Annotated in this window: 49 protein-coding genes and 1 pseudogene (2 of these 50 cut by a window edge); 31 read left to right on the top strand and 19 right to left on the bottom strand. The window is 53.9% G+C overall.

From position 1 onward, the window contains the following. The 6 genes in view from ACAW74_RS28045 to ACAW74_RS28070 are tightly spaced (at most 30 nt apart) and all read left to right on the top strand, a layout consistent with a single transcriptional unit that may run on beyond the window. Positions 1–89 carry the 3' portion of a CusA/CzcA family heavy metal efflux RND transporter gene (locus tag ACAW74_RS28045; protein WP_370701559.1) on the top strand. 4318 nt of this gene lie to the left of the window's left edge, so only the last 89 of its 4407 coding nucleotides appear in the window; its start codon lies beyond the left edge, outside the window; the stop codon is at positions 87–89. Positions 90–113: 24 nt separating this feature from the next. After that, on the top strand, positions 114–1367 hold the full coding sequence (locus ACAW74_RS28050; RefSeq protein WP_370701560.1) for an efflux RND transporter periplasmic adaptor subunit: 1254 nt from the start codon (positions 114–116) through the stop codon (positions 1365–1367). 30 nt (positions 1368–1397) lie between these two features. Beyond that, positions 1398–2195 (top strand): ZIP family metal transporter, encoded by a 798-nt coding sequence (locus ACAW74_RS28055; RefSeq protein WP_370701561.1) that lies wholly within the window; start codon positions 1398–1400, stop codon positions 2193–2195. A gap of 24 nt (positions 2196–2219) precedes the next feature. Then, positions 2220–2873: a DUF1345 domain-containing protein gene (locus ACAW74_RS28060; protein WP_370701562.1), complete on the top strand. Its 654-nt coding sequence runs from the start codon at positions 2220–2222 to the stop codon at positions 2871–2873. Between the two features lie 19 nt (positions 2874–2892). Then, complete coding sequence (locus ACAW74_RS28065; RefSeq protein WP_370701563.1) at positions 2893–3534, top strand: hypothetical protein; 642 nt, start codon at positions 2893–2895, stop codon at positions 3532–3534. An 8-nt stretch (positions 3535–3542) separates the two neighbouring features. Further along, positions 3543–5561 carry a heavy metal translocating P-type ATPase gene (locus ACAW74_RS28070; RefSeq protein WP_129606127.1) on the top strand — a complete coding sequence of 673 codons (2019 nt, stop codon included), beginning with the start codon at positions 3543–3545 and terminating at the stop codon, positions 5559–5561. Between the two features lie 88 nt (positions 5562–5649). On the opposite strand, the gene ACAW74_RS28075 is transcribed toward ACAW74_RS28070, so the two are convergent. Genes ACAW74_RS28075 through ACAW74_RS28090 form a run of 4 tightly spaced genes read right to left on the bottom strand, consistent with a single transcriptional unit; the run spans position 5650 to position 11816 of the window. Further along, entirely contained in the window at positions 5650–6387 is a 738-nt protein-coding gene (locus ACAW74_RS28075; protein WP_129606129.1) for a COG4705 family protein, read from the bottom strand. Beyond that, positions 6384–9548, bottom strand: coding sequence for an efflux RND transporter permease subunit (locus ACAW74_RS28080; protein WP_129606131.1), 3165 nt, complete (start codon positions 9546–9548; stop codon positions 6384–6386). The genes ACAW74_RS28075 and ACAW74_RS28080 overlap by 4 nt, the downstream gene beginning before the upstream one ends. Further along, positions 9545–10507, bottom strand: coding sequence for an efflux RND transporter periplasmic adaptor subunit (locus ACAW74_RS28085; protein ID WP_129606133.1), 963 nt, complete (start codon positions 10505–10507; stop codon positions 9545–9547). Before ACAW74_RS28085 ends, ACAW74_RS28080 begins: the two co-directional genes overlap by 4 nt. Then, positions 10482–11816, bottom strand: a complete 1335-nt coding sequence (locus ACAW74_RS28090; protein WP_370701564.1) for a TolC family protein — start codon at positions 11814–11816, stop codon at positions 10482–10484. Before ACAW74_RS28090 ends, ACAW74_RS28085 begins: the two co-directional genes overlap by 26 nt. A gap of 432 nt (positions 11817–12248) precedes the next feature. Here ACAW74_RS28090 and ACAW74_RS28095 point away from each other — a divergent pair, with 432 nt between their 5' ends. The 3 genes from ACAW74_RS28095 to ACAW74_RS28105 all read left to right on the top strand — a co-directional run bounded on the left by ACAW74_RS28095 (position 12249) and on the right by ACAW74_RS28105 (position 14194). Then, entirely contained in the window at positions 12249–12536 is a 288-nt protein-coding gene (locus ACAW74_RS28095; protein WP_207366800.1) for a hypothetical protein, read from the top strand. 111 nt (positions 12537–12647) lie between these two features. Next, entirely contained in the window at positions 12648–13766 is a 1119-nt protein-coding gene (locus ACAW74_RS28100; RefSeq protein ID WP_370701565.1) for a glycosyltransferase family protein, read from the top strand. Between the two features lie 38 nt (positions 13767–13804). Continuing rightward, on the top strand, positions 13805–14194 hold the full coding sequence (locus ACAW74_RS28105; protein ID WP_129606141.1) for a DMT family transporter: 390 nt from the start codon (positions 13805–13807) through the stop codon (positions 14192–14194). Between the two features lie 46 nt (positions 14195–14240). On the opposite strand, the gene ACAW74_RS28110 is transcribed toward ACAW74_RS28105, so the two are convergent. The 5 genes from ACAW74_RS28110 to ACAW74_RS28130 all read right to left on the bottom strand — a co-directional run bounded on the left by ACAW74_RS28110 (position 14241) and on the right by ACAW74_RS28130 (position 18640). After that, on the bottom strand, positions 14241–15269 hold the full coding sequence (locus ACAW74_RS28110) for a sulfite exporter TauE/SafE family protein (RefSeq protein ID WP_129606143.1): 1029 nt from the start codon (positions 15267–15269) through the stop codon (positions 14241–14243). A gap of 96 nt (positions 15270–15365) precedes the next feature. Next, positions 15366–16496, bottom strand: coding sequence for a tetratricopeptide repeat protein (locus tag ACAW74_RS28115; RefSeq protein ID WP_129606145.1), 1131 nt, complete (start codon positions 16494–16496; stop codon positions 15366–15368). 38 nt (positions 16497–16534) lie between these two features. Next, positions 16535–17221 carry a phosphatase PAP2 family protein gene (locus tag ACAW74_RS28120; protein WP_240699482.1) on the bottom strand — a complete coding sequence of 229 codons (687 nt, stop codon included), beginning with the start codon at positions 17219–17221 and terminating at the stop codon, positions 16535–16537. A 170-nt stretch (positions 17222–17391) separates the two neighbouring features. Further along, entirely contained in the window at positions 17392–17751 is a 360-nt protein-coding gene (locus tag ACAW74_RS28125; protein WP_129606149.1) for a hypothetical protein, read from the bottom strand. Positions 17752–17812: 61 nt separating this feature from the next. Next, entirely contained in the window at positions 17813–18640 is an 828-nt protein-coding gene (locus ACAW74_RS28130; RefSeq protein ID WP_129606151.1) for a hypothetical protein, read from the bottom strand. A gap of 158 nt (positions 18641–18798) precedes the next feature. Here ACAW74_RS28130 and ACAW74_RS28135 point away from each other — a divergent pair, with 158 nt between their 5' ends. The 16 genes and pseudogenes from ACAW74_RS28135 to ACAW74_RS28210 all read left to right on the top strand — a co-directional run bounded on the left by ACAW74_RS28135 (position 18799) and on the right by ACAW74_RS28210 (position 39326). Further along, complete coding sequence (locus ACAW74_RS28135; RefSeq protein WP_129606153.1) at positions 18799–19386, top strand: RNA polymerase sigma factor; 588 nt, start codon at positions 18799–18801, stop codon at positions 19384–19386. Continuing rightward, positions 19379–20824, top strand: a complete 1446-nt coding sequence (locus ACAW74_RS28140; protein ID WP_370701566.1) for an outer membrane beta-barrel protein — start codon at positions 19379–19381, stop codon at positions 20822–20824. The genes ACAW74_RS28135 and ACAW74_RS28140 overlap by 8 nt, the downstream gene beginning before the upstream one ends. 234 nt (positions 20825–21058) lie before the next feature. Continuing rightward, entirely contained in the window at positions 21059–23500 is a 2442-nt protein-coding gene (locus ACAW74_RS28145) for a TonB-dependent receptor (protein ID WP_370701567.1), read from the top strand. Between the two features lie 226 nt (positions 23501–23726). Next, positions 23727–24617, top strand: a complete 891-nt coding sequence (locus tag ACAW74_RS28150; RefSeq protein ID WP_370701568.1) for a sterol desaturase family protein — start codon at positions 23727–23729, stop codon at positions 24615–24617. After that, on the top strand, positions 24614–27139 hold the full coding sequence (locus ACAW74_RS28155; protein WP_370701569.1) for a DUF5686 family protein: 2526 nt from the start codon (positions 24614–24616) through the stop codon (positions 27137–27139). Before ACAW74_RS28150 ends, ACAW74_RS28155 begins: the two co-directional genes overlap by 4 nt. 181 nt (positions 27140–27320) lie before the next feature. Continuing rightward, positions 27321–27767 (top strand): hypothetical protein, encoded by a 447-nt coding sequence (locus ACAW74_RS28160; protein WP_370701570.1) that lies wholly within the window; start codon positions 27321–27323, stop codon positions 27765–27767. A 91-nt stretch (positions 27768–27858) separates the two neighbouring features. After that, entirely contained in the window at positions 27859–28305 is a 447-nt protein-coding gene (locus ACAW74_RS28165) for a Rieske (2Fe-2S) protein (protein WP_370701571.1), read from the top strand. Positions 28306–28369: 64 nt separating this feature from the next. Continuing rightward, positions 28370–29044 carry a hypothetical protein gene (locus ACAW74_RS28170; RefSeq protein ID WP_370701572.1) on the top strand — a complete coding sequence of 225 codons (675 nt, stop codon included), beginning with the start codon at positions 28370–28372 and terminating at the stop codon, positions 29042–29044. 9 nt (positions 29045–29053) lie between these two features. Beyond that, on the top strand, positions 29054–29629 hold the full coding sequence (locus tag ACAW74_RS28175) for a YceI family protein (RefSeq protein WP_129606169.1): 576 nt from the start codon (positions 29054–29056) through the stop codon (positions 29627–29629). A 147-nt stretch (positions 29630–29776) separates the two neighbouring features. After that, positions 29777–30163: a hypothetical protein gene (locus ACAW74_RS28180; protein WP_370701573.1), complete on the top strand. Its 387-nt coding sequence runs from the start codon at positions 29777–29779 to the stop codon at positions 30161–30163. A gap of 273 nt (positions 30164–30436) precedes the next feature. Further along, positions 30437–30904: a hypothetical protein gene (locus tag ACAW74_RS28185; RefSeq protein WP_129606173.1), complete on the top strand. Its 468-nt coding sequence runs from the start codon at positions 30437–30439 to the stop codon at positions 30902–30904. 74 nt (positions 30905–30978) lie between these two features. Beyond that, positions 30979–31650 (top strand): Dps family protein, encoded by a 672-nt coding sequence (locus tag ACAW74_RS28190; RefSeq protein ID WP_370701574.1) that lies wholly within the window; start codon positions 30979–30981, stop codon positions 31648–31650. A 64-nt stretch (positions 31651–31714) separates the two neighbouring features. After that, a pseudogene (locus ACAW74_RS28195) lies at positions 31715–36108 on the top strand (CusA/CzcA family heavy metal efflux RND transporter). 77 nt (positions 36109–36185) lie between these two features. After that, on the top strand, positions 36186–37355 hold the full coding sequence (locus ACAW74_RS28200; RefSeq protein ID WP_370701592.1) for an efflux RND transporter periplasmic adaptor subunit: 1170 nt from the start codon (positions 36186–36188) through the stop codon (positions 37353–37355). A 21-nt stretch (positions 37356–37376) separates the two neighbouring features. After that, on the top strand, positions 37377–38588 hold the full coding sequence (locus ACAW74_RS28205; protein WP_370701575.1) for an MFS transporter: 1212 nt from the start codon (positions 37377–37379) through the stop codon (positions 38586–38588). 33 nt (positions 38589–38621) lie between these two features. Next, positions 38622–39326: a VIT1/CCC1 transporter family protein gene (locus ACAW74_RS28210; protein ID WP_129606182.1), complete on the top strand. Its 705-nt coding sequence runs from the start codon at positions 38622–38624 to the stop codon at positions 39324–39326. Positions 39327–39329: 3 nt separating this feature from the next. Here the strand turns inward: ACAW74_RS28210 and ACAW74_RS28215 are convergent, their stop codons facing one another. After that, positions 39330–39635 carry a hypothetical protein gene (locus ACAW74_RS28215; RefSeq protein ID WP_129606184.1) on the bottom strand — a complete coding sequence of 102 codons (306 nt, stop codon included), beginning with the start codon at positions 39633–39635 and terminating at the stop codon, positions 39330–39332. A gap of 126 nt (positions 39636–39761) precedes the next feature. Here ACAW74_RS28215 and ACAW74_RS28220 point away from each other — a divergent pair, with 126 nt between their 5' ends. The 5 genes from ACAW74_RS28220 to ACAW74_RS28240 are packed head-to-tail and all read left to right on the top strand — an operon-like array spanning position 39762 to position 44275. Further along, the gene (locus tag ACAW74_RS28220) at positions 39762–40478 is read left to right on the top strand and encodes a DUF1003 domain-containing protein (protein WP_370701576.1); all 717 of its coding nucleotides are present in this window, start codon (positions 39762–39764) and stop codon (positions 40476–40478) included. 36 nt (positions 40479–40514) lie between these two features. After that, positions 40515–41846, top strand: a complete 1332-nt coding sequence (locus ACAW74_RS28225) for a chloride channel protein (RefSeq protein WP_129606188.1) — start codon at positions 40515–40517, stop codon at positions 41844–41846. 50 nt (positions 41847–41896) lie between these two features. Continuing rightward, entirely contained in the window at positions 41897–42574 is a 678-nt protein-coding gene (locus tag ACAW74_RS28230; RefSeq protein WP_370701577.1) for a response regulator transcription factor, read from the top strand. Further along, a complete protein-coding gene (locus ACAW74_RS28235) occupies positions 42571–43842 on the top strand; it encodes a sensor histidine kinase (protein ID WP_129606192.1) in 1272 nt (423 codons plus the stop codon). The genes ACAW74_RS28230 and ACAW74_RS28235 overlap by 4 nt, the downstream gene beginning before the upstream one ends. A 7-nt stretch (positions 43843–43849) precedes the next feature. After that, positions 43850–44275, top strand: coding sequence for an EamA family transporter (locus tag ACAW74_RS28240; RefSeq protein WP_370701578.1), 426 nt, complete (start codon positions 43850–43852; stop codon positions 44273–44275). Positions 44276–44285: 10 nt separating this feature from the next. On the opposite strand, the gene omp85 is transcribed toward ACAW74_RS28240, so the two are convergent. The 3 genes from omp85 to ACAW74_RS28255 all read right to left on the bottom strand — a co-directional run bounded on the left by omp85 (position 44286) and on the right by ACAW74_RS28255 (position 48722). Then, complete coding sequence (gene omp85 / locus ACAW74_RS28245) at positions 44286–45695, bottom strand: Omp85 family outer membrane protein (RefSeq protein ID WP_370701579.1); 1410 nt, start codon at positions 45693–45695, stop codon at positions 44286–44288. A 91-nt stretch (positions 45696–45786) separates the two neighbouring features. Continuing rightward, positions 45787–46398: a DedA family protein gene (locus ACAW74_RS28250; RefSeq protein ID WP_129606196.1), complete on the bottom strand. Its 612-nt coding sequence runs from the start codon at positions 46396–46398 to the stop codon at positions 45787–45789. Between the two features lie 566 nt (positions 46399–46964). After that, positions 46965–48722 carry a hypothetical protein gene (locus ACAW74_RS28255; RefSeq protein WP_370701580.1) on the bottom strand — a complete coding sequence of 586 codons (1758 nt, stop codon included), beginning with the start codon at positions 48720–48722 and terminating at the stop codon, positions 46965–46967. A 197-nt stretch (positions 48723–48919) separates the two neighbouring features. On the opposite strand from ACAW74_RS28255, the gene ACAW74_RS28260 reads away from it, so the two are divergent. Then, the gene (locus ACAW74_RS28260; protein ID WP_129606200.1) at positions 48920–49372 is read left to right on the top strand and encodes a PepSY-like domain-containing protein; all 453 of its coding nucleotides are present in this window, start codon (positions 48920–48922) and stop codon (positions 49370–49372) included. Between the two features lie 41 nt (positions 49373–49413). Here the strand turns inward: ACAW74_RS28260 and ACAW74_RS28265 are convergent, their stop codons facing one another. From ACAW74_RS28265 to ACAW74_RS28290, 6 genes are all read right to left on the bottom strand, one after another. Further along, a complete protein-coding gene (locus ACAW74_RS28265) occupies positions 49414–50487 on the bottom strand; it encodes an AI-2E family transporter (RefSeq protein ID WP_370701581.1) in 1074 nt (357 codons plus the stop codon). Between the two features lie 76 nt (positions 50488–50563). Next, positions 50564–51406: a prolipoprotein diacylglyceryl transferase gene (lgt, locus tag ACAW74_RS28270; RefSeq protein ID WP_370701582.1), complete on the bottom strand. Its 843-nt coding sequence runs from the start codon at positions 51404–51406 to the stop codon at positions 50564–50566. 81 nt (positions 51407–51487) lie between these two features. Next, complete coding sequence (locus tag ACAW74_RS28275; protein WP_129606206.1) at positions 51488–52018, bottom strand: hypothetical protein; 531 nt, start codon at positions 52016–52018, stop codon at positions 51488–51490. Positions 52019–52147: 129 nt separating this feature from the next. Further along, complete coding sequence (locus ACAW74_RS28280) at positions 52148–53257, bottom strand: efflux RND transporter periplasmic adaptor subunit (protein WP_165358970.1); 1110 nt, start codon at positions 53255–53257, stop codon at positions 52148–52150. After that, entirely contained in the window at positions 53238–56468 is a 3231-nt protein-coding gene (locus ACAW74_RS28285) for an efflux RND transporter permease subunit (RefSeq protein ID WP_129606210.1), read from the bottom strand. The genes ACAW74_RS28280 and ACAW74_RS28285 overlap by 20 nt, the downstream gene beginning before the upstream one ends. Before the next feature lie 11 nt (positions 56469–56479). Then, on the bottom strand, positions 56480–57671 hold the 3' portion of the coding sequence (locus ACAW74_RS28290) for a TolC family protein (RefSeq protein WP_129606212.1). It continues 194 nt past the right edge of the window; the window shows 1192 of its 1386 coding nt (coding positions 195–1386); its start codon lies off the right edge, out of view; it ends in the stop codon at positions 56480–56482.

The raw sequence follows: 57671 nt of genomic DNA on the forward strand, positions 1-57671 counted from the left end.
CTTATCAAACGCGCGCCAGTTACGTCGACGTACTGGGGGCGTACAATCAAACTGTCATTCGCTTAGAACAACTGCTGGGCTTACCCTAAGATAACCGCTTCGGCGTTCCAATCATGAAACGAATTTTGTATAGTATCAGCCTGTTGTGGCTGCTTACCGGGTGCGGGGATACCGCCCAAAAAGAAAGTGAGACAACGGCGGAGGCAAAATCGGCGGCTGAAAAAGCCCACGAAGAAGCCCCAACAGACATCGTTGAACTGACCGATGATCAGATCCGCATCGGGGCTATCAGCACAGGCCAGATCGAGTACCGCAACCTGGGTCAGCTTCTGCAAGTCAATGGCCGATTGGCCGCTCCCGCCCAGAGCCAGGTAGCCATTACGGCCCTGCAAGGAGGTTTTGTGCGGAGCCTGCCGCTGTTACCCGGTCAGCCGGTTCGCAAAGGGCAGGTGCTGGCTCGCATCGAGAACCCAGACCTGGTGCAGTTTCAGCAGGACTATGCTGAAAACCATAGCCGCCTGACGTACCTGGATGCCGAGTACGCCCGCCAAAAAGAACTGAGTGAGCAAAACGTGAGTGCGCTGAAAGTGTTTCAGCAAACAGCCTCGGAGCGCAATCAGGTACGTTCCCGCCTGGGTGGCCTGGCGCAACGGTTGCGGCTGGTAGGGTTATCGCCCCAAGCCGCGTTGGATGGTAAATTTAGTGCCACCTACGTCGTCGTAGCACCGGTATCGGGCATCGTGACCGACGTACCTGCCACAGTAGGCCAGTACGTGCAGCCCGCCGATATCATGGCCCGGCTTACCAGTAGTCAGGGTCTTTACGCTGAATTAACGGTATTTGAAAAAGACTTGCCCCAGCTACGGGAGGGCCAGCGGGTTAGCCTCCGGCTCAACAACGAAGGTGGTCGGGAGCGGAGTGGGCGCATCACTTACATCAACCGAACCATCGAAGCCGACCGGTCGGTCCGGGTCGTGGCCCGGCTTGATCAGCCGGATACTCGTCTGGCTCCTAATACCTTTTTGAAAGCTACCTTGGATCTAGGCGACAGCCGGGTAACGGCCCTGCCCGAAGGGGCCATTGTATCGGCAGAAGGCAAGGATTACATTTTCATTGCCACCGACAAACGGGCACCCGAACTCCACGACGGTTCGGCGACTCAGCACAAGGAAAGTCAAATGGAGCAGCACGGTACAACATTTAAGCAAATTCCGGTGCGCCGGGGCGTGACAGAAGGCGGCTATTCGCAGGTGACACTACCCGGCACGCTCGATTTGAGCAAGGTAAAGGTGGTGGTGAAAGGCGCATTTGCTGTCCTCTCGCAACTCCAGGCCGCCGGTGGCGAAGAGGAAGGTCACGGCCATTAAGTGCTTTTAGTTAATCAATATGAATTAGACATGATCCCCTTATTCCAGCAAATCATCACCTATGCTCTGCTACCGACCGTTGCCCTGACCGGCGGAGGGTTGGTTGCGCTGTTCGTTCGCTTTGGCGTACAGGTACGTTCGGCCATTCTCCACTTTGCGGCAGGGGTCGTGTTCTCAGTGGTAGCCGTCGAGATCCTGCCCGATGTCGTGCGGCTGCATGACCCTCTGCTGACGGCGGTCGGGTTTGGCATAGGGATCGGTCTTATGCTACTGATTCGACGATTGACCCAATCGCCGGAAGAGGCTTCTACAAAGCTGGAAGCGGATATGGCTACTACAGAAGCGGCAAGTAAGTTGTCAGACGCATCCACGTCGAGCGTGGATGCGTCGGGTAGGTTTCCGTTAACGTTTCTGCTGGCAATTGGCATAGATATCCTCATTGACGGACTACTGCTCGGTATTGGCTTCGCAGCCGGGGCCAAAGAAGGTATTTTGTTGGCATTTGCACTGGCGGTCGAGGTGCTTTCGTTGGGACTAGCCACGGCTACTTCCTTATCCGGGGACGGCGTACCACGTCCCCGAATCGTTTGGCTGTTGTTGGGTTTGTCACTTTTATTCTTCACCAGCACGGTAGGTGGAGCGACGTTACTTCACAACCTGCCTGAAACGGGCTTAGATGTGGTGCTGTCGTTCGGGCTAGCTGCCCTCTTGTTTTTAGTCACGGAAGAATTGCTGGTTGAGGCCCACGAAACGGACGAAAAACCGTGGATGACCGCTACGTTTTTCGCTGGATTTCTTTTGTTTCTAATTCTGGGCATGGTAGCCTAATCCCAGTTTCTAACGCGACATCTAATGAGCCACAAGAAAGCTTATAAACCCAGATTAACCGCTTTATCCCGGTCGCTGATTGCCCTTGCCGTTGGTGGTTCAGTGTGGCTAATGACAGCAGGTCGGTTGGGTTGGCAAACACGATTGTTGTTGGGATGGGTAGCCTACGCGATGACCGTGCTGGTATTGATCTGGCTGATTATTATGCGGGCTGATGCCAAAGAGACGGCTCAGCGGGAAGACGAAAGCCGACCGGCTATTTTTCTTTTCACGGTTGGTGGGGCTTTGGTAAGCCTGGTGGCCGTAATCATTCTATTGGGCACAGTCAAGGGCTTGTCGTCCTCCGAAGCCACGCGACACGTAATCCTGTCGGGAATAACCGTGGTTAGTTCGTGGATATTGACACACAGCATCTTTACGCTGCACTATGCCCGTTTATACTATGATCCTGACAAGACGGAACGAGTTGGTGGTCTGGACTTTCCGGGAGATGAACCACCCGATTACCTTGATTTTGCCTACTACTCGTTTGTGATCGGCATGACGTTTCAGGTATCGGACGTAGCCATTACGGCCAAACCAATTCGGCGGCTGACCCTGTTGCATAGCGTTCTGTCTTTTGCCTTCAACACGCTCATTATCGCGTTGACAATCAATACGCTGTCTGGTCTGTTATGACGTACAACCCAACTAAACGATGGATGCGATCTTTATCGGAAGCCTGACACTAAGCCTGTTGCACGCCCTAATACCCAGCCATTGGCTGCCCTTCGTAACCATCGGGCAAACCGAGGGGTGGAGTCTGCGGCAGACGCTCACCGTCACGGCTATTGCGGGACTGGCTCATACCGTCAGTACCACCCTGCTGGGCGTACTGGTGAGTCTGGCGGGGTGGCAACTGGCCGAGAATTATCACGACCTGTCGGAGCGGGCTATTCCACTGCTTCTGTTGGCGTTAGGTATCTGGTATTTGATGCAACACCTGCGGCACCGGCATGTTCACGATCACATTGATGCTGGGTCGGTCCGTAAGCACCGTTCCTTCTCAGCCCTGCTGTTGTCGCTGGTACTGGCGATGTTTCTGTCACCCTGTCTGGAGATCGAAACCTACTTCCTCAGCGCAGGTGCGAAGGGCTGGGCAGCGGTGTGGCTGGTGGCCCTCATCTATAACACCATCACGCTATCGGGAATGCTCCTGATGGTCATGCTCGGACGACGGGGTTTGCAGCAAGTCAACGCGCACTGGCCTGGCGCGGCCCGGTTCGAGCACAACGAGAACCTGATTACCGGCCTGACCCTCGTCGGGCTGGCACTAGTCAATTTTTTCATCGAATTCTGACCAATAACATGGCACAAAATCATAACGATCCGGCGTTTCGGCGCGACCACGATGCCGATGGGCATGACCACGATCACGACCACGACGATGTGGAGCTGATCGAGGAGGGCACTACCCCGGCTGCGGATGCTGCTCCGGCAAAAAAAGGCCCAGAACAAACCTGGCGCACCTATGCCCCGGCTATTAGTAGTTTGGTGCTGCTGCTGAGCGGTATCGCCCTGGATAAGTACGCTACCGGTTGGTTCAAAGACCCTGTGCGGCTTATCTGGTACATTGTGGCGTATCTGCCCGTTGGCTGGCCGGTGCTGCGCCGGGCGTGGAGCAGCAGCATCCGGGGCGATGTCTTTACCGAATTTTTCCTGATGAGCGTAGCCACCCTCGGCGCGTTTGCCATTCGCGAATACCCAGAAGGGGTAGCCGTGATGCTGTTTTACACCATCGGCGAGTTGTTTCAGGATGCCGCCGTGCTGCGGGCGCGTCGGTCGATCAAGGCCCTGCTGGACGTGCGGCCCGATGAAGTGACGGTGCTCAAAGAGGGGAAAGCGCAGGTAGTAAAGGCTGCGACCGTAGCGGTGGGGGATGTCGTACAGATCAAGCCGGGCGAGAAGGTCGGGCTGGACGGAACCATGCGTTCCAGTGCCGGTACGTTCGACACGGCAGCCCTAACGGGTGAAAGCGTTCCACGCACCATCGAAAAAGGAGAGGCTGTACTAGCCGGCATGATTAACCGCCAATCGCTGATCGAGATGGACGTAACGACTCCTTATCAAGACTCCAAGCTGTCCCGTATTCTAAAGTTAGTGCAGCAGGCAACGGGTCGCAAAGCCCAGACGCAGGAATTCATTGCCCGCTTCGCTAAAGTGTACACGCCCATTATCTGTTTACTAGCGGTATTAATCACCGTCGTACCCTATTTCTTCGTGGCCGATTACCGCTTTGCCGACTGGCTCTACCGGGGTTTGGTGTTTTTGGTCATTGGTTGCCCCTGTGCATTGGTTATCTCTATACCGCTCGGCTATTTCGGCGGTATCGGAGCCGGGTCGCGGCAAGGTATACTATTCAAAGGCTCGGTATTTTTAGACCTGATGACCCAGCTTAAAACGGTCGTTATGGATAAAACGGGTACGTTGACCAAAGGAGTGTTCAAGGTACAGGAAGTGAAGGCAGTGGGCATAGAGGCAGGCCAATTGGCTCGGCTGACGGCGGCTTTGGAAAGCAAATCGACCCACCCGGTAGCCACCGCAATTTTAGACTATGTAGAAACTGGATACGATGCGGTGTCAGTTGATGAGGTTGAAGAAATAGCCGGTCATGGGCTGAAAGGCCGGGTTGACGGTAAAGAGATGTTGGCCGGTAACGCCAAGCTGCTTCGGAAGTTCAACGTAGCGTTCGACGAGGCCCTAACCAAAATTCCTTACACCATCGTGATGACGGCCATCGATGGCCAATTTACGGGCTACTTCACCATTGCCGACGAAGCCAAACCCGATGCCATAAAGGCAGTGGCTCGTTTGAAAGCCGAAGGCATCCGTACCGTGATGCTGTCGGGTGACAAAAGCGCGGTGGTCGAAGCGGTCGCTAAACAAGTGGGGGTAGACGAATGGCACGGCGATCTGTTGCCCGAAGATAAAGTAACGCAGGTCGAGCGGCTCAAAGCCGAATTGGCCGGTAATACAAAGGCGAAGCTGGCGTTCGTGGGTGACGGCGTGAACGACGCACCGGTGGTGGCTCTGGCCGACGTAGGCATGGCAATGGGGGGCTTAGGCTCCGATGCGACCATCGAAACCGCCGATGTAATTATTCAAAACGACGAGCCGTCCAAGATTGCCACCGCTATTGAGATTGGCCGGGCCACACGGCGAATTGTGTGGCAAAACATTACCCTCTCGCTGGTAGTAAAAGGCATCGTACTGGTATTGGGGGCTGGTGGCCTGGCCACGATGTGGGAAGCAGTCTTCGCCGATGTGGGTGTGGCAATGCTGGCTATTTTGAACGCCGTGCGGGTGCAAAATCTCAAGTTCAATTGATAAACGTGTCGCGTTCCATCGTCACTACTAAGAAAGGCTGATGACGATGGAACGCGGCAGGATACAGATGTCTCCGTGTTTTGTTTACTCAACTCAGCCGGTGTTCTTTTCGCTGAAACGATGTGAATGCGACAAGACCAATCAACAAACCAAAAAGAATCAGCGATGATCCTTGGGTACCAAAGCCAAGACCCCCTTTGTTAGTCGATTTAGTGAGCAGGTCACCAAACGTGGCACCGAACGGACGAGTCAGCACGAAGGCAATCCAGAACAGTACGACTGAAGAAATTCGGCTGAAATAGTGCGCCAGAATAACCAAACCGATTAACGAGCCAATCAGCAGCGCACCACCGCCGAAGCCCAATCCCGAATCATCAGCCAGGTAATCACCCAAGGCTGTTCCCAGCGTATTGGAAACGAGAATAGCGGTCCAGTAAAAACTTTCGGGTCGGGCTGTTTTGATATCTGTCACCGACAAACTTTTCTCCGACCGATACCACACCGCCAGAACAACTCCCAGCAGTACCACCAAAATGGCCGAGCCGGTTGCATAGCCAAGCCCAAGCGTTCGGTCCATATAGTCCGACATCGTTGTCCCGGCGGTGCTGGTCGCTAAAATAACCGACCAGTAAAGGGCAGGTACGTAACGTTTGGCGCGGAGTTGTAGCAGTAGAACAACCACGAAAAAACCAATCAGTATCAGCGAACTAAGGCCGTAGCCTACATTCAGCGTCTGCGCCAACAGGTCACCTGCTGTTTCGCCCAGGGTTGTTGCACAGATTTTCATAACCCAGAACAGCAGGGTGATTTCAGGTACTTTTTTCATGATGGATGGATTACGCGCCTATGGAACAAAGCCCGAAGCGCAGTGGGAAGAACTAACAGCAGCAGGGGTAATCCGGCAACGAAGCCGCCAATCACCGCGACTGCCAGCGGCTGTTGCATTTGCGCCCCCAGCCCAAAACCCAGTGCCAGGGGCATCAGGGCAAGGATGGCCCCGATGGCCGTCATTAGTTTGGGGCGAAGCCGCAGGGCAATGGCATAGTTGACCGACTCGTCCACATCACCGGTTCGGGCCAGCGTGTGTTCAAACTGATTGACCGTGAAAATGGCGTTCTCAGCGATGATACCCACAATCATGATGATACCCGTGTAGCTACTCACGTTCAGCGGGATGCCAGTTAAGTACAGTGCAGTAATACAACCGGTGATGCCCAGCAGCGAGAGCAGTAACACCAGCACCGATAGCCACCAGTCTTTGAATAGGAACATCAGCACGGCCAATACCAATAACGAGGCCAGTGTCAGAATGAGCAGTAATTCACCAAACGACTGTTGTTGCTGGGCGTACGCTCCGCCGTAGCCAACCGTGTAGCCCTGGGGTAGAGGCAACTTTTGAGCAAACTGCGTTTGTATATCGCGGATTGTGCTGCCTAAGTCCCGCCCGTTCAGCCGGGCAGTCAGCACCACGGAGGATTTAAGATCTTCACGTCGTTGCTCAATCTCTCCGCCCAGCACCGTTACCCGGCAGAAGAAGGATAGCGGTCGGGTGGTGCCGTCAGGTAGGAAGATCAGTACGTTCCTTAGCTTATCTAAATCGTTTTGGTCAAAGTTGGCAAAGCGCAACACCATCCGGCGCATCTGCTCGCCATCCTGAAACGAGCCGACTTGAATCCCCGCCGTGAGGGCCGCCTGCGCGGGCGAGGGTACGGGCTGGGCCGCGTTGGGGCCGAGGGATACGCCCCCCGTGTAGGCCGTAAGTTGAGTCTGAAAGTCGATCAAGCCAATCTTGTACTGACTCAACTTAGCCTGATCCGGCTCGAAAACCAGCGACGGCCCCGCTTCAACCAACCCGTCGTTTACGTCGACCACCCCCGGTATCGTCTCCAGAATGCCCGATGCCTGTTTGGAAAGCGTTTGTAACAGGATGTAATTATCACCGAACAGCTTGATCTCGATTGGCTGGGGGGTACTCATGAGATCACCTAACAGATCGGCGATACGCTGACCGAACGAAATACTCAGCACCGGTTGAGCGGCATTGATACGTGTCCGCAGATCGTCAATGACTTCGACGGTCGTTTTGGTTCGGTTTGTTTTTAGCTGAATCGAATAGTCGCCGAAATTGGGCGGCACCCCCCGGAACCCCATGCTGATGCCCGTTCGTCGGGAATAGGTCGCCACGTTGGAATCGGCCACAATAATCTTTTCCGCTTGGCGCAGAATCCGATCCGTTTCCTGGATAGACGTACCCGGTGGCGTGAAGTAATCCAGCACGATAGTCCCCTCGTCGAGGTCGGGCAGAAAGCCGGTTTCTAAACGACCGTATGAGAACCATGCTCCAAAACCCAGCAGCCCCACTAAAAGTAATGACACAACCGGCTTGGTGAAGAGCTGCGTTAACCAGTACAGCCGACGTACCTGAGCGAATTCATCGACAGCATGAGCGTTCTTGGAAGCTTTGAAACCAATTAATAGGTGCAGTACCGGCAGCAACAGCCACGTTACTAAAAAAGAACAGACCATCGTGATCTGCATGGTATCGGATAGCTCCCGAAAGAAGCTACCAGCCAGCCCGCTCATCAGTCGAAATGGAAAGTGAATGACGATGGTAGAAAGCGAGGAGCCAACCATCGCCGGAAACAGGTTATGAAGGGCCTCCTGCACCACGGCAAACCGGTTTTTCTCCGGTTCCTCTTCATGGACGCGGTAGATCTGTTCGATGATAACGATGGCATCGTCGATGATCAGCCCGATAGAAGCAGCAATTGCCCCCAACGACATAATATTAATGCTAATGCCCACCACGTAAAGCACTAAAATCGTAAAGGCCAGCGTAACGGGAATCGTCAGCAACACCACCGTGGAAGCCCGCCACGACCGTAGAAAGACGATCATGACCAAGATAGCCAGCAGCAACCCTTCGTAAATGGTCTTGATGACACTGTGAACACTATCGCCCACGAACGCCGACTGGTCATAGTAGGGTTTGAGCCGCATACCACGGGGCAGGATCTTACGAACCTCAACCGCTTTGGCCTCAGCGTTTTTAGCAAAGTCAATCAGGTTCACGCCCGGCTGTTTGACCAAATCGATTTGCACCGCTTGGTGACCATTGGCGTTGATCACTAAAAATTCCTGTTGCTGTTCCTGCACCTCAACACGGGCAACTTCGCCGAGCGTTACCATCCGGGTACCGTCGTTTTTGACAATCAACGCATTCAGTGCGTCCACGTCGAGCACTCGTGTGTCGGTCAGCGTCAGGTAAAGCCGTCTGTAGTCGGCTACGTAGCCGTTGGACAGTACGTTATTGTTGGCGTTGATGGCGGTTATGAGAGCCGAGATGGGCAAGTTCACCGAAGCCAGTTTCACCGCATCGGGTATGACCACAATCTCTTTAGCCTTTCCTCCCCGCACCACGACGTTAGCAATACCCGATACCTGCGAAAACAGAGGACGTACCAGCAAGTTGGCGCGATCTCGCAACGCAACTAATCCGTGCTGGTCGCTTTCCAACGTATAGCCATAGACCGGAAACAGCGACTGGTTCATGGCCTCAATGGAGAGGTTCACGCCCGGCGGCAAGAAGTTGCGAATCTCATTGATCCGGCTCTCGACCTGCGTCTTCTGGGTGTAAATATCCTGCCCCCACTTGAAAAACACGTCGATGGTGCAACTACCCCGGCTGGTGCTGCTCTTAACAATCGTTACGCCATTGACTTTCTTAACCGCGCTCTCCAGCGGCTTGGTAACGGTAATCATCATCCGATCAATGGGCTGCTGACCGTTGTCGACAATGATGGATACACGCGGGAACAGTACTTCGGGAAACAGATTGGTCTGCATCCGGGTATAGGCATAGATACCGGCGATCAGCAACAACACACCCGTGAACAGAATGGGGCGACTAAACACCTCAAAATAAGAACGACGAACCGGTTCATTGGTTGGCGTAGTCGTGGCGGAAGCAGAGGGCTGTTCGGTCATCGCTTTGCCGGAGTTACCAGTACACGGGCTGTGTCGGGCAGGCCGTAATTGCCTTCGGTGACGATGCGGTCACCAATTCCGAAGTGGGGGGAACGTACCTCTACTGTCGTGGTCGTTCGTTCGCCAAGCTGAACGGGCACTTTGATCGCCGTGCTATCATTCAGCAGTCGCATAACCCAAAAGTGTTGCAGCATCTCGTCGCTGAGTACGGCGGCTTTGGGCAGCAACTGGGCTTGGGCGTTAGCCTGGCTGGTCACGTCAACCTGTACGGTTAGGTTTTCGGGGAGTGGAATGGGGCGAGTAATGCGCGCTAATACACTCTGAGTTTGAGCCAGCGCGTTGACCGTCGTTAAGGGGGTGGTGAACGTAGCAGTCAGGGCGCGGCCATCGGGCAAACGTACCCGGCAGGTTCGACCGGGCCGGGCCAGAGCCTCATATTCGTAAGGCACGTTGACCTGCACGGCCAAGGCACTATTTTCTGCGATGGTGCAAAGCTGGGTGCCCTCCAGCACGTAGTCGCCCGTTTGCTGCTTATCGAACGTACTGATCACGCCCCCCGACGAGGCCCGCACCGTGACTAAGCCAATAATGGCTGTATCGCCCGAAATAGCCAGTCTTCCCAGGGCGCGTCGCTCCTTAGTTTCTAATTGGTAGAGCGGCTGGCCGGCACGTACCTGTGCGCCCAGGCTAACGTACACTTTTGTGACGAAGGCGGCCACGGGTGCCGTAATGGCATTTCGGCGCAGATACAGCGTCGTCCCGAACAGCGTCAGGCTATTGCTGATGCCGCCCCGACCAACGGCCTGCACGGTAACGGGCGTTCGGGCGGTGCGGGTTTGCTGCTGGGACGCATCGGTAGCCTGCGGCTTGTTGCAGGCAAACAAGCCCATCAGCAGCAGCACGCCTGTAGATAGCTGAAGACTAAGCCGTTCACTACCAGTTATAATAATTGTACGCATTGACAAGTAGTTGACGATTCGATTGAATCAGTAAGGCATCGCGCCGAACGGCGACCATGTTTTTCAGAACGGTGATGTAATTGATAATGGAAAGCTGACCCTGTAGAAGTTCGCGCCGGTAAGAAGCCAGCACGGCTTCGTAGCCCGCTATCTGCTGCCGGAACACGGCGAGTCGTTCGTCAAGCCCTCTTAACTCACCCCGTATCCGCTCCCGACGCACCCCATTCTGCGTGTCGATGAACCGGCGGTAGTTGCCCAGGCTCTGTTGTAGGATACTGGTGCGTTGCGCGTTGATACGCTTCTGGTGCCCGTCGAAGAGTGTCCAGACCAGGGAAACGCCCGCACTAAACCCAAAGCGACGGGGGATGTCGGGGATGTAGGACGTATTTAGCCCGGCGTTACCGAACGCAATCCATTGAGGTCGGTAACGCAAATCGAAAATGGTTTGCTGGGCAGTTAGGGCTACGCTATCCAAAGCGTATCGTTGCGTGAATCCAGAGGGTACTGAGCCGATGTCGGGAGCTATGACCAAGTACAGTGGAGCCAAATTGACTAACGTGGTATCGGCGATGCCGCTTAACGCATTCAACTCGAGTACATCCCGTCGGTAGGCCGTTTGGTAGCCAACGCGCAGATTCTGCTGGGTTTGGGCTTCGATGTCAACCAGCGTTAGGTCCGATTGCTTGAGCAGCGAAGACTCGACAAACTTCTGGACAATCTGCCGCTGTTCGCGTAGCACCCGCAACAGGCTATCGGTATACTGCACCTGCAAGCGGTCCTGCAAACACAGAATGTACTGATCGGTAACAATCTTTTCAACGTCGTGCTGACCCAGCCGGATCACCGTCTGACCAACCTGAGAAGCCAGCACAAACGGCGCGGCAAATGCTTTTGCCCGAAATAAATTAGAAATGGGTTGCGTGGCCGAAACCAGTCCCTGATACAAGCCACCGTTGGACACCGCCAAATCGTACCCGAAGTAGTTGGTTGCTCCCGACGAATTAAGTTCTGGATGAAAGCCGCCTTTATCGGTTGAGAAGATCGGAGAGAACTGTGCGTTGCCCGTCACCTGCACCAGCGGTTTTGTGTAGAATGCCTGAAGACGCTGAGCCTCCAGCGCATTAGCCTGCAGCTGGTTTTGGTTATCACGAACAAGTGGACTGGTTTGACGGGCATTTTCCAGGTAATAGTCTAATGTCCGTTGGGGCTGGCCGGATTGAGCCAATACGCCGACTGCCGAAACCAGATACAGTCCAGTCAACAACAGCACTACCCTCAGCTTGCTGTCCTCTGGTTGTTTCGTTTGCATACGCTGTCCATCAGTGATTCTCTTGATGCCCTGATAAAAAAGCACCACGCCCAAATCCAATTCGGTTTGGGTAATGCAAACGTCGTGGTCAATCTTGAAGTAAATCTGTATCTGGTACTGATGCTGTTTATGAAGCGTTAGCGCAAACGAATCAGCTTCTGATAGACCGATTGATCCTTACTGCACGGAATCTATTGCTTCAGATTTGCCTCAGAATCTCCCTGTACGTTTGATGTAATTTTCAGCCGCACTCGCTTCGCTTTTGGAAAAATTCGATTCGATCAGGCAACGGCGGATATCAAAATCTCCGTATGGCTTTTTGTATACCTCTGATCCGTCAGCACGAATACACAGTCAGCAAAACCGCCCAGCCGGGGGCAGAAGTAGAGCGGTTAATTGAATTAACAGTCAACGTTTTAAAACAAAATAGTTATGAAAAACACAATGCTGGCAGCAATAATGGTTGCTGCTCTTTTCGCCGGAAATGCCCAGGCCCAGAGTGGCAAAGCACACAAAAAAGAGGCTGTCACTGAAGCCAAAGCCACCGTAGCCAGTGATAAGGCTACGCTGAAGGAGTTAAAGTCGGATCGCAAGGATGACAAACTGCGTGGAGACCGACAGGCGTTGAAAGCAGATCGGAAACGCACGTTCAAGGCCGACAAAAAGCTGCTGAAAGACGAGGTTAAAAAAGACGCGGCTGTCGTCAAAAAGAAGCTGTAGTTATCTATTCCCGAACGGGCCGGCATAGAAACCGGCCCGTTTTTCATTCACCTACATGCATCGGCAATTCACACCTGTTGGTAGCCCAATACCAGACAAGATTCGTATTCTATGCGCCTTTTATTCATCGTGCAGGGCGAAGGTCGAGGTCATTTGACACAGGCTATTTCGCTGGCGCAATTGCTTCAGGAAGCTGGTCATGAGGTTATAGGTGCCTGGGTCAACGTGGCAACAGGACGGCCCGTGCCACCCTTTTTCGTCGAGCAGTTCACCGCCCCGATCATCTCCCTGCCCGGACCGGCACTTGTTTATGATCCGCAAACCAACGCCCTCGATCTGAAAACGACCATACGGGTTATTATTCGACAACTGCCAACGTTCCGTCAAAGTGTTCGTCAACTCAGAATGGCTATCCTGACCGAGAAGCCGGATATTGTCGTCAACTTTTTTGAACTACTTGGTGGCCTCACTTATGGGCTGTACCGGCCCTCCACGCCAATGGTCTGCGTAGGGCATCAATGCCTGGCGTTTCACGATTCGTTCACGTTTCCAAAAGGCAGTTGGTTCGACAAACTGTTATTCAAAGCATTGGTCCTTCTGAACAGTTGGGGCGCAACCGAGCTTTTCGGCCTGTCGTTCGACCAGCAAACCGACGTACCCAGACGTCGGTTGCGTGTAATGCCTCCCCTGCTGCGACGAGAGCTTACCGCCTGCCGTATCCAAGATGACAGAACGGACTGCTGCCCCTACGTACTGGCTTACACCACGCAACCCGGCTTGGTGAGCGAGGTGCTGGAAGCACACCGACAATGCCCGGAGATGGTTGTCCATTACTTCAACGCCACGACGCAGGAAACCCAAGAGCAGGTGGACAACCACCTCTTTTTTCACCGCATCGACGGCATTCGCTACCTGAAGTACATGCAGCACTGCGAAGCAGTAGTAACTACAGCCGGATTTGAATCCGTTTGTGAAGCCCTTTACTTAGGCAAGCCCGTGCTGATGATGCCGCAACCTAATCACTACGAACAGGCTTGCAACGCACTCGACGGGCAGCGGGTGGGCGCGGGGTTGGCGGCTAATCGCTTTGACCTGCGTCGACTGCTGACGTACCTGCCCACGCATGACCACTCGGTGAGCAATCGGTTTAAAAACTGGTATGCCAGTGGCGAATGGCGGTTTGTGATTGCCCTACAACGTCTTATTCCGCCGACTAACTCGGCCACCTGAGCTAATAGGTGTCGGAACCGACACAACTCAACTGATCTATGAACACATCCCTCCTGTCGTGGTTATGTCTGCTTGGTGCTGCTTTTTGTGAGATGGCCTGGACGTACTCGCTGAAATACATTGATCTGCCTGCTCTTAAAACACTCCGGTGGGCAACCCTGTACCGCTCCGACGGCGGCATGGCTGTGCTGTGGCCCTGGATTGCCTACATCGTGTTTGGTGTCGTTAACTCGGTGTTGCTGGCCATTGCCATGCGAACCATCCCAACGGCGATGGCTTTTGCCGTATGGATGGCTACGTCGCTCATCATCCTCAAAGTAACGGATGTGCTGTGGCTAAAGGCAGGTTGGTCATTTACCGAATTGTTTTTCGGGTTCGTCATCATCGTTGGTATTGTTGGCCTGAAATGGGCCGGGTCAACTCACTGAGCTAACTCCTACGAACAGTACCTGATATAGAAACCTACCTAACTCACTAAAAATCATACTTTTCTAATTTTCCCCCACGAAAGATATAAGCCTCATAACTGTGTCGGTCAATGCCGTATACTTCTTCGAGGAACACTTTATCTGCCCCTCGACTAAGTGCATTCACGTGAGCCTGCTTATCGGGCGGCAGTTCGGAGAGTTTAATGCTACGCTCAAACTCGAATCCCTCATCGTATTCAAACTCCAGGGCGAATAATTGTTTACGCCATTGAAGTTGAGTTTCAAGACCATCAGAGAAAGGCGCGTAATCAATGTCAACACCGTTCTTGTTGACAACCTGCGCCGATGCTTCGGTAAATAAACTGAGTCCCGACACGACCATAGCGGCATAGCCGACCCGACGGAAGAGACTCTCACTCAGCCGGGGGAGCAGCCACTTCATGCCCCAGGAAGACACAAAAGCGGCTACGGCAATCACGGCACCAAACGTTAACGCCTTGCCCGTCAACAGGCCAAACGAAGCGTACAACGCTAATTTCACTACGTGCAGTAGAACTTCGTTCGCGGCTCGTGTGGCAACAATCTCTTCCTTCTGTAACCCGTAGCGCAGGTAAAACCGATTGAATAATAAGCCAACAGCCCCCGTTAACCCGGAAACGAAACCCGCAGCCGCCCCAATGATTGCCAGGTAACCTTTGGGCAGCGGATGCGTAGTCTCCAGTTCGGCGGTTGAGCGGAAAATTAAGGGCAGGTTAGCCATTAGGAACAAACCCATCAGCAGTTCGAGGTATAGCGGGTTAATGTAACTGAGTAGCCGGGCACCCAACCACACGGCGGGCAGGGCCGGTGGCACAAACCAAATCACGACATCCCACCGAATACGCGACCAGAAAGCGACAATCCGGGAGGCCGAACTGGAAACAGTGCCGATTGACAGGGCAGCCGGAACCTGTGCGCCTGGTACGATAGAGCCTAAAACAGGTAACAGCAAAAGACCGGCCCCTCCGCCACAAACAGCACTAAGCGAGAAGGCCAACAGGGCACAGCCAAATAATAACAGACCAGAGGCAATCATCTATGTATCGAAAAACTTGTCAAGTTGGCGATACGTATCAACTTGTTTCGCCAACCAATCGTACAACTGCGTGAAAATTGAGTTGATAGTTATTTCTTACTTTAGGTACTGTTTTGCTTCTGTGCTCAGAATCGGATATTCAGCCAGATCAAGGACTTTTTTGTAAAATAGCCGCGCTTGTTGCGGTTGATTGGTCCGAGCGGCCACCCGCGCCCGTACGGCGTAGGCCCACGCTTGGTAAGCTTCATCTTTAGGCTGCTTTTGCAGGGCAGTTTGAGCCAGGGTATCCGCTTCGGTCAAAGCTCCCTGCGCCAATTTTAGTCGTGCCATCAATAGCAGACCAATTTGCCGATAAAAAGGCTGCCAAATAGTCAACACGCTGTCGATTAGTGGAATGGCTTGCGTTAGTCGCCCTGCATGTAACAGCACCTCGGCATATCGTACTACGAAGAAAGGGTTGTTCGGATACTGCTTGGTCAGTTGTGCCAGATATGGCAACGCTTCCGAAGCGCGGTTCTCATAATCGGCCAGGATGTGGGTAAGGTAGAGTGTGGCCTCCACCTGCGAAAACAACGATTGCTTCGAGGCTATTCCCAACTGAGCCAGCCCATTTTGCTTGTCGCCGGAGCGCATAAACCAAACCAACGGTTTATAAACCGGGTGCAGTTCAGGATATTCTTCGCGGTAATAATCGTACAGCCCCGACGACAAACTAAAATCGGGATATTGCTGCCGATAGGCCCGCCCCTTTTGAAGGTAGCTATACGCCTTTTTAGCGTAACCTACCGACTTAAGCGTTTGGTGATCAAAATACGCCATGCGCGTAAGCATCGCTTCCGTCGTGAAATAAGTGAATATCAGTTCGGGATCATCAGGCCGCTTGTCGAGTTGCGTTTGCGTTTCGTCCGCCGTTTTTTCGAGCAGGCTCACCAACTGCCCCCGTAACCGGTCGTCGGTGCGGGCAGGGAACCATTGCCAGTGCAGCCGAACCGCCCGAAGTAAATCCACGGCGGGATGATGGGCCGTTTGCATATCCAACCGATTGATTAGCCCGTCTGCCTGATCTGGATTATTGTTATAGATTGCCTGTAGGGTTTGCCGAACCAGCGTTTGCTGGGCTGCCATAGGGCCGATGCCGACTGACTGAGCTAACAAACTACCCGTCCACAGCAAACAACACCCTACGATGGCAAGCCGCCATTTATTGATCAGCGCGAACAGCGTCATAACGATAGTAGAAAGACCCGGTACTAACCGGGCAGCACTTAATTGGTTAATGAACGTCGGTTTCGACGCCGGGTCAGTTTCCGTTTGACCCAGGGATACACGTGGTAAGCGGCTTCGGCAGATAGTAAGCCAATACCGGCTCCAACCAGCACGTCCGAAATCCAGTGTTTATCATTCACCATACGGAGGTACCCCGTCGAACCGGCCATTGCGTACCCGGCTATCGGGATCAGTACGTTGGTTTGCCCAAACTCCCGGTCGAGAACACCAGCCCCGGCAAACGCAAACGACGTATGGCCCGACGGGAACGACTGGTTGTTGGACCCATCGGGCCGAACGTACCCGGTGGTTTGTTTCAATCCGAATGTCACGGCCCCGGCAATGGCATTGGCCGTCAGCCACAAACCAGCCCGGTCGAATGGGGTAGAGCGACCTTTGACACCCGCAGCCGTTAACCCAGCCAACAACGCGCTGGGACCATACGACAAATAATCGTCGAGGTGGGTGCGGTAGCCATTGACGTGATCCTGAATTTCGCCCCGTACCCGAAACCGATTGAAAGCGTGGTTGTCGGAAAGCGTGTATAAGCCCGTGCCGATGAACACTGAGGGGATAACCAACCGGGCAACTGATAGCCGGGGCGGGTGTTCCGGCGACCCGTTTGGCAGTGAATCGGACTGGGCTGAACTCTGGAGTGTCCAGCCGGTGAGAATGAGTAACCACAACAGCCGAGGGTACCAGACTTGGCTCAGCTTTGACTTAACTGGAAAAATCATAACGTTGAGTAGATACAAACTGGGGCAAGGTTCGCTCCCGAATCTGTAGGAAAACTGATGACATCTTAACGTACCCACCGGACGTATCCCTATTCGGGAACGACACCGGGCGTTGTCAATCAGTTTAAATGAACGGCTCCAAAGGCAATGAGTGTGGGGGCATAGTTGGTCGGTGGTAATTTCTCGGCTAACCGAGCAGGGAGCGGACCGTAGTAAGCCTCAGCATCGTAGGCTTCGGGCAGGCGCAGAATGACGTGAATGAGCAGGTCAAATACATCGGTCAAATGTTGAGCGGTATCAGCCGGAAACGTCAGACCCGTAACTAAGGCAATATCGGCAAGCACCTGTTCGAGCTGCCAATCGGTCAGTCCCAGATCCCGGCGAAGGTCGCTGAAAAGTTTGACGCGCCAGGTCGCAATCCCTGTGCGTTTGTGCAGGATACGCCGTAGGGTTCGGATGCTGAAAGTCGGGGGTATCATACACGATTGGGGAAAACAGTAGGAACCGATTCGCGCTCAACAAATCGGTTCCTGAATCTGGTTAGAACGTCAACACGGCTCCAAGTCCAACACCCCGACGGCTGGGTACAAACCGTAAGGTTGTAGCGGCCCGACCGTTGTAGCGATCAGCCGCCCGGCGAAATTGCACCCCGGCCCGGTGGTTCAACCAAAGTGACGTAGCCCCCAGCAGTACCCCGCTCCCTGTCAGGACAGCACCGACTACCACTTCATCGCCATGCCCATCATTGCTGTTCTCGCCGGAGGTGTTGGTATCGGTTGGGTCATTATCTCGGCCCTGAGACTCGTTGCCCATGCCGTCATGGCCCCCTCCGCCTTCACCGGCTACCAGTAAGCCCACACCCGTCCCAATCAAGGCCACGGCAGGAATAGCCGTGACGACTGACCAGGTACGTAGCGAACGACCTTTATTGAAGCTTGTGAGCGCGTCAGGCTGGTTGTAGAGTAACGACTTGACCTCTGCGTTACCCAGTCGCTGCCCATTGGCAGCATAGAAGTGGCTGAATAAACCCCCTTTATACCGCAGCCCGTCCATGCCTATAGGTGCCAACTTAGTGGCCGTCGAAGCTGCATCTGACTTGGTCATTGGTGATGGTTTGCTAAGTAACGGTCCGCTGTTGGTGCCAAATGAATCTTTGCTGCCATTGGCATACTTAATCAGCAGTACGTCGCGGAGCGGAGCCGAATAAACGGGGCCTTCAGGATTAGATGCCTTGCGGTATTTCAAGTCGGCTTGGTTGACTTCCAGCACTTTAGCGGAAATTTCCTCGCCGTTTCGGAGAACGATGTTGTCCTGGGCGTAAGCGAATGTGGCCGTCAGGAGGGTGGCCACCAGAGTAAGTACACGCATTGATTTGATCGGTTAGATGCTCATGATTGATTAGCAGAAAGGCATACGGCATTGTGGACCTGCGCCGTTGCCTGATGGGTAGCCTGAAAATTTATTTTTTTCGGAGGCAACGGCGGCTGGCGATAGTTCCGTAGGATACTACGGTTAGTAATCCCCTGATGCCTGTGCTATTTCGACGAAGTAAAAACCTCGCTCTGCCCGACATTCTTGACGGTTGTCGTCGCGAAAAACCGGCGGCTCAGAAGCAGTTGTTTGAGGCTTACTACAGCTTCGGCGTGAGTATCTGTCTGCGTTACGCGGGTAGCCGGGAGGAAGCCGAGGAGATGTTCGATGATGGCTTTCTGCGGGTGCTCAACAAGATAGCGTATTACGACCCGGAGCAGCCGTTTGATGCCTGGTTTCGGACGGTCATGGTGCATTCGGCCATTGACCACTACCGGCGCAACAAATCCCCGTTGACCTATACGGACATCGACGAAGCCTATGACGTGGGGGAGTCTGACAACCTGCTCGAACAAATGGCCGCCGACGAAATTATGGCGGTGGTTCAGCAGTTACCGCCTGCTTACCGTACCGTTTTTTCATTGCACATAGTGGATGGGTATTCCCATCCCGAAATTGCCCAGATGCTGGGAATTCACGAAGGAACATCGCGCTCAAATCTGGCTAAAGCGCGCCAGAAACTACAGGAATTGCTTATGGATTGGACCACTACACGTTCAGTAAACCGACGAAACTATGTCTAACGAACGTTTCGACCGACTGATGAAACAAAATCTGGAATCGGTCAGGCCGGGCTATCAGCCAAGTGCCTGGAGCCGCTTTCGGAAACGCCTGCCTTTGGGCTTTTGGGCCAGCTTACTACCCTACGGTGGCTGGGTACTCAGTGCCTTGATGCTGACGGGCTGGATGACCACCCTCTACACGCTAAACACGAATCAGCTGGTGATTAAGCAGCTAACCAAAACGCTGCCTGTACGCACCGAATCGGTTAACCTAACTCCCGCTCCGTCAGCACCGGCAGCACCGGCAGTGTCCACCCACCGGGTAGATACGGTATATGTTGTACAGCGCACGGTGGTTGAGCATCGCTACATACGTGAACGGGAGGCTAACGTGCAGATTAGCGGGAATCAGGAAAGCAATCAGGTACGTTCAAGCAACGACCCAGCTAATCGCCGGCAGAGTCGGTCTGAACGGGAAGCTGATAGCGCACGGTCAGGTGGTATTTTAGAAGAGTCAAAACCCTTGGCGGCTCCCCATCCAACGACCAGCGACACAGACAAACGGGATCAACCAAGCTGGAGTAATACCAGCGGAAGCAGGCCAGACAAGCCAGGCTCAGGTGATGTAATCTCCAGCAATCAGGCGCGTCAAATTCTACCATCGCCTACCAAGGGGTCCATAGTTGATTCGGCGAACCGGGTTATTACCGAAGCCACAGCGGCCATTCCCGTTGATTCAAACCAAACCCTGAACGGCAGATCCACGTTGACCAAAGTCGATTCAGTGACTCAGAAACCGGCTAAACCGGAAGTCATCCCTTCGGCGTCAGAACCGGCCAAGGAAAGCCGTCCGCCGTTCCGGTTGTCGTCGTTACAGCCTCGCATTGGCATTGAAACGGGAGCCACGTTGGATGGCGTGGGCGTTGGACCGGCCATTGAGTTCTTCCCAACTGAAAATCTTGGCCTGTCCGTGGGTGTGCAGGCTTCGCAGTTACAACTCGAAGAACACAAAGAACTAAGGGATTTCAACGCGGCAACGGGGGCGGAGTTTATAGAGAAGTACCGTGCCTTCTTGCCAGCCCAGTACGATCAGATTAAGGATATTTCGGTACGTACCTCGTTGGTTAGCTTACCTGTGAACCTAAAGTACTACGTACCCCTGCGCCGAAATTGGTCGCTGCTTTTTCAGACCGGAACCAGTTTCGACATAGCCGCTTATCAACAAGTACGTTACGAAAGTTATTATCAGGGGAACGAACAGTATCATTCGTTTGAGGTGGATGCTCAACCGCGCTTCTTCCACAACTTCATGTTTGGGGCTGGGGTACAGTATCGACGTCCGCGCATCTCGGCTCAGTTAAGCCCGTACTACCTCTACGATTTCCGAAGCATCGTTAACACCCCGGCGGGCAGCAAAGTGGGCATCAAAGCATCGGTCTGGCTGGATCTGTTCAAGTGAGCTGATCCAATGAGAAAACTATCTGTAGCACGAAACTACAGTAGGTACTCACGCATCAAAACAGGCTTCTTGATGGGTAAAGCAAGCCATTCGGCTTGGTTATCTTGACTGGTCAGCGCACAGCCCGTTACGTTTGTGCGTAGGTGTCAGATTTGCTTCAGATTTCAGCAGAACCTTTGTGGCATCTTGGCGCGGTCAACCCGGTTGATCTGGCCCTTCTAAATGCCGTTTCTGATGAATACTCGTTCTTTACTCCTACTCAGCGCATTTGTACTACCACATTGCCCGGCTTGGGCGCAGCTCACCGGACAAGTAGTAGATGCCAGCACCCGGCAGCCAATGCCTTTTGCTTCTGTGGCTGTCTGGCAAAAAAATGGTCACGACAGCACCTTGCTGGGTGGTAGTCAGACTGACACGTCGGGCCGTTTCGTCGTGACTAACCTGCCCTCTTCGCCGGTGTGGGCCAACGTTTCCTTCATGGGCTACCAGGCTGTTCGTCAGCGGGTGGTACTGTCGGGTACGCCGGGGCGGGCCGATTTGGGTACGGTTACTCTTCTCGCTGATGCTCATTTGTTGAATGAGGTGAAAGTGATGGGCGAGAAAGCCGACCTGACCATGAATGCCGAAAAGCGGGTGTTCAACGTTGGCAAGAATCTCACCAGTTTGGGCGGGACCGCCGAATCGCTGCTACGTAACGTTCCTTCGATCAATCTGGATGAAGGCGGCAATCCCAGTCTGCGCGGCCTGGCTACGACCATCTACGTCAACGGCAAACCCACTCAATTGACCCTGGCCCAGATTCCGGCCAACCAGATTGAGTCGGTGGAGTTGATTACAAATCCTTCTGCCCGGTACGATGCCTCCACATCGGGCGGGATCGTCAACCTTGTTTTGAAAAGAAACCGGGAGCCGGGATACAATGGAATGGTCAGTGTCGGGGTTGGCAACAACCACCGATACGATGCTACGGCTAACATCGACTGGCACGAAGGCAAGTGGAACGTGACGGGTCTTTACAGTCTGAACGCTACGCAGAATCCCCTAACCGGCTATGTGAACCGCGTTAATCGGCTGGCTGGTTCGGGAGTGCCGACCAGTTATTTCGACCAGAACACGCTGATCAACCTGAACAACCGGTTCCAGAACAGCCGCGTGGCGATAGACTATGCAGCCGACAAACGAAACGTTTTTTCGCTGGCCGGTACATTGGCGAGCGGGGCATTCAACACCGTCTCGGCCCAGCAGTACACGTACCGGGATGGGGCTGGCAACCGCACCGGCTACGGGAGTCGTGACCTTGACCCACAGAACAATTTTACGAACCTGGGGGCCGAGTTTGACTGGAAGCACAGCTTTGCCCGCAAAGGACAAGAGCTTATCCTCATGACCTCGTTGACTCGAAACCGGGTATCGAACGCGGCCAATTGGCTAACCACTTCCTTCAACGCGGACGGAACGAGTCAGCCTACGTACCCCGAACGAGACCGCATCGACGGACGCACCATCGGGAATCAATACTTGGTTCAGTTGGATTACGTCCACCCCCTGAGCGATTCGGCCAAGTGGGAGTTTGGGGTACGTAGCTTCACCTATAATCGTGATACCCAGTACTTTTTTAATCAGTTGCTTGAGGGCAACAGCACGTATGCCCTTTTACCTACCTACTCCCAAAACGCCGACATCCGGGAAACGGTCAATGCCGCCTACGCCCTCTACACCCGAACGCTTCGGAGTGGCATTACTATCCAAGCAGGTCTGCGACTGGAACAATCGAGTTTGCACGGCCTCTCGCGCTTTGATGGCACCCGTTTTGGCTACGATTACCCATCCAGAACGGGGCAAAATCTCTTTCAGTCATTTTTTCCCTCCTTCTCGGCGACCAAAAAACTTAGTGAGACTTCCGAATTAGGCCTGAGCCTCAGTCGTAAGGTGGGTCGTCCCAACTTCCGACACGTATTCGTTGGTATCCAGGCGAATGATCGGCAGAACATTACCATTGGTAATCCAGCCGTGCGGCCTGAGTTTGTCAACACCGCCGAACTGACCTACACGCACACGAAGGGGTCACTGCAATGGCTGGCGACGGCTTACTACATCTACGAAGACCACACGATCAAACCATTTACGCAGCCCTCAGCGACTGATTCAACGATCCTGGTTACGACGTTCATCAATGTGAAAGCCGATATCCAATACGGGCTTGACCAAACGCTCAAGCTCGATCTGGGTCGTCGGTTAAGCCTGATCGGTAACCTGAACCTGCGCAACTTTACTATTCAGTCGGAAACACTCCAGAATCAATTGTGGGTGTACAATGCCAAGCTGAATCTGACGTACCGGTTCCCCGCCAACATCACGGCGCAGGTAGGTGCTTTTCGCGACAGCCGGGGCGTGTCGCTACAGGGCTATCGGCAAGCAGTCAACTCGATGGACGCGGCCCTCCGCAAGAGTTTTATGCAGAACCGGGCCAGCGTAGTCTTTTCCGTCAACGACGTGTTTAATTCACGCCGGTTTATTACTACCTACGAACAGCCGACCATCTTTCAATCGTCGATGAACCGGCGCGAAGTGCGGTTCTACAAAGTGACGCTCCAGATGCCGTTGGGCCGACCGGGCGCAACCTCCCGGCGCAATGGGCGCAAACTCGAACGCCCCGACGTTGATTTTAGCAGCTAAGCGGCACCCCATTGCTCAAGCGGGGCTGTCTTTATCCACCGGCAAATGCCGGATGGTGAAGACAGCCCCCGTTTTTTTGGTGTCAGTTTTATCCTTGATGAAGGCAGCGGTTGAGGGCATTTTGCCCGTATGCAATTGGGAAGGCAAACAGGCTTGAGGCCCTGGCTCAAGTTCAGATTGCCCACAGAAACGCTTTCCACCTTTGCGGAGGCCAAGCCCCAATTCAATGCAATCGCTGATCCGCTATTTTGCCAACGTACCTGATGTACACCGGGTGCTGTTGCTGACTGTATCCATCGCCTTCTTCTGGTGGTTAGAACATGCCAAATCGCTCGTAGCGACTGGCCGTTCCTGGCACCATGCCCTGACCAATGCTACGTTTGTTTTCACCGGGGCTATCGTCCAACTTTTCTTTTGCTATGCGCTGCTAAATACGCTTAACCGGACAGCCCATCACCATAGGGGCCTGGTACGTCTCCTACCGGTAGACCAACACCCTGTGTTAGATTTCGCGCTGTCGTTTCTGCTGCTTGATCTGCTGGAATACACTTACCACGTATTCATGCACCGGTACGGCTACCTATGGCGGTTTCACGCCGTTCACCACGCCGACCCGGCAATGGACGTATCGACGGTCCTGCGGGAACACCCCGGTGAAACGGCCATCCGGCTTGCCTTCCTGACGGTTTGGGTGTTCATCAGTGGCATTACGTTTTGGGCACTTATGGCTCGGCAGTTCATTCAGATCGTCTCGAACGTGGCGGCTCATGCACACCTCCGCTTGCCCGAACAGCTCGACCGAGTACTAAGCTGGGTGCTGGTGACGCCCAACATGCATCACGTGCATCATCACGAAAAGCAGCCCTACACCGATAGCAACTATGGCGATGTACTGAGCATCTGGGACCGATTGTTCAGCACCTTCCGCCGGATGCGGGCCGAACAGATTGTGTTTGGGCTGGATACCGTCAACGAGCCAGTGGAGGGCGTATCGTTCGGTCACCTGCTCATGCAGCCCTTTCAAGGACGACCTACGCCAAAGTCACCCGACAGTATTCCCTTTTCGCAGCCTGCTTCGGCACATTCGATGGCCGGTATAACCAACATTGACGCATGAAAAACATCCTTTGGTGCTGCCTGATAAGCTGGATTTTCTGGCCGGGTTTTACCTGGGCGCAGACAACTGCACCCAGCGCGGTCACCCTAATCGTACGCATCACTGAAACAGGAACGGGCAAGCCGGTCTCCTTTGTCAGCGGCTATCTGAAACGCGGACGCAACGGCAATACCGCCGACGAAAACGGGCTACTACCCCTGTCTATCAAGCAACTACCCGACACGTTGCTGCTTTCTGAAGTAGGGTATGAACCGGTTACGGTACCAATTGCTGCCCAACCTACTAAACCCCTACTTATCAACATGCGAACAGTAACGGGTCAGTTAGACGAGGTGGTGGTGACGGGCTATCGCGATCCGGGCAAGGCTCTGATGAAGAAGGTTATAGCTAACAAGCGAACCAACGACCCACAACGGCTGACCCGCTGGACGCGTACCAATTACCTTCGCACGGAGGTGGACATAGAGAACCTCTCGGCCAACCAGAAACGTAAGCTGCTCACTACCATGTTAAAGGTGTATCAGCAGTTTCAAAACGATTCGTCAGCACGTACCTCGCTTCCTATCTTTTTCCGCGAACATTACCGGAAAGAATACCACATCCGCTCCCCACAAAGTGACGCGGCTTACTTGGTTTCTGAGCAAAATCTGGGGCTGCAAACGGATGAAATAGGACAACGACTTGACCGATTCAATGAACCGGTTAATCCATACGACGGTATTATCCCGATCCAGAAAACGTCCTTTGTTGGCCCCGTGTCGGATATCGGTCTTGCTGTATATCAGTTTGACAAACCCGATACGCTGATTGATGCCGGGAAATACAGCTACCGATTAACCTTTCGGCCCCGTAGTGCCACCGAGAACGGATTCGTAGGCAGTATGCTGATTGAGGATGGGTCTTACGCCATCCGGGAGGTGAACATTCGCACCAATGCTGGGGCGAACCTCAATTTTATCCGTTCCCTTTCTATTCAACAGACGTACCTGCCCATTGACGATTCAGAGCGCGGAACCGTCTGGGTGTTGACTAAAAACGCGCTTCGCTACGGGTTTGAAAACGGGCTTGGGCTATTGGGATTGCCTACCCGCATTGACTCGACGAGCCGCACAGTCACTATCCAGAGCACAAGCGTGTATGGCAATTACCGGGTCAATCCAGAAGGCGTTACGGCCACCAACTTCGCCCTCGCCGAACAAACCACGCCCTCAGCCGCGACATTTACGGATGCCTACCGGCTCAGTCCGCTGACCATCCGGGAGCGGGCTATCTATCAGGCGGTTGATTCGCTTAAGAACAACCGGCAGTTTCGCAATACAACCCGGATGGCGGCTTTTATAACCACCGGTTACTGGGATGTTCGTAACAAGATTCGGTTCGGTCCATACAGTTCCCTGTTTAGCTCCAACCTAACCGAAGGGTTACGCATTCGGACGGGCATCTGGACAATGGAGGGTTTCGACCCGCGTTGGTGCTTGTGGGGGTACGTAGCCTATGGCACCCGCGACCGTCGGTTCAAAGAAACGGTTGGTATCAAGTACGTACCCAATCGAAGCCCTTACCAGAAGTATGAACTGACGCTAAAGAATGACTACGATGCACTGACGGCTAATGACGACATGCTGGACAACGACAACCTGTTCACGCTGGCCCTCCGCAAACCGATCCCGGTATACCAGAATTTCTTGCGTCAGGTACGCTTTGCGCACGAACGGGACCTTAGTCCGCTGTGGTCGGTGAAGACGTACTACAGCTATGGGTCGATGACCCCTACGTTTAAGTTCAGTTACGCGCCATCTGACGAGACCGTCAATGTGGCCGGCTCATCGGTGTCGTTGCTGAATACGCTCTATAATTCAGAAGCGGGGGTTACGTTTCGGTATGCCCGTAACGAGCGAACCGCCCTTGTGAACTATGATAAGTTGCGGCTGTACACCCGTTTCCCGGTCTGGCAGTTTCACGCAGCGGCAGGCCTGCCCCTTTACCGAAACACTTATTTCGATTACTGGAGACTAAGCACCAGCCTGACTCAAGAGATGCCCGCCCCGCTCAAAGGTTCGTTTTATTATAACCTGACGGGTGGCGTTGTTCTGGGCACGGTTCCGCTACTGCTGCTACATATCCCGCGCGGCAATCCAAACTACGTGGCCGATAAGTACGCCTTTTACGGCATGAGTCCCTACGAATTTGCCGCCGACCGCTACGTGAGCCTGCTTACGCGCTATTCGCTGGGCGGGTTGATCCTGGACCGGATACCGCTACTCAACAAACTCAGCCTTCGGGAGCGGGTAACGGCTAACCTGTTCTGGGGCAGCCTAAGCGGGGCCAACCGCGATTTCAACAAGATCAACACCTTCCGCACTACCGGCTCCGAACCCTACGCGGAAGCGGGCGTAGGCATTGAGAACATCCTAAACCTCTTCTCCATTGATGCCATTTGGCGGCTTAATTACCTCGACGGTGCAGACGCGGCCCGTAGTACCCGATTTGGCATTTATACCGGCCTCAAACTTCAGTTCTGACTTGGGTACGATTTGTATGTACAAGCTGAGTTGAGGCAATGAGCCGATCCGATTAGTGTCCAGTATAGGTAAACGGTCGAGTCGATTTTCAGCAAAAAACAGGTGCGCCCAGGCAACGAATGCGGATCGATTACTCGTAAAGGTTTGGGAAGGATTTCCTTTCGCAAACTCAGCACAACTTATGAAATACGCACTTCTTTTGTTTGCCATACTCTTGTTGTCTGCTTGTGCCAAGAAACAAGATGTATTGCCTGATCCAGCCGCTACGGTTGCCGGTACGTACCCACTTACCTATGTCCGAAGCGATTCGGCAGGGGTCAAACTGTACGAGTACAACCTGCCCTACACGGCTGGCACGAACACGCTGTCGGGCACAATAGTTGCCCGGCGCGATTCAGCCGCCGTGATTTTCCTGACGCAAACAATCAAAGCAACGGGCTATAGTGATCAGACTTCAGTTATCGGATCAGTACGCTTGCAGGCCAATGGCAGTGGCTACGATATGTATTTGAGCAGCCAGAAGATCGGTACAGCCAATGGCACCACACTCAGTATTGATGAACAGCAAACCGACCCGGCAACCGGCACGGTATACCACGACTGGATCACTGGCCGCAAAGCGCAGTGAGCTTACCCGGCTCTGAAAAAATGAAGAAAATTTGACGCAGCAGGCAGCGGTATCAGGCAGAAAAGGCGTATTCCGCTTAAACGCTATCTGTATGTCACAAGTAACCAAGACCGACGCGCTGAGCCGTCATGATTTTCTTCGCCAATTAGGCTTTCAGGGGGCAGCCCTGATGGCTGCTTACTGCGCCGGGCAGTCGCTCACCTCGTGTAGTGCGGGTGCCAACGTAACCCCCACACCGCTAAACAGTCCGGTAACGGTTGATCTCACCAGTGCGGCTAATGCCGCCCTTAAGAACGTCGGTGGGTACGTCGTTACCAACAACATTGTGGTAGCTAACACAACGCAGGGGTACGTTGCGGCTACGGTCGTGTGCAGCCATGAGGGTCAGCGGCAGGTTCAACTCCGAAACAATGAGTTCTACTGCACAGCCCACGGTGCCCTCTTCGACCTGTCGGGCAAGGGTCTCAACGCTAACGGGAACCGTGGCCTAACGGTGTATAAAGTTGCCCAGTCTGATAACGTCCTGACTATTTCTTGATGCAGGGCATCTCTTGGCCACAGCCCAGAGATGCCCTGTACGCTTTCCTCCATCCATCTGATTTATGCGCGTCTTTTTCACATTACTCCTGATCGGGTGTTTTGCACTGACCCGAAGCGATGCTCAAAAGGTATCATCAGCGACTCCAGCCGACACAACTGCGCCAGTCACGGCAACGACCGATCTGCTTGCTGAGTTGGTCGATAGCACCGAACAGCCATTGCTACCGCACAAAATGATTTTTACGCAACGGGTGTTCTGGGGGCCAAAAGGATTGCTACGCGTTGCCGATTTGGCTCCGCTCACGGCGGAAGGCAGGGCCAAAGAGCTAAAAATCCGGCGTACTATGCTGGTGGGTCATCAGGTAATGGGGTTTGTTACGTTGGCTGGTTTTGTGGCACAGGGCATCGTTGGAGCCAAGCTGTACAATGCCACCGGCGATCAGTACAACCGGTTACTCAATGTACATAGTGCGTTGGCGACGGGCGTAAACGTTACATACACGACCACCGCCCTTCTGTCTCTGACCGCTCCCCCAAAAATGCTGGATGAACGGCGGGGATTAAGCTCTATCAAACTGCACAAGTATCTGGCGGTGGCGCATATTGCCGGAATGATAGCGACGAACGTGTTGGCCGGTTCGCTTCAACAGCATCCCGAACTGAAGCCCTATCATCGGGCAGCAGCCTACACGACATTCGGGGCTTTCGCGCTGTCAATCATCGCCATTAAAATATGACGCTCACACATGAATCGCTCAAGTTTTGCTCCCTTGCTTGCTGCCGGAATCGGGTTTCTGCTGGCCTTTACTGCACCAACAACACCGCGCAAACTCATTGCCGACAAAGCCAAATCCGTTATGACCTACACGATGCGCCACCCCATGCATACCTGGGATGGCGTAAGCCACGATGTGCAAAGTGTGCTGGTTTACAACGACTTGATAGATCGCATCGAGGCCGTGGCCGTGGCAGCAAAGATTGCCTCCTTCGATAGCCAAAATGCGAACCGGGATTCGCACACCATTGAAGTTATAGAGGGCCTCAAATACCCCCGTGTTACATTTACCAGTACGCGCATTGATCAGGCGGGTGATAAGCTCAACATCCGGGGTAATCTTTCCTTTCACGGCGTAACTAAGCCAGTCATCATAGACGGCATCCGGGCCGACAAAGGCGATTGGTTGGTGGCAACCGGCGAGTTTCCAGTTAAGATGAGTGAGTATAATGTAGAAAGACCGTCGCTGATGATGGTGCCGACGGAAGAGTCATTCATACTTAAATTCTCGCTAGTTTACAGTAAGGCAGCCGTGCAAAATCAATAAAAAAGCACGAATAATACTACTGGTAGTCAAGGCATTAAGCTGACAAACTTTAGTGTGGTATTAGATCATTCTAAATTAGACAAATAGCCTGTAATTCCGAAACTTTGTCTTTTAAGAATCGTTAGTCCTGTAACATAGTAGAGAATCATGAAATCAATTGTTGCATTTGTGTTGGCGTGCTGGATGCTGGGAGGCAGTTTACTCCCCGGCTTTGGCATTGACCAGTCGGCCCACTGGGGCGACTTAGTGCAACACTATCAGCAACACCGGAAAACCGATTCTACCCTATCGTTCACTGATTTTCTGAAGATGTATTACGGGGCCGATTCTGAACACCAGAAACACCCCAACCACAGTCACCACAACCTACCGTCGAGCGGTCATTCGGTGCCTGTTTACGCGCCAACCACGCTACGGCTGGCTGCCCCCAATCCGATGCAGGTTTTGATGCCTTCTACTGCGGTATTCTTCCGTAAGGCCGACTTGTACTCGTTCCTCGCGGTCTTCGCGTTGATTAATCCCCCCCGACGGTAACTCCCTGCCGCCCCTGGCCTTAGTGTGTCCTCACGATTTCGACGTGAGTGTGTGTACGCATAGGCCCAACACTCAATCTGTATGCTGGTTTGCCACTAAGACAGCGATTTAGCTGAGGCTTTATCCTGCGCTTTGTTCCGTCGTGCTACGTTCGTTGGCATCGGTTGAGCTATACCAGTTCTTACCGTTACGGCTTTCGCCTTGATAGCGGAACGTACCTGTGTAGGCTATTGAGCCTACCCCCTGCTGTACAACCAATTCAATCTTACCATTATGACAATCAATGGAGCACACTGGCACCTGCTGGTGAATCATTTACCTATTATCGGTGGCCTAATGGCTACCCTCGTGCTGGGCTACGGGCTGTTTCGACGCAATGAAACGGTGATCAAGCTCGGATTTGGCCTCTTCGTCATGATGAGCATCGCCACGGCCATTACCAATCAAACAGGTGAAAGTGCCGAGCATTACCTGGAGTCCATTAATGCGCTCGACAAACAGCGTTTGCACGCTCACGAACAAGCCGCCGACTGGGCCAACATCGGTATGTATCTGACGGGCGGACTGTCTCTCCTGGCTTTGATCTGGAAACGGGCTAACCAACTGGCTTGGTTACCAGCCCTCATTTTCCTGTCATCCCTCGTCACCTTCGGCCTGATGGCTAATGTAGGCCGTTTGGGCGGGCTGATTATGCACCAAGAGCTACGTACTGAACAGTCCGTCGCCCCGGCTACACGGTAGCCCCATCCTTGCGAGTACCGAGTACCTTTTTATAAACAGTTAAAGTTCAGTTTCATTTTTCAACACTCAGTTTTATGAAAATTCAGTCAAGCGTCGAGACGCGTAACACACTGAAAATGTATGTCGCCGGTGGCCTGTGTGCCCTGGCTCTAATGGCCCAGCCTGTGCTGGCGCAGAACCGCCGGGCGGCTGATACCAATCAACCCCGCGCCGGAGCCACAACCGAACCAGGTGCACCGTCTGGCTCACAGTTGGGCAATTACCGTAACGAGCGGGCCGATGCCTGGATTCCGCTGGAGCAGGAGAAGCGGCAGGCTATCCACGCCGATTTGCAGGCAACGGTAGTGGAACTACTGGAGCTTTTCCACGATGCCAAGCAGTCGCATTGGAACCTGCGCGGGCCGCTCTACTTCCCCCTGCACGAGAATTTGCAGGAGTACGCCGACACGTACCGCAAGTTTGCCGACCTACTGGCTGAACGGCAGTTGCAGATCGGTATCCCAACCGATGGCCGCACGAGTACCATCGTTGAAACGGCCAACTTGCCCAAGTTTCCGGGCGGTTTCCTGTCGGACCGGCAGGTACTCGACATCATGACCGAGCGCATTTTCACCATTGCCAAACGGGTACGTTCACGCGTGGAAAGCACGGCTAAAAACGGCGATGAAGTCACGTCGAACAAGTTCCAGGACCTGAGCTACGAGTTGGACAAGCAGGTCTGGCAGTTCCGCGTACACATGCAGTAATTGACCTTCGGTGCAGTTGGTATTACGCCAACTGCGCCGAACACTATTTAGCCTATTATACCTGATGCTAAACGCCATTATCAATTTTTCTATCCGCAATAAGCTAATTATTGGCTTGTTCACGCTGGCCCTGATCGGTTGGGGCGTTTGGTCGGTAACGCAGTTACCGATTGACGCGGTGCCGGACATCACCAATAATCAGGTGCAGGTCATCACCCAAAGCCCCTCGCTGGCTGCCGAAGACATTGAGCGGTTGGTCACGTTTCCTATTGAGGTGGGGCTGTCAAACATTCCCGGCCTCACCGAAATCCGGTCTTTCTCACGCTTTGGTCTGTCCATCGTTACGGTCGTTTTTACCGATGCGACGGATGTATACTGGGCCAGGCAGCAAATCGCCGAACGGCTACAAAACGTGGCGGGTCAGATTCCGTCCGGCGTGGGTACGCCCACGATGGCCCCGGTGACGACGGGCTTGGGCGAAATCTTCCAATACACAGTCGTACCCAAAAAAGGCTATGAATCCAAGTATTCGCTCACGGATCTACGAACGATTCAGGATTGGACGATTCGACGGGGACTCCTGGGTACGCCCGGCGTGGCCGATGTCAGCGGGTTCGGGGGGTTACTGAAGCAATACGAAATCGCTGTTGACCCCGACCGGTTACGGAGCGTGGGGGTGACGATTACCGACATCTTCACGGCCCTACAACAAAACAATCAAAATACGGGAGGGGCCTACATCGACAAAAAACCTAACGCCTATTTCATCCGCTCAAACGGCTTAATCACGTCCACAAACGACATTGCTGATATCGTCGTCAAGCTAAACAACCAGGGGCTTCCCGTGCGGGTACGCGACGTGGCGCAGGTAGGTATCGGATCGGCGGTTCGTTACGGGGCCGTTACCCGGAACGGACAGGGTGAAACGGTCGGCGCGTTGGTAATGATGATTAAAGGCGAGAACTCGTCGGCGGTCATCAAGCGAGTCAAAGCCAAGATTGCCGAGATCCAGAAGACTCTGCCAGAAGGCGTGCAAATCATACCGTTTCTGGACCGCACCAAAATGGTTAACAGCGCCATCGGTACGGTTGAGCAAAATCTTCTGGAAGGGGCACTCATTGTCATTTTTGTACTGGTGCTGCTGCTGGGCGATTTCCGGGCGGGCTTTGTGGTGGCCTCGGTAATTCCGTTGGCCCTGCTATTCGCCATTTCAATGATGAACTTGTTCGGCGTATCGGGTAACCTGATGAGTCTGGGAGCTATCGACTTTGGGTTGATCGTGGACGGGGCCGTCATCATCGTAGAGGCCACCCTGCACCATATTACACTCCGAAATAAAGACAAGACGCTGACGCAGGACGAGATGGACGAAGAGGTCTTCCAGTCGGCCAGCCGCATCCGTTCGTCGGCGGCTTTCGGCGAGATTATCATTCTCATCGTGTATCTGCCCATTCTAGCATTGTCGGGCATTGAGGGCAAGATGTTTCGACCAATGGCCCTGACGGTAGCCTTTGCCATTCTGGGCGCGTTTATTCTCTCGCTGACCTACGTTCCGATGGTGTCGGCCCTGTTCCTAAGTAAAAAGATTGTCCACAAAGAGACGTTCTCCGACAAAATCATGAAGCGCATTCAACGGGTTTATGAACCCCTGTTGCTTGGCGCACTCAAACACCGGCTGGTTATATTAGTAAGCGCTGTAGCTCTGCTGGTAGTAGCCGTATTTCTATTTTCCCGTATGGGGGGTGAGTTCATTCCACAATTAGACGAGGGCGACTTTGCCGTTGATACCCGCACGTTGACGGGTAGTTCGCTGTCGGAAACGGTGGATGCAACGACTAAAGCCCAACAAATTTTGCTACGACAGTTTCCCGAAGTAGAGCAGGTCGTTGGTAAGATTGGCTCTGGCGAAATTCCTACTGATCCGATGCCGATTGAAGCCTCTGACCTGATGGTCATTCTCAAGCCGAGAGACCAATGGACATCGGCGACGACTCGCGATGAACTGGCCGGTAAGATGGCCCAAGCCCTGTCGGTTATTCCGGGGTGACGTTTGGTTTTCAGCAACCCGTTCAGATGCGCTTTAACGAATTGATGACCGGTGCCCGGCAGGACGTGGCCCTCAAAATATACGGCGATGACTTAACGCAGCTCCAGAAATTGGCCTCCGAGGTCGGTAACACCGTCAGAAGTATTCAGGGTGCTCAGGATTTGTACACCGAGCAGGTAGGTGGGCTATCACAGATCTTGATTAACCTCGACCGGGCGCAGATTGCCAAATACGGACTGAACATTGCCGACGTAAGTCGGGTCATCAATACAGCCTTTGCCGGGCAGTCTGCCGGACAGGTGTTTGAAGGCGAAAAACGCTACGACTTGGTTGTTCGATTAGCCGCCGACAAACGGCAGAGCGTTGATGACATTGGTAATGTGTACGTGGCTACGCCCACTGGTCAGCAGATTCCTTTAAGCCAGATTGCTCAGATTTCGGTTGAACAAGCCCCAAACCAGATTCAGCGCGATAATACACACCGTCGGATCACGCTGGGCTTCAACGTGCGGGGTCGCGACGTGGAAAGCATCGTGGCGGAGTTGCAGCAGAAGATTGGACAACGTCTCAAATTCCCACCGGGTTACTACATCACCTACGGTGGTACGTTCGAGAATTTGGTGGATGCCAAGAAGCGTCTGAGTATTGCTGTGCCCATTGCGTTGGCTCTGATCTTCGCCCTGTTGTTTTTCACCTTTGGCTCGGTACGTCAGAGTCTGCTTATTTTCATGGCCATACCAATGGCCGCCATCGGGGGCGTATTTGCCCTACTCCTGCGCGGAATGCCGTTCAGTATTTCAGCCGGGGTCGGGTTCATTGCGCTGTTCGGGGTGGCCGTTCTTAACGGAATCGTGCTGATTGCCGAATTTAACCGCCTGCGGCACGAAGAGGGCCTGACCGACATGACCGAGATCATTCGGCAAGGGGCTGAGGTCCGGCTGCGGCCCGTCGTGATGACAGCCCTGGTGGCTTCGTTCGGCTTCATCCCGATGGCCATTTCCAACTCAGCCGGAGCCGAAGTTCAGAAACCATTAGCTACGGTCGTCATTGGTGGTTTGCTGACGGCCACCCTGCTAACCCTGATCGTGCTTCCTATCCTGTATTCGCTGATGGAGAAAAAAGCATTGGCAAAAGAAGCACAGGCCGCTACGTCGACTTCCAAGCCTATCAGCACGGTCGTCTCCGTCATTTTATTCCTCCTGGTTGCCGGTAGTAGCTGGGCGCAGGTGGCCCCAATGCAATCCATAACATTGGATCAGGCCCTTCAGCAGGCTTCCAGCCGCAATGCACAGGTACAGATAGCCGGGTTGGGCGTCACCCAGCAGCAAGCACTCCGGCGAACGGCCTACGATGCCGGGCGGCTGTCGGCAGTAGCGATGCTGGGGCAGTATAACACCCGTCGGTTCGACAATAACCTGACGGTCACCCAAACAATACCTAACCCTACATTGATGCGCAGACTGGGCGATCTCAACGACCGGGCCGTTAGTGCGCGGGAAGCGGGGGTTGTCGTGACACGCAACGACGTGCAGTATCAGGTGAAATCAGCCTACTACGACCTGAATTATCTGTATCAGAAGAGCCGCTTGTTCCAACAGCAAGACACGGTATTGGCCGAGTTTGTTAAAGCCGCCAACCTGCGCTTTAAAGTGGGCGAAACGGGAAGTTTGGAGAAAGCTACTGCCGAAAGCCAGTTAGCGGATCAACGCGTTCGACTGGCACAGAACGAAGCCAACGTAACGGCCAGCCGCACCCGCTTACAAACTCTGCTATATAGCCCCCAACCTGTTGAAGCCGTCTCGCAGCCGCTACCCAAATTGACCCTAACGATGGCAACCGATAGTGCGTCGTTAGCGCGCAATCCGCTGTTGAGCCAGTTAGCGCAACAAATTCGAGTGGCCGAGCAAAATCGGCTGGTCGAGCAGGCGCGGCTCAAGCCGGATTTTATCGTCGGCTTGTTTAGTCAGACGCTAATCGGTAGTCAGCTTATCAACGGCAACGAACTCTACTTCGGTCCGGGCTACCGGTTTAACGGGGGGCAGGTGGGTGTTACGTTGCCTTTGCTGGGTAAAGCACAGAAAGCCCGTATCAACGCGGCCCGCGTGGGCGAACAGATCGCACAGACTGATTTGCAGAATCAGCGATTTGCGCTGGAGCAACAACTCCAGCAGGCTATTCGCCAATACGAGCAATATCGTGATGCGCTGACGTACTACGAAACCAACGGATTGCCGCAGGCCACGCTGATTCAAACCAATGCCCGGCGGGCATTCAGCAGTGGCGACATCGGGTACGTTGAGTTTTCGCTGGCGATCCAACAGGCATTGACCATCCGGTCGAACTACTTGGATCTGCTCAATCAGTTCAATCAATCTATCCTTTACATCAATTACCTGCTGGGTAATCCATGACCATGTTCCTACACGTGATTAATAAGAAGCAACAACTTACCCGAGGTTTGTACCTGCTGATGAGTCTTTCAGGTGTCATGGGCTGGACATCGGGTTGTAATTCCGATAAGACCAACAGCCCTGCCGACCAGGCCAAATCGTCAGCAAGCGCGGATTCAAGCGGATCGAAACGGGACTCATCAACTGGCCCGGTGCGGGTATCCCTGACCCAGGCGCAGTATGACGTAGCGGCCATTAAGATGGGCCAACCTACGCCCCGGACACTCAGCACCACGCTCAAAGTCAACGGCGTAGTGGACGTACCGGCGCAAAACATGGTGTCTGTATCGGTACCCTTTGGTGGGTACATTCGGCAGATTCGCTTAGAGCCAGGGATGCGGGTACGCAAAGGTCAAACGCTGGTCGTTCTCGAAAACCCCGACTACATTCAGCTCCAGCAGGACTACTTAGACACCAAAGCCAAGCTCGAGTACGCTGATCTCGAATTTGCCCGCCAACAGGAGTTGAGCCGCGACAACGTCAACGCGCTAAAGGTATTCCAGCAAACCCGCTCGAACCGGCAAAGCCTACAGGCACAACTGGCTGGTACGGCGCAACGGCTGGCGATCCTACGCATCAACCCGGCCAAACTAACGCCGGGGCAACTGACGCGAACTATCAGCATTCCCTCACCGGTGTCGGGCTTCATTACCAACGTACCCGTCAACAACGGGCGGTTCGTGAACCCGGCTGACGTGTTGGCCGACATCACGGATGTTAGCCGCCTATATGTCCGGTTAAGCATTTTCGAGAAAGACATCAGCCGCATTCGCACGGGGCAAACGATTCGCTTCGGGATGGGTGGCGACGCAACGCTGACCCATCGGGGCCAGATCTTTCTGATTGGCAAGTCCATTGCCGCTGACCGGACCATCCCGGTTCTGGCGCACCCCGATGGGTACGCCGATGATTTCATTCCGGGTGGGTACGTATCGGCGCAGGTTGACGCGAAGACGCAACCTTTACCTGCTCTCCCGGAGTCAGCAGTGGTCAACTACGGGGGGCAGTCGTTGATTTACGTACTGGAGGGAAAGCGGGGAAGCCCGGCCACCTATCAGTTTCGGCAAGTACTGATAAAAACGGGAGTCCGCGAGAACGGCTATGTGGCTGTTACGCTCCCCTCCGATGTGAACCCGCAGCAGACACCTATCGTGATGAATGGGGCATACAGTTTGCTCTCAAAGTTGAATAACAGTGAGGAGGAATAAGGTCAATTTTAACCAGTTACAATGCAGACAGTATTAGCTCCTTTTTCAAGTCTAAGGAACAAGCCATTCGCCCGGCTATACACCGCTGAGACGATTAGTCTACTGGGCGATGCATTTACGTGGGTCGGTATCGCCTTGTTAGCCTATGATTTAGCCAAACAACAGGCGGCTTCTATACTGGCAATAGCGTTAACGTTGCGGGTATCAGCATTTATCGTGTTTGCCCCGCTGGCAGGCGTGTGGGCAGATCGCTATCCCCGCCGGACCATTCTCATTGTTACTCACCTGGGCCGAATGATCGTCGTTAGCTTATTTCCGTTCGTTACGGAGACGTGGCAGGTGTATGGCTTGATTATCGGGCTGAACATTTTCAACGCATTCTTCACTCCAGCCTATAAAGCGACCATTCCTCAGTTCGTAACCGGCGGAACTGATTCTAAGCAGGCTATTGCTTTGTCAAATGCAACGTATCAATTGTTGGGCGTTTTGGGGCCAGGTTTGGCCGGGGCGCTGGCAGGACTACTTGGGGTTCAACAAATTTTCTGGTTGGATGCCATTTCATTTTTGCTGGCGGGCATCTTAATCGCTACCCTACCCCGGTCGGCTTGGACCCGGTTACCGCTACCGACAGCGTCTGCCGAGACAACAACCTGGCAGGGTATTCGCAACGGTACGCAGTGGCTTTTCAGGCAACCGGCCATACGGTTCTCGCTGCTGATGGAATTCATAGCTGCGCTGGCGGGTGCCCAGATTTTGGTTAATACGGTGGGGTTGGTAAAAGGGATTATGGGGCAGGACGATCAACACTATGGATGGGTTATGTCTGGCTTCGGCGTTGGAGCGACCCTTGCCGCCTTTGGCGTTTCGCGGCTAACGCAACGGTTTCGCTTGCCAACGATTGCTCTGTTTGGTGCGCTCATAGCATCTCTGGCTATTTTACCCGCTCAGGAAGTATCATTAATAGGTTTACTAATCCTTTGGGCAATAGCTGGTATGGGGCAGAGTTTGGCCGAGATGCCCAACCAATTTCTCATTGCCGAGCGGATACCACCTGTTGAACAGGGCCGCGTGTATGGTGCCCATTTTGCCTGGTCACACACCTGGTGGGCCATTGGCTACCCGCTGGCAGGCTGGTTAGGCAGCCGCTTTACCCCACAAACATTCTGGATCGGGGGACTCATCGCGATGACCTGTTGGTTAGCCGCAACAGTAGCACTCAAACGCACTACATGACTTACTCGTTTATTACATTCTCTTTCTACTAAGATGGCTGACGTTGGGTATTTACACCGGGAGGAGCACCTCCGTAGTTCAGATTTTATTTCTGACATTGTCATTGGTATGTCAGATGGATTAACGGTACCATTTGCGCTGGCAGCAGGCCTGAGCGGAGCCGTTGCCAGTTCGTCGCTCGTCGTAACGGCTGGTATTGCTGAGGTTGTGGCGGGGTCTATTGCCATGGGACTTGGCGGTTATTTAGCGGGCCGCACCGAGGCTGATCACTACGATTCCGAACGTCGGCGTGAGGCTGCCGAGGTTGAAGCCGTGCCGGAGCGCGAGAAAGAAGAAGTTCGTGAAGTGTTTGCCGACATGGGTCTGAGTCCAGCGTTGCAAACCGCCATTGCCGACGAACTGGCCAAAGACAAGACGAAATGGGTAGACTTTATGATGAAGTACGAATTGGGGCTTGACGAACCGGACCCAAACCGCGCGACAAAGAGTGCATTGACGATTGGCTTGGCCTACGTAGTGGGTGGGTTAGTGCCGTTGACGCCTTATTTTTTGGTCGATAACCCGCATAAGGCTCTCCTCTATTCCAGCGGAATCACCCTCATTTGTTTGTTTATCTTCGGTTATTTCAAAGCGAAAGTGACCGGGCAACCGCCCGTTAGTGGAGCTATTAAGGTTATGCTGATTGGTGCAGCAGCGGCTGCGGCAGCCTTCGGTGTGGCCCGGCTATTCGGCGGGTAATCTTCACCAAGTGATCCACGAATGGGTCACCATGATTACCGTAATAGCCATTATCCCAAGGAGCGAAGTCAGAAACAGGTACTCAGCCACGTCTTCCAGCCAGCGTTCGCGAGTAGCTACTTTGGTGCGAATGGATAGAAATGAGCAAATAGACGACGTGGCTAACAGGAACGCGATGATGTAGGTAAACTCATCCAGCAGGGTTTTTTCTTCACCATCCTTTATCCGCAGTGAGGTCGCTACAAACAAACAGAACCCGAGCAGATTAGCCGACGTACCTAAAATATGTTGAGACGTTTTGTTTGCCAAGTTCTGAGAACAGATTTACTACAGGTTTGAAACGCAATTTGTCTGAAAGCTGCGCTACAAACGCATCTGGGAAGGTAGCGGAGAACAAGTCTGTAAGCGGACACGGTGAATCAATTACTCGATGATATGGAAATCAATCAGGTCGTATGTGCATTAACGGGACAATCAATTTCTGTAAAAGACGCGACTCAAGTATCGACGTTAGACCAGGAGTTTCAAGAGTACATTCGGCAGCAACACGGGCAACTGGCGGATAGTGACTACATCTGCTCTCAGGAAGTAGCTTCTCTTCAGACTGCCTATCTCCAGGCATTACTGACGGACGACTTAGATCAACTAAGCGACTTGGAGAAGGATATTGATCTGACCATAGCGGCTAACCCATTATTGAATACAGACATTGAGGAGGATGCTATCCCGGAGCTTACTACAGGTGAGCGAGTCGCGGACAAGGTAGCGTCGTTCGGTGGAAGCTGGCCATTCATCATTATATTTTTCAGCTTCCTGATTATCTGGATGAGCATCAACGCGTTTGCACTGCATGAGCGCGGTTTCGACCCCTATCCGTTTATTCTGTTAAATCTGATTTTATCCTGTTTGGCCGCCATTCAGGCACCAATCATTATGATGAGTCAGAACCGGCAAGCGCACAAAGACCGGCAACAAAGCGAGCACGATTATAAAATTAATATGAAAGCCGAATTAGAGATTAAGCTGTTACACAAGAAGATCGACCATGTGCTAACGTACCAGAACCGGCGTTTGCTTGAGTTACAGCGGGTCCAAACGCAAATGCTGGAGAAGCTAATTAATTCAACGAATCCTACGGAAATGTCAGCCTGAGTTTTCATGAACTAGAGCGGTAGAACGGTCCTAATTATGCGGGTAAACGAGGAAATCATACTGTTTTTCACCGTCTTAAAATGGCTGGTACTTTCTACGTTAGTTGGCTGCATTGTTGGGCTGGCCGCTTCGGGATTTATCAAGTTTATTCACTACGTTATAGAGGCAGGTAATCGGTACGAGCACGTCTTTTATTTGTTACCGCTGAGTTTTTTTCTGGCTAATGTGCTGAGTCAATTTGTGTTAAAGCAGCATTTGGGCACGGACACATTGATTGCCGCGATAAACAAAAATTACGGTCGAGTTGAGGGAAGCCTCATTCCAACCAAGATCGTAAACGTCGTGCTCATTTTGGCAACGGGCGGCTCGGCGGGCAAAGAGAGTCCCTGCGCCCAGATTGGGGCGGGTATTGGCAGTCTGTTCGCCAACCTTTTCAGGGTAGACGATGTGGACCGCCGGAAGATGGTGCTTTGCGGCTTCTGCGCTGGCTTCTCCTGCGTTTTTGGCGCACCCATTGCTGGGGCCTTGTTTGGTATCGAGGTGTTGGCTGCTGGCGTAATCCTGTACGATGTGCTCTTGCCCGCGTTTGTAGCCTCCATTACGGCCTATCAGGTCTCCTCGGCTCTGGGAATTACATTCTTCTACTACCCGCTGCAATTCGTACCGGCCTTTGAGCAAGGCTTTTTCATTCGGCTGCTGCTGGGTGGTATCTTCTTCGGGCTGTGTGCCTATGCCTTCATTCGGACGGTACGAGCCAGTACCGCCTTTGCAACCGGCATCGCTATCTGGCGACCACTCAAAGGGTTAATCGGCGGTTCAATCCTGGTGGGGTTGACGCTGTCATTTGGCCGCGATTATCTGGGTTTGGGCCTAAACCTGATGGAAGCCTGCATTAAGGGAATGCCGGTGCTTGGGTACGCTTTTTTGCTGAAAGCCCTGTTTACCCTCATTACCTTGAGCATTAGTCGCAGTGGCAGCGTCATCACGCCCATTCTCTTTATCGGGGCTACGGCGGGCAGTTTCTTCGCTGAAGCTGTGGGGGCAGACCGGGCCACATTTGCCGCCATAGGGTTTGTGAGCGTACTGGCCGGGGCCACCAATACCCCAATTGCCACGAGCATCCTGGCGATTGAATTGTTCGGTGCTACAGTAGCTCCGTATGCGGCTGTTTCGTGCGTTATCAGCTTTTTGATGTCGGGCCACCAGAGCCTGTATACGGCGCAGGTGCTGGCCGTGCAAAAATCGCGCGGCTTGCCCAACCACGTCGGGCAGGAAATTGGTACGTTGCCCGATCAGCGTAACGCCGAAATAGGTAACCCACTTAAATCCATCTGGAAGTGGCTGCGACCCTATTTTAAGCGCAAGTGATACAGAATTGCTTCAGTATTGGGCAGTACGTTTGGTTAAATCCTATGTCTATGAAGATCCTGCTGGTCGAAGATGAGCCAAGCCTATTGCAAGCGATGCGGCAATACCTTGAAGAGGAAGGCTATGTCGTAACAACGGCTGCTACGTTCGCCAAGGCATCAATGGCCCTCAACGATTACGACTATGATTGTGTCGTTGTGGACATTGGCTTGCCTGATGGAAACGGCTTAAACCTAATCCGCCAATTGAAGACGGCTGAAAAAGGGAGTGGCCTCATCATCATTTCTGCCAAAGACTCGCTCGACGATAAACTGACGGGTCTCGAACTGGGGTCGGACGACTACATCACCAAACCCTTTCACCTGCCCGAACTCAATGCCCGCATCAAGTCTGTACTTCGGCGACGGTTTTTTGGGGGTAACAACCTGATCCGGTACGGAGAAATTGTCGCTGATCCACTCTCGCATCAGGTAACGGTTGCTGGTCAACCGCTCGAACTGACCGAAAAAGAGTACCACTTACTGCTCTTCTTTTTAGCCAACGTCAACCGACTACTGACCAAATCAGCTATCGCCGAGTACGTGTGGGGCGATCACATGGACATGGCCGATTCGCATGATTTTCTGTACACGCACATCAAAAACTTACGGCGCAAACTCATTGATGCGGGTTGCCCCGATTATATCAAAACCCGCTATGGGGCCGGATACTTATTCACAACGCCATGAGCCTGCTCCGCAAAACGTTGCTGTACCTGTTGTTAGCGGCTATCCCTGTCGCACTAACGGGCGTATGGGTTTTTGATGCGCTCGTTAACCGAGTCATTCGCTATGAAGTCGACGAGCAGCTCAGCAGTGATTTGGGGTACATTCAGCAGCAACTTCAAACGGCCCGAACACCCTTAAACCGGGGGCAATACTTATTGGATAACCCACACATCTCGTTGCTGCCATCGGGGCGCAACGTACCCCCCACTTTTTCGGATTCAATTGAGTTTGACCGGCGCGAAAACGAAAAAGTGCCTGTCCGTCGGCTGACGGCCACGGTTCAGGTTGGTAAGCGGACGTACCTGGTCGTTGTCAAACAGGCGATGGGTGAGTTTGAGGAAATTGTCCAAATGCTTTCAATGAGCGTAATCGTAGCCTTTCTAGCGTTGGTCGTTTTTCTGACCGCAATCAATGGCTGGGTGTCGCGCCAGTTATGGCAACCCTTCTACCAACTTATCGACCAGCTACGGGCGTACCGACTTGACGAACGTACCCCAACCACATTCGACCAAAGCAGCATCGCGGAGTTTGACCAGTTGAGCGTTGCGCTGAACGACATGAGCCTGACGTTACACCATCAGTACGTTGTTCAGAAAGAGTTTACGGATCATGCCGCCCACGAAATGCAGACACCACTGGCCGTCATGACGACTCAGTTGGACCGGTTGCTCACCACAGAACCCCTCACTGAAGAACAGGTCAATCTGATGGAACAAGCCCAGGCTTCTATCCGACGGTTGACGCAGCTTAACAAGAGCCTGCTGCTGTTGACCAAGATTGAAAACAACCAGTTTGCTGACCAACAGCGGGTGAATCTGAGCGAACTGCTGGACCGGCTGCACCGCAACTTTACCGCCTACGCCGAACACCGGGGACTAAGCTGGGCTATTCAGATCGACCCTGACGTTAACCGGTTGATGAATCCCCATTTGGCGGAGGTACTGTTCAGCAACCTCATCAAAAACGCACTGACCCACGCACTGCCCCACACGTTCGCCAAGATGAGCCTGACGAAAACGAAATTTGTTTCGCTGAACGTTGGCCCGCCCCTCCCCTTCCCAGCGGAACAACTCTTCGACCGTTTTGTAAAGAACCCAGCTCGCCCGGAGTCAACCGGACTTGGTTTGGCCTTGGTCAAACAGATTACTGACCGCTACGGTATGACCGTCGAGTACGAGTACGACGAACGAGGGAGGCTGCACACCTTTACTGTTTCATTTCCAACCTGACAGACACATGCCAACGTGGGTACTCTACAGCCTGATTTCCATGCTCTTCGCCGGGCTAACCTCGGTAATCGCCAAGCTGGGCCTAAATGACATTAGTGCTAATCTGGGGCTGGCCGTGCGGACGACGGTCGTCTTCGGGCTGGTGCTGCTCAACTTCGTCGTTTTCCAGAACGTCCGGGAGGTAGGTCAGCTAAACGCTCGTACGGTGAGTTTTTTGGCCGTATCGGGCCTGACGACTTCCCTCTCGTGGATCTTCTACTACAAGGCGATCCAGATTGGCCGTGTAACCGATGTTGCCCTAATCGATAAAGGGAGCATCATTATCACCATCCTGTTATCTATCACGCTGCTGCGCGAGCCAGTAACGCCAAAATTATTCGTCGGTGGAGGGCTTATCCTGCTAGGCTTGCTGGTGTTGATTTGGCCTTCCTGAGGCACGAACTTCAGAACACTTGCCCGATGCCAAAGTAAAACAGCCGGTCTTCGCGCGAAAGTCCGTAATCAAAAAGCACGATAGTCGAAAGGTTCCAAGCTACGCGGGCACCGGCTCCGTAGGACGTGCGCAGATCGCGCAGACTCAAATCCTGCCAACGGTCGCGCACCGTACCCGCATCGAAGAACGGAGCTACGCCCAGTCCGAATGTTTGTCGGCCCATTTTCAGGTCGGCCAACCGCACCCGAAGTTCTACGTTGGCAAAAGCCAGTGAACGAGCCAAAAACCGGTTAGCCCGGTAGCCCCGCAACGATTGCCGTCCACCCAGCGCGTTAATGCTTCCGTCTGGACTCCATTGATCCTGAAATTCAAAAAACGGAGCCTGCTGGCCAAAAATGGTCCCAACGCCCAAGCGTCCAGCCAGCACCGTGCGCGTTCCAACGGGTAAGCGTTGGTACAACCGCCCCTGCACAAACAGCTTATTGAAGTTGAACTGAGAACCAATGAGCTGATTAGAAAACTCATTGGCCACCTCCACGTACCCACCCCTGGTGGGGTCGGGTTCAAAATCGCGGGTGTCGTAAATCAGAGCCGACTGTAAAATTGACAACCACCCGCCAGTAAGACCAAAAATACGGCCTTGCTCCGCATCTCGGGCCAGCAGCGACGTACCATTGGGGGCCTCGGTCGTATTACCTGTAACGGGGTCGATGGCCTCGGTTCGGGTCCCCTGGAAGGTCTTATACGCCAAATGTTGAATTTCGTAACCGGCCATCAGCCGCCATTTGCCCGCTCCCAATGCATAATCGGCTTTTAGGTTTAGCATAAATTCCGTCTCTCGAAAGCGGTTCGAGAGCGCGTCGCTCACCAGGATTGCCTCGCCTGGTTCGCCAGAGCGCAACTGTCGGCGGGCCTTGTTATAGGCCGCATAAGTGGCAAACATCACAGTGGGATTTGACGGCAACCGCAACGAGCCGAGTGTGCTTTGATCAGAACCAAAGTACAAATTGGCCGGGTTCTGTTGCGCCTTAAAATCAGCCCTCAGCCGCCAGCGCGTACCCCGGACGTAAGGCATGTCGACCGATAGTACCAGCTCGCGGGCGTTGGTGCTATAGTAAGCGGCATTAGCGCGAAGCCGGACCAAGTAGGGCGTATAAGCAAATAGCGGATTTGACCGGTTGCCATTCCAATACGTATTGGTGCGTACCCCAAACCCAAAACCAGTTACCGGGTCCGACGAGAGGTCGGGAAGACCAGTCGTAAACCGCCCTTCCCGCTTCTTGGTTAAATCAGCATCCGACATTCGCTTTGATCGAATAAACGTCAGACTATCATTCCCGGCAAGTTGATCCGCCAGTTGAGCCTCAGCGGGTAAAGCCATCAGGGTTAGCAGGCCCCGTATTAAGAAGTTTACTTTCATAACGTAACAGCAATTTGTGACGCACTCCTCGGAGTGCCATTTTGATGGAATGAACAAAATACTGCGAGTAGAACCGGGCTGGCGATAACGCTTACGCCGACTGTCGCCAACGCCGAATGAGTAGTGTACTCAATACAAGCCCGACTACGCCCATAAAGATGTATTCAACGTACTGACCTATTTGGGGAAACTGCTGTCCCAACCAGAAGCCGATGCCTGTAAGTAGGCTGACGTAGGCGACGCTACCTATTGCAGTCAGGCCCAAAAAGCGGGACCAGCGCATGCCACTTTGAGCCGCCAGAATCGGATTGAAAGTGCGGATTACGGGTAGAAACCGTCCTATCAACAAGGCCCTACGCGGATGCCGTTGATAAAATTGATTTGAATCGTCGAGGTCACGCCGTTTAAAGATCCAGTTGTCGGGTTGCTCACGCAGCCGCTTGATTAGCCGCCGACCCAACCAGAAACCGGTCATATCGCCCGAGATGGCAGCTACAATCAACAGTACAATCAGAGCAGGCAGCGTTATTTCCAGACTGCGGGTTCCCGTTAGCAACCCCGCTGTGAATAGCAGCGTTTCGCCCCCCGGTACTACCAAGCCCAGTAACAGGCCCGTTTCGATAAATACTAAGGCGGCAATCAGGGTGGTGCCGCCCCACTCCAGCCAGGCGGTGTTCAGGAGCAGAATACTCACAGTGTCCATTCACTTGTCGTTGGTTATCCGGGACAAAAGTGCCTGCCAAATCTGAAGAGTTTCTGAAGAGCTTAACCTGTTTTTAATAATATGGCAGCCGAAGTAGCTATAATCGACTTTGGCAAGGAGCAATACTTTCGTGTTGGAAGACCATTCTGTTATCTATCTCACTTCGGCGCGAACCTCTCACGCCAAAGTTGCTTATTAGCAGATGGCTTATTTTTTGGTGTTACTGGTACTTATTTGGCCTAAATAGCTCGCCCAACCTGCTGCCGGTCAGCTAAACTTTAGTGTAAGTATCTGAGTACCCCCTCAGCAATTAGAGCTACGGTGAGGTGCTCAATCAACTGACGCGCGTACTGCTTTACCTTGTGAAGGTTAGTTTGTTTGAAAGAAGAAAAGGACAGTTGAGATCCTTTTTTCAACGTGTGCCGGAATCGGCGGGGTCCAAATTTGCTTGATTGCATCGTCTTAGCGAGTTGTTGTTTCTGCAAAGCAACAGACAACCGATGCCGAGTGTAGGAACAGGCAACTGCTATTTTCAAACCAAGATGTTCCTACTCATTTTCAATGGGTTACTGAACTTCAGTAGCCTGTTCGGTGCTGGGTTGGGTTCCTGATTTATGCCACCTCTTGACCTTCTCGACGATGATGCGCTCATCGTCCCACTGCTGATAAAAAAACCAGGTACGTTGCAGCATGACAGCGATAATGGCGTAGTACCGCGATGAGGGCATGTATTCGTCGTCAGCCGGGGGAGCCTGTTCTAATAGATACTGATAGAAGGCCGTCGTAAACCGCACGGAAAACCGCTCTTCAGGAAAGTTGAACCGGTCGTGATGCTGTATTTGATACCCTCCGTCGGGTAAGGTGTTATAAGTCGACTTTACAATATCATTCTCAAACTCTTCTTTGTGAGTTTCCATGTAATCCTTCAGTGCCGACTCGATCAGGTAAAGCGGCAACCGCTCTTCCAACTGGTATTGTCGTTCGTCTCCTTCAACACGGAACGACAATGAAGTTAGCTGACGCTTTTCCTGAAGTGTCTCGATCAACTTACGAAGCGAATTATATTCAGGGAAGCGCGATTGGCCGAGACGACTGTCGGATAATAGCTGGAACCCCTGAGCACTTGTTAATCTACGTAGTGATTGTGCAATGTGAGCCAACTCCACTGTTATGTGCTCAAGGTTGAATCGTTTGGCTAAGAATAGCGCGAGGGATATAGCATCAGCACGCTTGGTATCATCAGACCACTTTATGAGGTCATCGCCAAAGTATCGACCCAATTTATCTGTGTCAACTGGGAGATCTATGTACGTAATACCTTCTTCGAATTCATTGCGCCTAAGCCAGTTGCGAATGTGCCGCCGTTTTACGTCATCCGTTTCATCAAAATCACCAACCGGAATCAGGGCGAACTCGATGATTCGCGCAATACAGAGCATTAGATCATTTGGGTAAGGGGCCGTATCTGAGACCTCAAAAAATCCTTCTTTCGTGAGAAGATTGTATAAGGATTTTGCCAGACGGTATTTGAATTGGGCTTTAATTTCATTCTCCCGAAAGCGTTCCGGGTATCGCTCCAGATCAAGCCGCCAATTTTTGTAGGCGAACTTATCGTACTGATCTTTAAAGCTTTCGATAAACTCTTTAGCCAACCAAGGATGGCTAATTTTTATTGTCTCATCTTGAAAGGCGAAGCTAACATGTAAAAGCTCGGCGGGTCGTTGGCCCCTTAACCAAGCTTTATCGTCTATTTTATCAATTAGCTTTATGGCTTGCGCGGCTTCTCTCCCCGCCGTAGTTATAATGCGCTGCTGCTCGGGCCTCTCCCAAAATGACACGCTTTCAACATACTTGCGCTGAGCTATTGCAATAATTTCAAGAATCAGACCTCTGATAGATAGCAGTTGAAAATCATTGATGAAATTCAGTAACTGATGATGTAAAGGCTTTGGCAGAATTAGCGTAAAGAAGGTATTAGTCGGAACGTGACCTTCAAGAAATGCACGCTCTTCAAAAACCTCTTTAAAGTGGTCGATGAGCATCCGAAGCATACCATTATGATAGCTGATATAGAAATCGTAAGGAGGTTGGTCCGGCGAGCGATATAACTCTACTTCCGCAAAATTCGGGTCTTGTCGGAGATTATTCAACTTTTCATCTTCATGACTGTTTAGATTAAAATAGGGTCGGTAATAACCGAAAGCCGGGTCTAAATAATGAAATACGTAGGTGTACCGCCACCATTGAAAACCCTTCCAATCAAAGGGACCCGAACCAAAATCGACATCACCGTTTGCTTTCCTCTTTCGCTCTTCCTTAGCCACTTGTCAGATCTCTAATTGTAAATTAAAGATAGCCATTTCAGGGATTTTCCCGAACAGCGATTCAACTCATCTATAGTATACCGGTTTCGGGCGAAGCACTCAAACTTTGACTCCATCTGCTTGTCGAGACCCAAAATTGCTTCAGAATCGTGTGGTAGGTTTGAGTCGGTTAAGCAATCAACTAACCAACCAAGCATATGAAAACCATCCTGTTTGCGGGCCTGCTGAGTGGGTTCGCGCTCTCGGTCGCTCTACCGACTAATGCCCGTCCTGCTCTCACTACCGCACGTGTTGTTGGCTTGGCCGACGAAACCCCAGCCGCTGTGAAAGCGACCATCGCCCGGCTGTATCCGACCGCTAAGAACGTGAAATTCGAGAAAGAAGACGGCGACTATGAAGCGGGCTTCAAACACAACGGCAAGTCAATGTCGGTGGTGCTCGATGCGAAAGGAACGGTGAAGGAAACTGAGACCGAAATTCCCGTCAATGCCCTGCCTGCTGCCGTTCGCGACTACGTAGCTAAACAGATGCCAGGCAAGAAGATTAAGGAAGCTGCCGAGATCGTAGATGCCAACGGCACCAAGAAATACGAAGCCGAGGTTGGCGGTAAAGACCTGATGTTTGACACATCGGGTAAGCCGTTAAACTAAGTAGTCGAGTCTGGGTAGTTCAATGATAATACTTGAGCTACTCAGACTTCTACAGATGTATTGTCTAAAGAGTACTGAACATATAGCGTCTTCACTAAAACCATTCCGATGACCAGCAATGGAGCAGCCATAATCAGCCCCAACGTACCGGCAAATGCGCCAATAATGAGCTGTGCTGTCAGCAACAGGGCAGGCGGGATATCGTTGAGTTTCTTCTGAATCAGGGGCGTGACTAGGTTGCTTTCGACAAACTGAATGGCCACGTACAACCCCAATACGTACAGAGCCTGTTGCGGGCCGTCGAGCAGGGCAAATAACAGGGCCGGAATGAGGGCCAGCACCGGGCCGAGGTTCGGAATAAACGTGATGAGGGCGGCAAACAGGGCCAGAATACCCGCAAGCGGGACACCCAGCAACGACAAGCCTACATAACTCAGTATCCCCACGATAGCCATCGAACAGAGCGTGCCCAGCAGCCAGCCCAACAGGTCCGCGTCGATTCGGGCCAAAATATGCCGCGCCCGCTGCCGACCTGCCGGGGGTACTAAACTGACCAGGCCATTAACGTACAGTTTTGGCTCGGCCATCAGAAACAGGGCGAGAAAAAAGACGACGTACAGGTCAGTGAACGTGTTGATCGTCCCCGACACAACGCCGAATACCCGCCCGGCCAACCGCCTGCCGCCCCCGCCCCCTTCCAGGATTTTGTCGGGCGATTGAGGAATCTGATCCACCAACTGGCGACCCCAGCTTGTTTGTTCCAACTGCCGCCGGGCGTTTTGCAGTACGTTAGGCAGCTCTTTTTGCAACTCCTGCGCCTGTGCGCCAATCTGTGGAGCTACCAACGTACCGATGCCGACCAACGTACCCACGAGTACCAGCCCGACAACCAGCAACGACCGGCCTTCGGGCCAGCGGGTTTTGCGGCTCACCCACCGGGCCGCAGCCCGCATGGGTACGGCAACGAGCACCCCCGCCAATAGCAATAGCAGAATATCGAAGGCAGCTCCCAGGAGCCAAACTATCCCGATGAATAACAGCGTGATTCCAACCGCTATGCAAACACGCCGGACGAAATCGGATTGTGAAGGAGGCAGTTGCGATTGGTCCATCATAGTTGTTGACAATGAGTTACAAATCAACGCAGATCAGTTGTTGGAAACAGCATCCGTTCCGGCTTTTCATGCATGGTCAGGTTTTGGTCAAAGGCGCATGTGATGCTGCTTGATGGTTGCGTTGCTCTGTGACTAAGCTCTTAACTATCAAGTAAATACCCAGCATAATGGCCAGGATGCTCAACAACTGCCCTACGTTTAACGGCATCTGATTTTCAAACGCGACCTGATTTTCCTTCAGGAATTCGTAGCCGAATCGTAACGTGAAAACCCAGACGAAAAAAATGCCGAGTAACAGGCCCTGGGGCGTTTCTCTTTTAGTCCGTCGCCACATCGTCAGCAGTACACCAAACAGGAGCAGGCAGGTTAGGGCTTCGTAGAGTTGGGCCGGGTGTCGAGCTACAGGGGCGTACTCCGTATTGTTGACAAAAACGACCCCCCACGGCAGGGTGGTAGGCCGACCAACGATTTCTGAATTCATCAGATTACCCAAGCGAATAAAGAACCCACTGAGGGCGACGACGATAGCAATCCGATCCGCTACCCACAAGAACGATTGGCCGCGACTACGCCGGGAACGGACGTACAATAACAAGCCCGTTAGAATGCCAATGGCCGCGCCGTGGCTGGCTAACCCGCGATAAGGAGGCAAAATCACCTCCAACGGATGCTGCCACAACGTTGCCGGTTCGTAGAAGAGAAAATGCCCTAATCGGGCACCGACCACCGTGGACACAACCATATAGATCAGCAACGAATCGACATCGCTGGCGGGCTTGCCTTCTTGGCGAAAAATAGAGCTAATTAGTTGGCTACCAATCAGAAAACTCAGGGCGAAGAACACGCCATACCAGCTTATGGCAAACGGGCCAATCTGAACTATGTCGGGGGTAACCGTCCATGTTATGTAGCTTAACATAGTGTTCATCGTCCTAATAGCCATATCATCCCGGATGTCGTCAGAGGCACTGGCCTACAGACGTTGTCAATAGCAACGCTGTCAATCGACAGGTTTTTTCTCATGTTTGTCGAGTTTTAATTTGGCTGAACCAACCGTGGTTGACGGATGATGCCGGGTAAGGCTACGTTGCTGACGGTGGCAAAATTGATACGCATTGACCAATCCGTAGGAACCGTGGGCATCGGTGTCGCTCAATTGCCCGTTTCGCATCTGCCGGAGCAGCATCAGCATACAACTGTCGCCACGAAACACGCGCCGACAGGTACGTTTGTCGAGGTAATGAATCTCACTGTCGGGCGTGAGACTAAAATGATAATCTTCCCGCCGGGAGTCACCGACCCAATCTTCGGTGCGGTAAATAGACAACGGGCCTTGTTGCATCACCTCGTAGGTGTCCTCTCTGTAGAACCGGTACGTCTCGCCCTGATTGGTGCGGTAGCCCCAAACCGAACGGCTCGACAACCGTTGCCGGTTACCAGCCCCATCGACGAAAACGATCTGCCGCCCGCGCGATTTGGTCCACACCGATTTGACCCAGGGGTTATCCGTCGTAGCCTCAGAACTCCGCATGAGCTGGTAGGTGGTGCGGTCGCAGTTAGTTAGACCGACCACTATCAGCAAATAGAACAGAGTACGTAGTCTATTTCGACTGCCCATAGTCTTATTTGGTTGCTTAAAACGGGCATAACCCGTTCACAATCAGCGAACGGCGATGCCTTCCTTGATGTCGTCGCGGGCGTTGACGATAATCCTGTCGTCGGCCCGCAGGTTGCCAAACACTTCCGTGAGCGGACCGGCTTTCTGCCCCCGGCGCACAGGTACGTACTGCGCCCGCCCGTCGGTCACGCGGATCACGTACTGCCGTTCGGTGGAGGTGACGACTGCCGTAGTCGGCACAGCCAGGGCACCCGGTGTGCCGGCAGTGGGCAGGGTCAACTCGGCAAACATGCCGGGGCGCAGGGTGCGGGTGGGATTGGCCACGTCGATCTCCACCGTTTCGGACCGAAATTGCTGGTTCATGCTGCCTGATCGCCGGTTGATTTTGCCCGTAAATTCCCGGCTCGGCATAGCGGCCACCGAAAAGCGAACCGTGCTGCCTTCGCGCAGGCCCACGCTGTAGGTTTCGGGAATGTCGGCCACCAGCCGCAGGCGGTTTTGTTGTTGCAGCACCAGCATCGGCCCTTCCATCTTGGCCCCCGATCCCACCAGCGCACCGGGGTGTACGTTCCGCTCGGTGATGATACCGTCGAAGGGTGCCCGCACGGTCAGGTAGTCCCGGAGTTTGGTCAGGGCGCGGTAGTTGGCCCGCTCGCCCAGCACCGACGCGCTGTCAGAGCGAAGCCGGGCCTGCGCCGTTTCCAGGTCCAGTGCCGACACCGAACCGGGAATTTTATTGCTGGCCCGCAGTCGCCGGTAATGTTCGCGGCTGGCCGTTAGCATCACCTCGGCTTTGAGCGTGTTCGACCGGGCGGCCACCAGCCGCTCCTCCGTTTCGGGGGCATCGAGGATCATCAGCACCTGCCCCCGCCGAACGGCACTCCCCCGGTCGACCAGCACTCGTTCCACGAAGCCATTGGCCCGTGGGTAAATGCTGACCTCTTGATAGGCCCGAAACTGGCCCGGCAACTGCACCGACGGGCTGACCCGCTGCCGGGAAACGGTGCCGACCTGGTAGGCGGGTGCCGACGCGGTAGGTTCGGCGGTCGTCTTTTTGTGGGGCTTGTCTGCCGATTCGGACGAGGTGCACTGCTGAAAAAAGCCGCCCAGCCCCAACAGGGCCAGTACGTAGCTATAAGGGGTGATTTTCATACGCTTCGGTCTGAGCTTGTTCTTTGTGAAATTGATCGGCGGTGTCGTCGGCCATCTGCACGGCGTAGGCCGATTCGGTCGGGAGCAGCGAAGGATCATGGAAAGGGGTGCTGCGCTGTAGCCAGACATACACCTGGGGTACGATGTAGAGCGCGGCCAGCGTGGAAGCAATCAGGCCACCAATAACGGCCCGGCCCAGTGGGGCTACCTGCTCCCCGGCCTCGCCCGTACCGAGGGCCATCGGAATCATGCCCGCAATCATGGCAAACGACGTCATCAGCACGGGCCGAAGCCGAACGCCCACACTGTCAACGGCGGCCCGGTGGGTGTCGCGGTACTCCCAGCGCAACCGCTCGGCATTGGTCACAATAAGAATGGCGTTGGCTACCGAAATGCCCACCGACATGATGATGCCCATGTACGATTGCAGGTTGAGCGTGCTGCCCGTCAGCAACAGCAGCCCAATGGCCCCCACAATCACAGCGGGCACGGTTGACAAAATGACGAACGAGAGTTTAAACGACTGGTAGTTAGCCGCCAGCAGCAGGAAAATAACCAGGACGGCCACGCCCAAGCCGACCTGCAAACTGTCCAGCGTTTCGGTCAGCAGCGACGACATTCCTTTTACGGACGTGACTAATCCCTTGGGGGCCTCACCCAGATCCGTCAGCGTCTGCTCAACGGCCCGCGTGGCCGTACCCAAATCACTACCGTGCAAATTGGCCGACACCGTTACAAACCGGCGGGGTCCGGTGCGGTCGTACTCACCGGGCAGCGTATCGACCGAGAACGTCGCCACGTCGCTCAACACGGGCCGTACCTGCCCGGCCACCAACGGAATTTCGCCCAGTTGCGCCATGTCGCTCATGGCGTATTCAGGCACCTGCACCTGCACCTGATACGTGTAGGCCGAGCGTTTGTCGAGCCACTGGTTTTTCTCCGTAAAGCGGCTCGACGAGGTCGATGCCGTAATGGAACGGGCGGCTTGTTGCAGGCTCAGGCCCATCATGGCCAGCTTCTGCCGATCCAGGGTGATGTTGATGACCGGAAACTTCAGCGGCTGCACAATCCGTACGTCGCGCAGGTAATCAATCTTTGCAAGGCCCGCCACCACCTGCCGGGCGTAGGTTTCGATCTGCTGCATGTCGCGCCCAGCCACCTGTACCTCGATGGGCGTGGCGGCTCCCCCGCTCATCAGTTTTTCGGTCAGGTCGGCGGGTTCAAACGAAACCGTCAGATCGGGGTACTGCTCGGTGACGGCCTTCCGAATCCGCTCTTTTACGGCCTGCATGTTGGCGTGGTAGGCTTTGTTGAGAGCCACTTTGATCACGGCATCGTTCGGGCCGGTGGTGCTGACGTACAGGTTGGTAGTGGCGTAGTTGGTGGGCACCACGCCCACGTAGGCCGACGATACCGCCAGGTTGCCATCGGTAACGGCATCAACCAGCGTAACCAGTTGTTTGGCTCGCTCCTCGGTTCGTTCGAGCCGGGTGCCGTCGGGCGTTTTCATCCGAATGACCATCTGCCCGGCGTTGAGCTGGGGGAGCATATCCTTACCAATCAGCACAAAACCCAACCCAGCCAAGAGCAGGACCAAGACAAAATAGAGACTGATAATCAATTTATTGCGCGTCAACAGGCCCTCCGTTTGACGTACGAATCCATTGCGTACCCGGTCAAACAAGCCGGGCTTTTTGTCGGCCACCTCCGCGTCTGCTTGCGTGGGGGGATGGGCGTGCGTTTTGAGCAGCCAGTTGGCCAATACCGGCACCAGGCTCTGAGCCAGGAAATAGGACACCGTCATGGCAAAGCCGATGGAGAGCGACAGGGGCAAAAACATGGCCCTGGGTACGCCCGACATGATGAACGATGGCGCGAACACGGCCAGAATACAGAGCAGAATCAGCAGCAGCGGCAGGGCCACCTCTTTACAGGCATCGTAAATAGCCTGTTTCTTCGTCTTGCCCATCTCCAGGTGCTGGTGGATGTTTTCGATGGTCACCGTTGCCTGATCGACCAGAATACCGATGGACAGGGCCAGCCCCGACAGGGTCATGATGTTGATGGTTTGCCCGGCCAGCCCCAACAGCAGCACCCCCGCAATCACCGACACCGGGATGGTGATGATCACGATGAGCGACGAACGCCAGTCGCCCAGAAACAGCAGCACCATCAGGCCCGTCAGGATGGCCCCTAAGCCGCCCTCAAACAGCAGGCTTTTCACGGCGTTGATTACGAACACCGACTGGTCGAACTCATACGACACCTCGATGTCATCGGGCAGCAGACTCCGCATTTCGGGCAGTTTGGCCTTCAGCCGGGTCACCACGTCCCAGGTGGAGGCATCGGCGGTTTTCACCACCGGGATGTACGATGAGCGGCTCCCGTTGACCAGCGCGTAGCCCGCCGTGACGTCGGAGGCATCGGCTACGGTGGCCACATCGCGCAGAAACACACTGCGGTGGCCTTCGGTTACGATGGGAATCTGCCCGAAGTCTTCGACCTGATCTTCCAGCGAATTGAGTGTGGTGATGTAGGTCGAATTGTCGATGCGAATATTGCCCGACGGGGTCATGGCGTTGTTGGCGGCCAGGGCTTCGACCACCTCATCGGGCGAGATGTTCAGGCTGCGGATCTTCTGGGGATCGAGGTTAATGACCACCGTGCGGGCGTTGGTGCCGATGGGGGGCGGGGCCGTCAGGCCGGGAATGGTCGAAAACAGGGGCCGGATGCGCGTGGAGGCCATCTCGTGGATCTCGCGCAACGGGCGGGTTTTGCTCGAAAACACCAGGTCTCCAATGGGTACCGAGGATGCATCGTAGCGTACCACCTGCGGGGGCAAGGCTCCGGGCGGGAAAAACTTCATGGCCCGGTTTACCTGGATGGCGACCTCCGCCGATGCCTGCGCCATATCGACCCCCTCATAGAAAGCCAGTTTCACGATGGTCAGGCCCTGGGTGTTGCGGCTTTGAATCTCTTTGATGCCCCCGATATACAGGAACTGATCCTGCATTCGGGTGGCAAAAAAGCCTTCCATCTGGGCGGGTGACATCCCGCCGTAAGGTTCAATGACGTAGATAGTCGGCGAATTGAGCCGGGGAAAAATGTCGATGGGAATGCGCAAGGCAGCCAGCACCGAGAAAACCACCACACCGGCCACCACCACTAGCACGGCAATGGGACGCTTCAACGACGTTGAGAGTAAGGACATACGAAACGGGATTAACGACGGAACAGGGTGTAAAACGCAGCAAAATCATTGGTGGCCAGGGCGCGTTGCAGCCGAAGCTGAACGGCCTGCGTTCGGGTCTGCACGGCTTCTTTTTCTACTGTCGTGAGCAGGGTAAGCGCGTCGGTCAGGCCCAAAATGGTTTCCAGGCCGTTGTTGTACAGCGACAACCGCTGGGCGTAGGCCGCTTGGGCCGACCGGAGGGCCGAGGGTAATTCGGTTAGTTGCCGTTGCAACACCGTAAGCTGGGCATCGGCGGTACTCAGGCTATTCTGGAGCTGCACCTGCCCGAGGGCCAACTGATTGCGGGCCTCCTCGACGCGGAACTGTTGCAGCCGAACGCGCGAACCAGCCCGCTTCAGATCCATCAGGTTCATGGTGGCGGCTACGCCGAGCAGGTAGTTGGTGCGGCTGTAGGCCAGGCCCGACCCCAGCGGCCCGAAATTATTTTCCACGTCTAAGCTCGTGCCCCGCGCCCAGGTAGCCGCCAACAGCGACAGCCGGGGCAGGGCCGATTTTCGGATCAGGTCAATTTCGGTGGTCTGCCGAATCACGAGCCGTTCGCCCACCCGCAGCAGCGGATGGTTAGCCGTGGAAGCGGGGGCCAGCACGGGGGCCAGCAGGGGTTCCGGGCGGAAGGCGGTGTCGATCTGAATCTGCTCAAGCGGGCGACCCGTCAGCGTAGCCAACTGCACCCTGGCCCGTTCGTAGTCTTCCTCCACCCGCAGGTAAGCCAGCCTGGCCCGCGAGAGGGCCACGTTGGCCAGCGAGGAATCCAGGCCGGGCTTGATGCCGTTACGCACCAGGTTGCTGATAATTTGCCGCACCGTATCGACGCGGGCCAGGTTTTGCCCCTCGATGCGCCGGGTTTGCTCGGCCCAGAACACGTCCAGGTACGCCCCGATGACCGCCTGCCGCAGGTCGAACTGTTCGCGTTCCAGCCCGGCTTCCCCCACGGCCACCTCCGCCCGGATGAGTTGATCTTCGGCGGCAAACCGACCAAAGTTGAACACCTCCCAGTCGGCACTGGCCAGGGCAATGTTTCCCGTAGCTAAGTTCCCACTGTTGTCGGCCCGGCGTGCGCCGGAGGTGGGTACGATCAGTCCCAGTGAGAAATAAGACCCCGACAACCCGTTGGCTGTGCCTACGTTGGTCTGGCTGTGCAGCCGCACGTTGGGCAGTCGG

Origin of the sequence: Fibrella musci (assembly GCF_041321105.1) — a bacterium.
GTDB classification, from domain to species: domain Bacteria; phylum Bacteroidota; class Bacteroidia; order Cytophagales; family Spirosomataceae; genus Fibrella; species Fibrella musci.

Bases quoted from the DNA above. Each gene is read 5' to 3' on its own strand.
- ACAW74_RS28050 (WP_370701560.1), top strand. From the start codon at position 114: ATGAAACGAATTTTGTATAGTATCAGCCTGTTGTGGCTGCTTACCGGG.
- ACAW74_RS28055 (WP_370701561.1), top strand. From the start codon at position 1,398: ATGATCCCCTTATTCCAGCAAATCATCACCTATGCTCTGCTACCGACC.
- ACAW74_RS28060 (WP_370701562.1), top strand. From the start codon at position 2,220: ATGAGCCACAAGAAAGCTTATAAACCCAGATTAACCGCTTTATCCCGG.
- ACAW74_RS28065 (WP_370701563.1), top strand. From the start codon at position 2,893: ATGGATGCGATCTTTATCGGAAGCCTGACACTAAGCCTGTTGCACGCC.
- ACAW74_RS28070 (WP_129606127.1), top strand. From the start codon at position 3,543: ATGGCACAAAATCATAACGATCCGGCGTTTCGGCGCGACCACGATGCC.
- ACAW74_RS28075 (WP_129606129.1), bottom strand. From the start codon at position 6,387: ATGAAAAAAGTACCTGAAATCACCCTGCTGTTCTGGGTTATGAAAATC.
- ACAW74_RS28080 (WP_129606131.1), bottom strand. From the start codon at position 9,548: ATGACCGAACAGCCCTCTGCTTCCGCCACGACTACGCCAACCAATGAA.
- ACAW74_RS28085 (WP_129606133.1), bottom strand. From the start codon at position 10,507: ATGCGTACAATTATTATAACTGGTAGTGAACGGCTTAGTCTTCAGCTA.
- ACAW74_RS28090 (WP_370701564.1), bottom strand. From the start codon at position 11,816: ATGCAAACGAAACAACCAGAGGACAGCAAGCTGAGGGTAGTGCTGTTG.
- ACAW74_RS28095 (WP_207366800.1), top strand. From the start codon at position 12,249: ATGAAAAACACAATGCTGGCAGCAATAATGGTTGCTGCTCTTTTCGCC.
- ACAW74_RS28100 (WP_370701565.1), top strand. From the start codon at position 12,648: ATGCGCCTTTTATTCATCGTGCAGGGCGAAGGTCGAGGTCATTTGACA.
- ACAW74_RS28105 (WP_129606141.1), top strand. From the start codon at position 13,805: ATGAACACATCCCTCCTGTCGTGGTTATGTCTGCTTGGTGCTGCTTTT.
- ACAW74_RS28110 (WP_129606143.1), bottom strand. From the start codon at position 15,269: ATGATTGCCTCTGGTCTGTTATTATTTGGCTGTGCCCTGTTGGCCTTC.
- ACAW74_RS28115 (WP_129606145.1), bottom strand. From the start codon at position 16,496: ATGACGCTGTTCGCGCTGATCAATAAATGGCGGCTTGCCATCGTAGGG.
- ACAW74_RS28125 (WP_129606149.1), bottom strand. From the start codon at position 17,751: ATGATACCCCCGACTTTCAGCATCCGAACCCTACGGCGTATCCTGCAC.
- ACAW74_RS28130 (WP_129606151.1), bottom strand. From the start codon at position 18,640: ATGCGTGTACTTACTCTGGTGGCCACCCTCCTGACGGCCACATTCGCT.
- ACAW74_RS28135 (WP_129606153.1), top strand. From the start codon at position 18,799: ATGCCTGTGCTATTTCGACGAAGTAAAAACCTCGCTCTGCCCGACATT.
- ACAW74_RS28140 (WP_370701566.1), top strand. From the start codon at position 19,379: ATGTCTAACGAACGTTTCGACCGACTGATGAAACAAAATCTGGAATCG.
- ACAW74_RS28145 (WP_370701567.1), top strand. From the start codon at position 21,059: ATGAATACTCGTTCTTTACTCCTACTCAGCGCATTTGTACTACCACAT.
- ACAW74_RS28150 (WP_370701568.1), top strand. From the start codon at position 23,727: ATGCAATCGCTGATCCGCTATTTTGCCAACGTACCTGATGTACACCGG.
- ACAW74_RS28155 (WP_370701569.1), top strand. From the start codon at position 24,614: ATGAAAAACATCCTTTGGTGCTGCCTGATAAGCTGGATTTTCTGGCCG.
- ACAW74_RS28160 (WP_370701570.1), top strand. From the start codon at position 27,321: ATGAAATACGCACTTCTTTTGTTTGCCATACTCTTGTTGTCTGCTTGT.
- ACAW74_RS28165 (WP_370701571.1), top strand. From the start codon at position 27,859: ATGTCACAAGTAACCAAGACCGACGCGCTGAGCCGTCATGATTTTCTT.
- ACAW74_RS28170 (WP_370701572.1), top strand. From the start codon at position 28,370: ATGCGCGTCTTTTTCACATTACTCCTGATCGGGTGTTTTGCACTGACC.
- ACAW74_RS28175 (WP_129606169.1), top strand. From the start codon at position 29,054: ATGAATCGCTCAAGTTTTGCTCCCTTGCTTGCTGCCGGAATCGGGTTT.
- ACAW74_RS28180 (WP_370701573.1), top strand. From the start codon at position 29,777: ATGAAATCAATTGTTGCATTTGTGTTGGCGTGCTGGATGCTGGGAGGC.
- ACAW74_RS28185 (WP_129606173.1), top strand. From the start codon at position 30,437: ATGACAATCAATGGAGCACACTGGCACCTGCTGGTGAATCATTTACCT.
- ACAW74_RS28190 (WP_370701574.1), top strand. From the start codon at position 30,979: ATGAAAATTCAGTCAAGCGTCGAGACGCGTAACACACTGAAAATGTAT.
- ACAW74_RS28200 (WP_370701592.1), top strand. From the start codon at position 36,186: ATGGGCTGGACATCGGGTTGTAATTCCGATAAGACCAACAGCCCTGCC.
- ACAW74_RS28205 (WP_370701575.1), top strand. From the start codon at position 37,377: ATGCAGACAGTATTAGCTCCTTTTTCAAGTCTAAGGAACAAGCCATTC.
- ACAW74_RS28210 (WP_129606182.1), top strand. From the start codon at position 38,622: ATGGCTGACGTTGGGTATTTACACCGGGAGGAGCACCTCCGTAGTTCA.
- ACAW74_RS28220 (WP_370701576.1), top strand. From the start codon at position 39,762: ATGGAAATCAATCAGGTCGTATGTGCATTAACGGGACAATCAATTTCT.
- ACAW74_RS28225 (WP_129606188.1), top strand. From the start codon at position 40,515: ATGCGGGTAAACGAGGAAATCATACTGTTTTTCACCGTCTTAAAATGG.
- ACAW74_RS28230 (WP_370701577.1), top strand. From the start codon at position 41,897: ATGAAGATCCTGCTGGTCGAAGATGAGCCAAGCCTATTGCAAGCGATG.
- ACAW74_RS28235 (WP_129606192.1), top strand. From the start codon at position 42,571: ATGAGCCTGCTCCGCAAAACGTTGCTGTACCTGTTGTTAGCGGCTATC.
- ACAW74_RS28240 (WP_370701578.1), top strand. From the start codon at position 43,850: ATGCCAACGTGGGTACTCTACAGCCTGATTTCCATGCTCTTCGCCGGG.
- omp85 (WP_370701579.1), bottom strand. From the start codon at position 45,695: ATGAAAGTAAACTTCTTAATACGGGGCCTGCTAACCCTGATGGCTTTA.
- ACAW74_RS28250 (WP_129606196.1), bottom strand. From the start codon at position 46,398: ATGGACACTGTGAGTATTCTGCTCCTGAACACCGCCTGGCTGGAGTGG.
- ACAW74_RS28260 (WP_129606200.1), top strand. From the start codon at position 48,920: ATGAAAACCATCCTGTTTGCGGGCCTGCTGAGTGGGTTCGCGCTCTCG.
- ACAW74_RS28265 (WP_370701581.1), bottom strand. From the start codon at position 50,487: ATGATGGACCAATCGCAACTGCCTCCTTCACAATCCGATTTCGTCCGG.
- lgt (WP_370701582.1), bottom strand. From the start codon at position 51,406: ATGTTAAGCTACATAACATGGACGGTTACCCCCGACATAGTTCAGATT.
- ACAW74_RS28275 (WP_129606206.1), bottom strand. From the start codon at position 52,018: ATGCGGAGTTCTGAGGCTACGACGGATAACCCCTGGGTCAAATCGGTG.
- ACAW74_RS28280 (WP_165358970.1), bottom strand. From the start codon at position 53,257: ATGAAAATCACCCCTTATAGCTACGTACTGGCCCTGTTGGGGCTGGGC.
- ACAW74_RS28285 (WP_129606210.1), bottom strand. From the start codon at position 56,468: ATGTCCTTACTCTCAACGTCGTTGAAGCGTCCCATTGCCGTGCTAGTG.